We start from the raw sequence: 57671 nt of genomic DNA on the forward strand, positions 1-57671 counted from the left end.
TTAACCATACAACGCCAAACGCGTTTTATGTGATAGTGAAACAAGCGAAGAAGTTAATATAACTAAAGTAGATATTACTTAGAAAGACTTAAAAAATATTATCAGATATTTTCCAAATTCAAGAGGTGACTCTTAGCGCGTAGCGTTAAAATTGAGGCACCTTGCGCAAAGAAAATGGTAGCACTACGTGCTTGTCATTCATTCTTTGCACCTAATTTGCTTGGTGACAATAGCGTTTTGGACCCACCTGATTCCATGCCGAACTCAGTAGTGAAACGAAACAGCGCCGATGATAGTGTAGCATTTGCTATGTGAAAGTAGGACATTACCAGGCTTCAAATTGTAGAAAGCCCGAATCTAACGATTCGGGCTTTTTTACGTCTGCAGAAAAGTGAAATGTGCGTAATTAATACACACTCACATCAACACCTAGCACGCAGGGCGGGCGAGCATAGCGACTCCCGACGCTAGAATCACAACAAAAACCCTCAATACCCCATTCTGCCAATACAGTAGCATTTACTACGTGACTCTCCACCGCTGTGGGTATCGTGACATTACACAAGCTTCACATTGTAGAAAGCCCAAATTTAACGATTCGGGCTTTTTTACGTCTGCAGAAAAGTAAAATACGCGCAATTAACACACACTCACATCTACACCATCAAGTAGGGCGGGCAAGCGTCGTGACTCCTGACGTTAAAATCACAACAAAACCCTCAATATCTCAGTCGGCCAATAAATTAGCATTTGCTACGTGACTCTCCACCGCTGTGGGCACTACGACATCCTACTGCGTAGCCCACCGACTTCAAATTGTAGAGAGCCCGTATCTAACGATTTTTTACGCCTGAAGAAAGATTAAATGCGAGCCAATAACGAATAATCTTAACCATAACATCATCAAGTACTTACATTAAATACCTTCATGATCTAACTAAACCCGAGAGGTTCGCGTTTTGAAAAGTGTAGTAAAGTTAAATGTAGGTGAATAGCGTACAACTCACTCAACTATCTTATTCATATTTAATCTTTTTTACTTTCTATAAAAGCTAATTACTTTCATTTCCTTAGATAACAAATTTAATTTTGCTTTGTTACTGTCTTTGATTTAGGATCAAATCAGTTTAAAACCAAGAACTAACAGCCTGTGTATAGATTATTAATTAGCGCCATATCCATTTTATTTTGTTTTTCTGCGTCGGCAGTTGAAGTAACTGATCTATATCAAGATATTTTAAAAGTGGATGACAAAACACGAGACACTCGATTAGCTGCGAGTCGTAAAGCTTTGCTCAATGTTTTAGTGAAAGTAAGCGGTGATGAAACCGCGGATCAAAATAAATTAGCACAGCAACGCACTAAAGATATTTCTGATTATATGCTTAAGTTTGAATATGACGAGAGAGCAAATGGACAATTGAAACTTGTTGTTAAATTTGAAGCTCGAAAGATCAATGCGTTAATCAAAGAGTTAAACTTACCTTTATGGGGAGTACAACGCCCGTTAGTCGCAATATGGTTAGGTATTGAAGACAATTGGCGCAGAGAATTAGTAACACAAGAAAGTTACCCGCAATTAGAGCAGTTAATTTATGACAAAGCAGGACGCCGTGGTCTGCCTGTCGTTGTGCCATTACTTGATTTACAAGATAGACGTTTAGTAGGTATTCCTGAGGTATGGGGTAACTTTTCTGAACCAGTAGAAGAGGCCTCTAGACGCTACAGTGCTGAGCGAAGTATTACAGCAAGAATGTATAAAGAAGCGGATAGCGAAAATTGGATTTTAGATTGGCGTTTTACTAATGATGATCAATTTGATTCAAATAGATTAACGGGCGATAAGCAGCAAATAGTGAGTCAAATGATTGATACCTTAGCTCGAGGCCTTGCAAGCGAGTATGCTATTGATCCAAATGCTTATTATGAACAAGCCGCGGCCACGCTAACATTAAAAGGCACGCAAAGTTTTGTTGATGTTGAATTAGCAAAACAAAGATTATTGAACTTAAGCGTTGTTACGCAAGTTAAAATTGTTCGTAAAACACCAGAATTTGTAGAATTTAAACTAAACCACACTGGTAACCTAAGCGATCTTAAAAAAGGGTTAGGGTTAGACTCCTCATTTAAAGATTATGAGGATCCACGTGCTTTTTATCATGTTGTTGATAAAAATAGCTTAGAGTATCAATGGATAACGCCATAATGCTAACTTCTGAGCCGATGCAAATGGCATTACCGGTTACCTTGCCGGATGACGAAACATTTGCATCGTACTTTGGTGGGGAAGATTCGTTAGAGGTTAACCATTTAAAAGATAGCTTTTCGAAGTTAGCTAAAAAGTTTCAGTATACTTATTTATGTGGGTTAGGTGATTCGGGTAAGTCTCACCTTTTGTATGCAACCTGCATTAAAGCACAAGAGCGTGGCCTATCTAATATGCTGCTGTCTATGCGCGAAGTAATTGACTTTGGACCTATGGTATTAGACGGTTTAGAAGCACTTGATGTTCTATGTATTGATGACGTGCATTTAGTTGCAGGCAATGATGCATGGGAAAAAGCACTATTTAACTTTTTTAACAGGTTTAACGAACCCGGAAAAATGTTAGTAGTAACTGCTGATTTACTTCCTAGCATGCTTAATATCTCGCTGCCTGACTTAGAGTCTCGCTTAACGTGGGGAACAACCTTTCAAATTCGCTCTATGAGTGATGACGACAAAGCACAAGCACTTGTTAAGCGCGCTCATATGCGCGGCCTTGAATTAAGTGATGAGTGTGCACGCTTTTTACTAACCCGTTTAAGCCGTGATATGCGTGCTTTACTAGATGTACTCGACAAATTAGATCATGCATCTATGGCTGCACAGCGAAAATTAACTATTCCTTTTATAAAATCAACGTTAAAGCTGTAGTAGGTCTAGAATCTAGACCCTGCTTTCAGTTATCATAAGCTATTATCAGAGCGTGTTTACCTTTCCTGATTGGAATTTGTTTAACTTAAGAGTGCTTTAATCGCGTCGTGAGGACTTTAGCGTAGTATTTATATGCGAAACCCGAACAACAAAGAAAGTAGCCTCCGAGATAAACACTTCAAACTGCATGTGTTTGGTCTTTATTTAGCGTTATTGCATGACTTATGTAGGAAACTACAGTCCAATGATTAACCTTATTTAATAACCAACCACACTGTTGTTAAGCAATCTTGAAAGGCCAACACGCTCTTAAGCAATCACCTTCTGTGAAAGATCAGGTATCGAATGAACTTAGAAAACATATTAGCGCAAGCACTTGAGGCGGTAGCCAGTGCCAGTGAAATAGCGCAGTTAGAAGATATCAGGGTTAATTACCTTGGTAAAAAAGGCGAAATCACTAGCTTACTTAAAACGTTAGGTAAAATAGCACCTGAAGAACGTAAAGAAGCAGGCCAAGTTATAAACCAAGCTAAACAAGATGTACAAACTGCTATTAACGAAAAGCGTGAATTGCTTGCAAGTAAAGCACTTGAAGAAAAGCTAGCTGCTGAAACTATAGATGTAACTCTACCAGGGCGTGTTATGCCTACCGGCGGTTTACACCCTGTTACGCGCACTATTGAGCGTATAGAAAGCTTTTTTGGTGAGTTAGGTTTTGAAGTTAAATCTGGTCCAGAAATCGAAGACGATTTTCATAACTTTGATGCGCTAAATATCCCTGAGCACCATCCGGCACGTGCTGATCATGATACCTTTTATTTCAATCCTAAATTAGTACTACGTACACAAACCAGTGGCGTGCAAATTCGTACTATGGAAACTGAGCAGCCACCACTGCGCATTATTTCACCTGGACGCGTATACCGTAACGATTACGACCAAACACATACACCTATGTTCCATCAGGTTGAAGGTTTAATGGTTGATACCGATGTTAGCTTTACTGAGCTAAAAGGTATTTTGCATGATTTTTTACGTAACTTTTTTGAAGAAGATATGGAAATTCGTTTCCGTCCTTCATTCTTCCCGTTTACAGAACCTTCAGCTGAAGTAGATGTTATGGGTAAAGACGGTAAGTGGTTAGAAGTACTAGGCTGCGGCATGGTACATCCAAATGTACTTAAGTCTGTGGGCATTGACCCAGAAAAATACACCGGCTTTGCTTTTGGTATGGGTGTAGAGCGTTTAACTATGTTGCGCTATGGCGTAAACGATTTGCGTGCATTTTTCGAAAATGACTTAAAATTCCTGAACCAGTTCCGTTAAGAGTGAAACAATAAAATGAAATTTAGTGAAAAGTGGTTAAGAGAGTGGGTTAATCCTGCTATTGATACGCAAGCTCTTTCGGAACAGCTTTCAATGGCTGGTCTAGAAGTTGATGGCGTTGAGCCTGCTGCTGCCAAATTTAATGGCGTAGTTGTAGGTGAAGTTGTTGAATGTGGACAACACCCTGATGCAGATAAACTGCGTGTTACCAAAATTAACGTAGGTGGCGATGAGCTACTTGATATCGTGTGTGGTGCACCAAATTGTCGTTTAGGTATTAAAGTTGCTGTTGCAACTGTGGGCGCTGTACTGCCTGGTGACTTTAAAATTAAAAAAGCCAAACTACGCGGCCAACCTTCAAACGGAATGCTATGTGCTTTTGTTGAGCTAGGTATTAGCGAAGAAGGCGACGGCATTATGGAATTGCCAAGCGATGCACCAGTAGGCACTGATTTACGTGATTACCTAGGTCTTGATGATAATATTATAGATGTTGATTTAACACCAAACCGTGGTGACTGCTTAGGTATAAAAGGTCTAGCACGCGAAGTAGGCGTTTTAAATAGTATTGACGTAAACGTATTAGATATTCCAGCTGTTACTCCAACAATTGATGACAAAGTATCAATTGAGCTAGTTAATGAAGATGCATGTCCTCGTTACCTTGGTCGTGTGATAAAGGGCATTAACCTTGATGCAGAAACACCGCTTTGGATGGTTGAAAAGCTACGTCGCAGTGGCGTACGTTCAATCGACCCAGTAGTTGATGTTACTAACTATGTATTACTTGAACTTGGTCACCCAATGCACGCGTTTGATTTAAATGCGATTGAAGGTGGTATTAAAGTACGTAGTGCAAACGCAGGTGAAGAACTTGTTTTATTAGACGGTAACACCGCTAAATTAAACGACACAACACTTGTGATAGCCGATCATAACAAAGCACTTGCAATTGCAGGTATTTTTGGTGGTGAACAATCAGGTGTTACAGATAAAACATCTGATATATTACTTGAAAGCGCATTTTTTAATCCTGTAGCAATTGCAGGGCAAGCACGTAGCTACGGTTTACACACTGATGCTTCACACCGTTATGAGCGCGGTGTTGATTTTGCTCTACAACATGATGCAATGGAACGTGCAACAGCACTTCTTCTTGAGATTGTGGGTGGTCAAGCAGGCCCCGTAGTTGAAGCTGTTGCGGCCGACAAACTACCAAAAGTGACTGAAGTACGTCTTCGTCGTGCACGTTTAGACCGTGTTATTGGTCATCATATTGAAGATGCTAAAGTAACAGATATTCTTACGCGTTTAGGTCTTGATGTTAAAGTAGAAAATGAAAGCTGGAGTGCGGACGTACCAAGCTACCGTTTTGATATTCGCATCGAAGAAGATTTAATTGAAGAAGTAGCACGTGTTTACGGTTACAACAGCATTCCAAATGTTGCACCAACTGCAAAACTTAAAATGACGACACATAACGAAGCAACTATTGCGCTTAGCAAGTTCCGCAATACGTTAGTGACTCGTGGTTACCAAGAAGCAATTACATATAGCTTTGTAGACCCTAAAGCACAAGCTATTTTACACCCAGAGTGTAAAGCAATGGTATTACCGCACCCTATTTCAATTGAAATGTCAGCGATGCGTGTAAGTTTAATGCCGGGTTTATTAGCGTCTGTAGCGTATAACCAAAATCGCCAACAGCCTCGTATTCGTTTATTCGAACATGGTCTTAAATTTATAAGCGACGAAAGTGCAGAAAATGGTGTTTACCAAGTACCGGTTATTGGCGGCGTTATTACGGGTCTTGTAAATGGTGAACATTGGGTTGAAGAAAAACGTAACGTTGATTTTTACGATTTAAAAGGTGATGTTGAAGCCTTACTTGCAATTACCAATGACATTACTCGCTTTGAAATTAAAGCCGAGCAGTCAGATGGACTTCACCCTGGTCAATCAGCAGTAATATATGTTGATGGCAAAAAGGTTGGTTTTTTTGGTGCTTTACATCCTCAAGCTCAAAAGTCGTTAGATATCAACAACGCAACTTTTGTTTTTGAAATTGAAATGTCAGCAATAGAAAAAAGAAATTTACCGCAAGCAGAAGGGGTGTCTAAGTTCCCTTCAAATCGCCGCGACATCGCGATTTTAGTGGCAGACAGCGTTAAATCTGGCGACATTTTAAGCGTGATCGAAAAAGTTGGCGGAAATCAATTGGTTGACCTAAACTTATTCGATGTGTATAAGGGCAAAGGTATTGAGCCAAATTATAAGAGTTTGGCGATTGCTCTAACACTGCAAGCGGTTGATAGAACACTCGAAGAGAAAGATATCAATCTAGTAGTTGATAACGTGGTGGCCGAATTGGCCGAACAGTTTAATGCATCGTTGAGGGACTAGATATGGCGCTTACTAAAGCCGACATAGCTGAACACCTATTTGAAAAGCTCGGGATCAATAAAAAAGATGCCAAAGATTTAGTTGAAGCGTTTTTTGAAGAAATCCGCTCAGCGCTAGAAAAAGGCGAGCAGGTTAAGCTCTCTGGATTTGGTAACTTTGATCTTCGAGACAAAAAAGAAAGACCAGGCCGCAACCCGAAAACAGGCGAAGATATTCCTATTTCGGCACGTCGTGTGGTGACTTTTCGACCAGGTCAAAAGCTTAAAACCCGCGTAGAAGTGGGCACAAGCAAAGCAAAATAAAAAAAGGCAGCGTAAGCTGCCTTTTTATTTGCCTGAATAACCTAGTTATTAAATTATACCAACCTGCATAAATCTTTGATCAATTTAACGAATTAAATTGCACTATAACGTCGTTAAAAATGTTTTATTTAGAACAACTAGATACAAAAATTTTTGCCTAGTTCTAGCGTAATTCCCTTAACGTTAAATAGACCCCATATATAAGCAGATTGGTATTAGGTTATTTTTGCGATTATAAATTAAAACTCTCGAGGAGATACAAAATCACCTGCCATTATTTGCTGAAATGTTTGCTCTGCAAGTACATATAGGCTGTCTAAGCTTTTACCATTCGTTATTAATTGCTGCTCAATTTCAAACACGTCAATATTTTCAATCCCCGACATTTGCGCTACTTTAGAAAATATATATGCATGCTTAAATTTATCATGTTTATAAAAAAGACTAATAAGTGATGTATACACTTCAGGATTCGGTACGTTGTCTTTTTTATTGAGTTCTAAAGTTTTATAAAGCAAATCGATGGTTTTTTCATCGTCGAACTTAATATAGTACGATGCTAAAAAAAATTGCATTTCGGCACTTTGCGTTACACTTTTGTCATTTTCTATCGCCAATAATTTTGTCAGTGCGTTTTGGTTATTATTTCGTGACCATTGGTAGTAGAGCAAACCTGGATGGTTCGTATTTTGGGTATCTTGATATAAGCGAGTCATTTCTTTAATGCTCGTTAATTGACCGTCAATACGTGACGTTTTTTTAGCTTTTAACTTAATATGTTCAATTTTGGCAGCCACAGTTATACATTGGTTATAGGATTCAAAGTCCTTGAGTAATTGGTATTTATTTTCATCAGTAGGGTCTTTGTATTCTATGTAACGTTTGATAATTACATCAGAACGCTCATCCTTGCAGTGGCTGTCTTTGTTTAAGTCGCTACAAAAGCCAGGTGTTTCTTTGCACACTTGTGCGAGTGTCAACGGTTCTTCACACCCTGTCAACGTTAGCAAACCCAATAGTACACTTGCTTTTTTAAGCATCCCTTAACCCCAAATGAATATCTACCTTGTTATTCTAACGCAATCATTTAACGCCTAACAGTAGAGAATAACTTCAGATTAAATTAGAATAGCCCTGCCTGAAGTGCATTACTCTCAAAATATAGTGCATTTTTAAAGGCTATCCGTTCAAAATGATAAACTTAGGTAAATAAAATGACCTCATCTCACGAGTTAGAATACACAAATAGTTGGCAAGAGCGCCAAGATTACGCAGAAAGCATGCAACCAATCATTGGTAAACTTTACCGTAATCGTGGTATCGAAATCGCTGTATATGGCCGTCCTCTCGTAAATGCCAGTACTATCGATATTATCAAATCTCACAAAACCGTTGCTCAGTTTGAAGGCACTAAATTACGTTTGCGTGAAAGCTTCCCATTTTTAGAAGCTATCAGCAAAATGGAATTAAACTCTGCACGTATTGATATTGGTAAGCTTGCATATAGTTATTTGTTCACTGAAGCTGCAAAAGGCCGCTCAGTAGAAGAATTTGTAAAAGATGAACTTGCAGAAATAGCTGACTTACCAGCGAAAGAACCACGCGATGTTGTATTGTATGGTTTTGGTCGTATTGGTCGTTTACTAGCGCGTTTATTAATTGAAAAATCAGGTCCATATTCAGATTTACGTTTGCGCGCTATTGTTGTGCGTGGCGGTAAAGAGGGTGATCTTGAAAAGCGTGCAAGCTTACTGCGTCGTGATTCAATTCACGGTCCATTCAATGGCTCAATCACTATTGATAAAGAACGTAACGCAATTAAAGCCAACGGTAGCTACATTCAGGTTATTTACGCTAACTCTCCTAGCGAAATTGATTACACTCAATACGGTATCGACAATGCATTAATTGTTGATAACACCGGTATTTGGAAAGACGAAGCGGGCCTTGGCCAGCATCTAGAGTGTAAGGGCGCTGCAAAAGTATTATTAACAGCGCCTGCAAAAGGTAATATCAAAAACATCGTATATGGTGTTAATAACAAAGATATTTTACCTGAAGATAAAATTGTTTGTGCAGCAAGCTGTACAACCAATGCAATTACACCAACGCTTAAAGCACTAAACGATAAGTTTGGTATTAATAATGGCCATGTTGAAACTGTACACTCGTACACGAACGATCAAAACCTTATTGATAACTACCACAAAGCAGAGCGCCGTGGCCGTGCCGCAGCACTTAACATGGTAATTACTGAGACAGGGGCTGCAAAAGCGGTTTCAAAAGCATTACCAGAGCTTGAAGGCAAATTAACAGGTAACGCAATCCGCGTACCTACACCTAATGTGTCGCTAGCTATTTTGAACCTTAACTTAGCAACAAGCACATCAGTTGAAGAGCTAAACGCATTTTTACGCGATACTGCACTTCATTCAGACTTACGTGACCAAATTGATTACACAGCATCAACGGAAATTGTTTCTACCGATTTAGTAGGTAGCCGTTACGCAGGCGTTGTTGATTCACAAGCAACGATTGTTGAAGATAACCGTATTGTTTTATATGTATGGTACGACAATGAGTTTGGTTACAGCTGCCAAGTAGTTCGTTGTATGCGCGATATGGCCGAAGTGTCATTCCCAAGCTTACCTCGCTAATTTATTTGCAGTGACTTAAAAGCCAGCATGTTGCTGGCTTTTTTGGTCGTGTATTATTTTTAAAGCGTATGCCTTGTGATAGGCTTTAATTAAGAAAATGCACATTCGTTTTACTATTTACAAAATAATGTCAGTTCTGTGAATTAATAAGCAGATAAACTTATTCAACCTAAAGGTTTTTTCATGAAAATCAGCAGCAATTTCGACAGTGGTAATATCAAAGTTATTGAAGCCACCGATCCTTTAAATATTCAATTAGAAATTAATAAAGATCACCAGTCTGAATTTTATCAGTGGTTTCACTTTCGTCTTGAAACAACGCCTTACCAATTGCATAAGTTAAATATTAATGAGCTTGATAAATCAGCTTACCCAGATGGTTGGGAAGGGTATCAAGCCGTTGCATCATATGACCGCCAAACATGGTTTCGTGTACCATCAAGCTATGAAAATGGCACATTAAGCTTTGAAATTGAACCAGAGTGCGGCAGCGTGTATTTTGCTTACTTTGCGCCATATAGTTACGACCGTCATTTAGATTTATTATCTTGGGCACAAAGCCAAGGCGCTTGCCAACTAATAACGCTCGGTGAAACACTCGATGGCCGCGATATGAGTGTGCTTAAAATTGGTGAGCCAAGTGAAGATAAGAAAAACATCTGGATCACAGCACGTCAACATCCAGGTGAAACAATGGCGCAGTGGTATGTAGAAGGGCTATTGCACAAATTACTTGATGACGAAGACCCACATGCAGCTGCATTATTGTCAAAAGCAGTATTTTACGTTGTACCAAATATGAACCCTGACGGCAGCGCACGCGGACATCTGCGTACTAACGCTAAAGGCGTTAACTTAAATCGTGAATGGCAAACACCAAGCATGGAAAATAGCCCTGAAGTTTACTTAGTGCTTAATAAAATGCGTGAAGCTGGCCTAGATATGCACCTTGATATACACGGTGATGAAGCTATCCCGTATAACTTTGTTGCAGGTAGTGAAGGTATTCCAAGTTACGATGCTCGTCTTAAAGGCCTAGAAGATAGCTTTAAAGCAGCGCTTTTAACTATTACTCCAGAGTTTCAAGATGAACATGGCTATCCAAAAGATGAGCCAGGCCAAGCTAACCTTACAGTAGGCTCATCAGCTACAGCTGAAGAATTTAAAGCATTAACGTACACAATTGAAATGCCATTTAAAGATAACAACGATTTACCAGATCCTGATTACGGCTGGTCAGATCGTCGTTCATATCAGTTTGGTCAAGATACGTTAGCGGCAATTGTTAATGTTGTTGATAATTTAAGATAAAACGTTTATTTGAAGGGTATCAATAGTTTTGATGCCCTTTTTGCTTTTAGTAAAACCCCTTTTACAAAAAATAATAATCATATAGCAACTTCACTCCAAAACGTTTTTAACGTTTCTTCGCCGCGTATCATCACCGTATCGGTACAAATCAATCTACTTTCCTTTAAATACTGCTGATGTAGTGCCTTGCAATAGCTACGTAATTAGATATTTTGAAAATTAAGTGTTAACAAAGTTGGGGTACTTAAGTTAAGATTAATTAAATAATGAGTCGGGACGGGAGAGGTAAAACCTTATTTCGTGAAACTTATGTTGCGTAGTAGCTAAAGCAGAGTCTCGTAATTAAAAATAATAAATATAACTATAGAGGATATCCATGGAAGCTTTTGTAAGCGCTGTTAATGATGTTGTTTGGAGTAATGCACTCATCTATTTATGCCTAGGCGCAGGCTTGTTTTATTCAGTATTAACTCGATTTGCTCAAGTTAGACATTTTAAAGAAATGTGTAAGTTATTATTTAGTCCAAACACGTCTGATAAAGGTATTTCATCTTTTCAAGCCCTTGCAGTATCGTTGTCTGGACGAGTTGGCGTAGGTAATATTGCAGGTGTTGCAGCAGCTATCGGTTTTGGTGGACCAGGTGCTATTTTTTGGATGTGGGTTGTTGCTTTTCTAGGTGCAAGTACCGCATATGCAGAATCTACTTTAGGCCAAATTTATAAAACAGAAGAAAACGGGCAATATCGTGGCGGCCCAGCGTATTATTTTGACCGTTGTTTAGGGCAAAAATGGCTAGCTGTTTTATTTGCTGTTTCGGCAATTATTGCATGTGGTGTTTTTCTGCCAGGCGTACAAGCAAATGCGGTAGGTAATGCGTTTACTCAAGTGTTTGGCGATGGCAATATGGTTTCTACTAGCTTTGGTGACGTAGGCAGCTTTAAATTGGTCGCTTTGGCAATTATCCTTATTGTTTTGGCGTTTATTATTTTCGGCGGAATAAAGCGTATTGCGAACTTTACGCAAATAGTAGTGCCATTTATGGCGCTTGGTTACATAGTATTGGCACTAATCGTAGTATTTTTAAATTTAGATAAAGTGGGTGATATATTTTATTTAATTATTAGTGATGCGTTTACTGCGCAGGCCGGTTTTGGTGCTGCTATTGGTTGGGGCGTTAAACGCGGTATATATTCTAATGAAGCAGGCCAAGGTACTGGGCCTCATGCAGCAGCCGCTGCAGAAGTTGATCACCCTGCTCAACAGGGGTTAGTACAAGCTTTCTCTGTTTACGTTGATACCATCTTTGTGTGTACTGCAACAGCATTAATGATTTTAATAACGCAGCAATACAATATTGTGGGTGAGTTACCAGCAGGGCAATTTATTGTTCAAAATGTTGATGCAGCCACTGAAGTGGGTTCAGCAGCCTTTACGCAAATGGCTCTATTTAGTGTATTTGGTAGCTTTGGGCAGGCATTTGTTGGCATCGCATTGTTCTTCTTTGCTTTTACCACAATACTTGCTTATTACTTTATTGCAGAGACTAATATTGCTTACTTAAATCGTTATTTTAAAGGCAGTATTCCGCTTGTTATCGTGAAGTTTGTGATTATGTTTATGGTTGCATACGGCATGGTAAACAATTCAGGTTATATCTGGACTATTGGTGATATTGGCGTTGGCTTAATGGCCTGGATCAACATACTAGGTATTTTAGCTATTTTCTTCGTAGCTAAGCCTGCTTTGTTATGTTTGAGCGATTATGAAGAACAGAAGAAAAAAGGCGGAAAAATCATATTTGATCCAGTTAAATTAGGCATTAAAAACGCCACGTTCTGGGAAAAACGTTTAGAAAAGCAGTCAAAAGACGCAGAGTAATTAAACTTAGTGGGCAACTTAGAAAATTATCGCCCCAAAATTAGTTATTGGTTTGAATTCAAAAAAGACAACGAGAAATAAAACAAGTACAATAAAGGCGCCGAAAGGCGCTTTTTTTATGCGTAGTATGGAGAGAAGTATGGCGATTATTCGTTGCCCAAAATGTGCAAAATCAATTTCAGATAAACATAAGCAATGTCCGCATTGCGAAAGCAATATTGCAGAGCTAAACGACGAGCAAGTTTTACAACTTCAGCGCGAACAGCGAATTAAAAAAAAGCAGATGTTTATAAATCACTCCTTTTTGGCGCTTATCTTATTTTTAGGTGGTTTTTTCTGTTTGTACTTTTTACAACCGCAAGAAAAAACGCTTCAGTGGTATGCTTATACTGCGGCTATTGGCGTAGGGTGTATTTGGTATCTTATAAACCGAATTGTTTTAGTGACTCTAAAAAAGAAAAAATGACATGAATATCGACAATCTTGTACAAAATATTACTCCCGAATTATTCGAACGCTTACAATACGGTGCATCAACTGGCAAATGGCCAGACGGTACCGTTTTATCAGACGAGCAAAAGCAACAAACAGTGCAGTTGGTTATGTTGTATCAAGCAAAAGTGGCTCAATCAAACGAGCAATTTACGATTGGTGCTAATGGTGAAATGATCCAAAAGACAAAAGCTCAACTACAAAAAGAATTTAAATCAGACAACGAAATAGCTAGGTTTAGTGAACATGATCTTTAAGCACCTTTTTACACCGAAATGGAAACACCCTAAGCAACAAGTACGTCTTGATGCTATCGAAAAATTAGACATTGAACGTGATGCAACCATATTAAACACGTTAGCACTTGAAGATAGTTCAGCTGAAATACGCCGCAAAGCACTACAAAAAGTAAACGAGTTACCACTTTGGTGGAAAGCGTATAAACAAGATCAAGCATTAAAAGATATAGCAGAACTTCAAATATCTAATGCTGTTTTAAATAGCGAGAGTGCACTAACACCGCAAATTAAAAACGAATACATAGAGCGTTTTGCACCCGTTAAAACACTCGAAAAGTTAGCGTTTGCAGAAAAAGAACTGCAAGTACGCGTTAAATTATTAAAACGTTTAGCAAATCCAAAACTAGTAGAAAAAGCATTTAAAGAAGGTAGCGAAGAGCTACAAACTCAATTAGTTGAACTTGTTATTACCCATCAATTAATTAAGCCATTAGTAAAGCATGCAAAGGGTGGTGCAAAAGCAGCACTTGAAACGCATATTGAAAATGAGCGTTTAGCAATAGAAATGCCACTACAGGTTGAAAGTGCAACACGTGTTATTTTAGCTAAGTTAAATGCCTTACGTGAAAAAACAGATTTTGGTGTTGTAAATCCACAAGCCGGCGAATTAATGGCCCATTGGCAAACACTTGAGCTCAAATGGCTAAGTGATGAGCGTGTTAAGCTTCTTGACGAAAAATATATTTCGATTACCACTAAGTTAGATGCACACATTGAACAGCTAAAAGCGGTACACGACAAAGAGCAGCAAAAATTAGCGCTACAACAGCGCCAATTGCTAGCGCTTGCAACTGTTGAAGCGTTAAGTGAAGAAATAGAAAACGCCTTACAGCTAGGCCTTGAAACACCAGAGCAAATTCAGCAAGATTGGCTTAATGCAAAAGTAGCGCAAGCTAAGCAAGCTATTAGCGAAACAGAACTTGCTAATAATACGCAATCTAAACTGGCTGTAAGCAAGTTAGAAAAGCTATTTACTCAAGTTGCTAAATTACCTGAGCTAACAACGGCTATTAAAGAGTACAAACTCGCTTTTGCAGCATTATGCGAAATTAAGCCAGCAGAAGATTTAGCGCAATACGATGCAACTCTAACTGAATTTAATAATGGTTTTAAAGCAGCGCGTAGTCATTTAAATATTTTAGATGGTGCACTGCAAAGTACGTTTAAAACACAGTTAAATACGCATAAAAAGCAATTTTTAGCACCAATGAGTGAGCTAGTTAAGCCACTTGAAAAAAACCAAAGCCAAGCAAAACGCAAAGCTCGTGATGTTAAACGCCTAATTGAAGAAGGTCGTTTTAATGTTGCCTTTGGCGTGTTTAAAGGGTTTGAAGAGTTATTTAATACACTCACTGAGCAATATCAACAGCCGCTTGTAAATATAAAAGCGGAACTTGAAGCGCAACTTGCAGATGCTAAAGATTGGCAAAAATACGCTGCAGCACCAAAGCGTGAAGCTTTATTAGAAGAAGTAAGTGTATTAGTAAGTGAAGAGTGTACTGACCCACAACAACGCGCAGAGCAAGTAAAAGTGCTACGCAAGCGTTGGAATGAGTTAGGTCGTTTAGATACAGATGAAGAAAAGCAACAAGGCGTGCAGTTTGATGAAAAAATCGAGCTGTTATTTGCACCTTGTCGTAGTTACTTTGCAGAGCAAGAAGTACAACGCGAGGCCTCAAAAGCACAACGCGAAAGTATTATTAGCGACATGCACGCGCTTCATTTACAGCCTACGGCTGAGGATGACTTTGATTGGAAGCAATATGAAAGCCAATACAATCGTTTAAACAAAGCGTGGCGCAGTGTAAGTAAAGTTGATCCTAAAACATACCGTACACTAAACGATCGTTATAAAAGCGAGCAACAACAAGTACTGGCTTTATTAAACGCATTTCATAAAAGTAATGCCGTACTTAAAAATGAATTAGTAGAAAAAGCGCAGCAATTATCACAAAGCGATGATTTAGCCGCTGCGTGCCAAGAGTTGAAGCAAATGCAGCAGCAATGGCAAACAATTGGTTTTGCAGGTTTAAAAGCTGAAAATGCGTTATGGCAAAAATTTCGTCAATTTAACGATGAAACATTTACTAAACGTAGTAGTGAATTTGAGCAGCAAAAACTTGATCAAAATGAGTCAGATAAACAAGCAGTTGCAGAACTTGCTGAGCTTGAAGCAGCACTTAGCGATGTAAATCAAAGAGCACAGTTGCACGACCTAGAAACAAAAGTGAAAGGGTACACGCAATTTAGATCGTTAGCGCCTAAAGTTACTAAGCTACTAGCAGCTATTGACGATAAACTTGCATTGCTTACAAGCAAATCAGAGCAAGCTAATCTAGATGCGTTAATTAAAGCACTTGAAAATAATGAAGCGTTGCCAAGTCAGTATCAAGCACCACTTAAAACAGCATTAAACACAGATCAACTTATTACGCGCATGGAAATATTAGCGAACGTAAGTTCAACCGATAAGTCACTTAGAATGGCAGAACAAGTAGCCATGTTAGATGACAAACATCGTGGCGAACATGCTGATTTAAACTATTATTTAAAACAGTTATTAGCGCTCAGTGCTGGTTCAGTTGAACCTGACACACTAACGCGACTTAAAGCGACACTTGCAGCTTAATACACTAGGGCGTGTTGACCTTTCGTGGTTGAATTTGCAGCAGACTGTTTGGTATTTAGGCAAGGCAGAGTCTATGTAGTGTGGTTATTCCCCATAAATAGGCGATAACGCAGCATAAATGCCAAACATGCGCTGCCCTTTGGGTTCTTTCTAGGGACGATTAACTCTTTGTTGCTCGGTTTTGACTTAGCCCGCTAGGTTACAAACCTCACGCCGCGATTAAATCGACCCTAGATTGAACAAATTTCAATCCACAAAGGTCAACACGCCCTAGAACCAGCGTAATATATGCTGGTTACTATTTTAATAAGCCGCTTTAATAGCGGCTTTTTTATGTATCACTAATTTATAAACAAAAGGGTTCTCATGAGAATTTTAGTTATTATTGCAGCGTTATTTTTAACAGCCTGTAATACCACGCAAGGCATATCAGTATATTCATTTACTAACTCTGAGGTTGAGTCTGTACTGGGTAAGCAATTACCAAAGTTAAGTGAAAAAGTAAGCTTAATGGGTTTGCCGGTTCAGTTTGATGTAAACGACTTAAGTGTAAATATTGGGCCTGATAACCGCGATGTTGTTGTTCTTGGTGCCGATTCAAGCGCTGAAATTAATGCATTCGCACTTAAATACCCAGTGCGTTTAAAGCTACAAATTGAAGGTAGCCCATTTTACGACAGTGAGAAAAAAGCAGTGTTTTTACGTAATATTAAATTACTTGATTCGAGTGTTGATGCCGGTGGTTTCAAAGGTAATTTAGGTGCACTTGATAGCCAAGCAATGGATGTGATTAATGCTTTTTTAGCGGTTAACCCTGTTTATACTCTAAATATGGACGACCCTAAAATGATGCTACTTAGTAAGCTTCCACTTGATATGAAAGTGGTTGAAGGTGCAATTAAGCTAGTACCTCGTCTATAAGTAGATCTACCTACTTACAATATACGTATTAATTAGCCTGACTTTCAGGCTAATTAGGTTTTAATATTATGGCGGCTCCTCGTACTGTTCCCACTTCTCGGCTTTCTCGCTTTGCAAAATTAGGCTCACTTGCCACAGGTGTTGCTACCAATATGTTAGTTGATGGCGCTAAGAGCGCGCTAACCGGTAAAGGTTGGGACAATAAAAGCTTGCTACTACAACCTAAAAATATTGAAAAGCTAGCCACACAGCTATCTCATTTACGTGGCGCTGCAATGAAGCTTGGGCAATTACTCTCAATGGATGCCGGTGACTTACTTAGTCCTGAATTGGCTCAGTTACTTGCTTTACTGCGCTCGGACGCGAATCCAATGCCTCATAAGCAACTTGTTGAAGTGTTAAAAGAGCAATGGGGGGATGAGTGGCTAGCGCGTTTTTCTCATATTGAGTTAAGGCCTTTTGCAGCGGCTTCTATAGGGCAAGTTCATTTAGCTTATAGAGAAAATGGCGATCAGCTTGCTGTTAAAATTCAATATCCTGGTATTGCAAAAAGTGTAGTAAGTGATGTCGATAACGTTATTTCTTTATTAACGATTTCTCGATTATTGCCAAAAGATCTCAATATTAAACCACTTATTAGTGAGGCTAAAGCGCAGTTATTAGCCGAGGCTGATTATAAGCGGGAGGCTCAGTACTTAATACGTTATAAAAATGCACTAGCAAGTAATCCCCACTTTAAAGTGCCTAACGTATATCCAGAGCACAGCACACAACAAGTACTTACTATGGAATATATAAAAGCAGAGCCCATTGAGAGCATTACAGAGCTACCTGATAGTCAAAAAAGCTTTGTTGCAGAGCAACTTATTGATTTGTTTTTTAAAGAAATGTTTGAATTTAAATTAATTCAAACCGACCCTAATTTTGCCAATTTTCATTATCAGCTTGATACACAAAAAATTGTTTTATTTGATTTTGGTGCAACGCGAGAAATATCAACCGAGCTTAGCCGCGCTTATTTAGCTTTATTTAAAGCGGGTAGTGAAAACAACAGAGAAGGTGTACTTAGAGCGGCTTCACACATTGGTTATTTTAAAAATGACTTAGTTGATGAGTATAAAAACAACGTCATTGATTTATTCTTAATGGCGTGCGAGCCACTGAGAGCAGAAGGGGAATTTGATTTTAAAAATAGCGAACTCGCGCTCAAAATTAAAAATGCAGGGCTTGCTCTTAGTGGGCAATCTCAGCAATGGCATACACCGCCCGTTGATGCGCTATTTATTCACCGAAAACTTGCAGGACTTTACTTAATAGCCGCAAGGCTAGGTGCAAAAATAGATGTAAAAACGCTATTTCAGCACTATTTATAGCGTTTTGATGGGCACGTGAGTGCATTTTAAGTAATGTGTGCACTCAGCGTATAAAACTGTCATAATGCTCGCGATATTTCGCGAGGTGCATTTATGATAAAACAATTTTTAAACGATCCTAAATTATTGCTAAACGCAGTAGGTGAGGGCATATACGGTTTTGACCTGTCGGGTAATGCGGTGTTTGTTAATCCTGCCGCTGAGCGCATGACAGGTTGGCGAGCAGACGAGTTATTAGGTAAAAAAATACACCAATATCATCACCATACTCATGCTGATGGCACGCCCTATCCCGCTGATGAATGCCAAATATATTGCACCATGTTTGACGGAAAACGTCGTGAAGTTAAAAATGAAGTTTTTTGGCGTAAAGACGGTAGCTCATTTGCAGTGGAATACACCTCAACACCGGTTTATCAAAATGATGAGTTAATTGGTGCTGTAGCGGTATTTCGCGACATATCACTGCAACAGCAAACACAAAATGCATTGCAAGAGGCACTTGAGCAAGTAAAGCATTTAAGTGAGCAGCTAAAAGATGAAAACAACTACTTAATTGCAGAACTTAACGAAGATTGGCAAGACTCAGGGCTAGTTGGACAAAGTCATATATTTCAAACCATGTTAGATCAAATAAAACTGGTGAGTGAAACCGACAGCACAGTGCTTATACTTGGCGAAAATGGCACGGGTAAAGAATTAGTAGCCCGTAATTTGTATCGACTAAGCAAGCGTAGCGAACAAGCCTTTATAAAAGTAAATTGCGCCGCATTTACCCCAAGTTTGCTAGAGTCAGAATTGTTTGGCCATGAAAAAGGCGCGTTTACAGGTGCAAATGAACGCCGTAAAGGGCGTTTTGAACTTGCTGATAAAGGCACCTTGTTTTTAGATGAAATAGCAGAGCTTCCACTTGAGGCACAAAGTAAACTACTTAGAGTCCTGCAAGAACAAGAGTTTGAACGTGTAGGTGGCAGCAATACGCTAAAAGTAAATATTAGAGTGATTGCAGCGACTAACCGCGACCTGTGGGAAATGGTACAAAAAGGCACGTTTAGAATTGATTTGTACTATCGGCTTAATGTATTTCCTATAAAAGTACCCGCCCTTAAAGATCGAAAAGAAGATATTCCTTATTTATGCGCTAATTTAATTGCGCAGCTAAATAAACGACTGGGTAAACATTTAAAGGGGCTAAGTAAAAAAGCAATTACACAACTGCAAGCCTACGATTGGCCAGGCAATATTAGAGAGCTGCAAAATGTACTTGAACGCGAAGCTATTTTATCTAATCATGCGATACTTCAGCTAAGTCAGCCTTTGCAAGCGGGTGGTGAAGTAGTTATTAACCCTTCACTTACGCTTGATGAGGCCCAAAAACAGCATATAACCTCTGTTCTCGCGTTATCGCACTGGCAAATATCGGGTGATAAAGGGGCAGCAGTTAAATTGGGCTTACCTGAGAGTACACTACGCTCAAAAATGCGAAAGTTAGGAATTGCTAAAAATTCGTGATATATCGCGCAGCGCGTTTAATATCGCGAATTTTATTTTACTGCGTTGAAATAAACTGTTTAATATCAATGATGTAAATAAAGTTTCAGCTTGGTCTGAAAGTTGCAAATACTTGCATAATACCCGTCATTATGAAGCAAGTACTATGAAGTTTGATATTAAAGAAGAAGACATGATCATTAAGCCCTATAACACCGAAGGGCCAATTTATATCCGCGAGCAAAAAGGATTTTTTCAGCGCATACGCCGTAATTTAGGTTGGCTGTTAATGCTAACTTTTATTGCAATACCGTGGATCCAATATAACGGACAACAAGCTGTGCTGCTTGATGTGGCAACGCAAACTTTTACTATTTTTGGTCTAACACTCCTTCCTCAAGATTTTATGATTTTAGCCTTGCTGTTTATGGTGGGTGCATTTGCGTTGTTTTTTGTAACTAACTGGCTGGGTCGAGTTTGGTGTGGTTACACGTGTCCGCAAACAATATGGATGCTTATGTTTTCGTGGGTGGAGCAACGCATAGAAGGCACTCGAAATCAGCGAATTAAATTAGATAAATCACAGTGGACGCTAAGCACTTGGCGCAAAAAAATAACTAAGCACAGTGCGTGGCTTATTATTTCAGTTTTAACCGCCACCTCGTTTATGGCATATTTTATTCCGGCAAAAAGTTTGTATATGGAAATGCTTACGTTTGAGTGGTCAGGTATAACGAGCTTTTGGGTGTTTTTATTCGCTTTTTGTACTTATGGCAATGCAGGGTTTTTACGCGAAAAAATGTGCACTATTGCTTGCCCGTATTCTCGTTTTCAGGCTGTTATGTTTGATAAAGATACGTTGCTTGTTACATATGATAACGAGCGAGGTGAAAGCCGAGGACCACGTAAACGCAAAGCTGATCCAAAAGAGCTTAACTTAGGTGACTGTGTAGACTGTAACTTGTGTGTAGAGGTATGCCCTGCAGGAATAGACATTCGAAATGGATTGCAATATGAATGTATAAACTGTGGCTTATGTATTGATGCCTGCGACGATACCATGGAAAAATTTGGTTACGAAAAAGGCTTAATTAAATACGCGAGTGAAAAACAAATGGAAGGTAAAAAAACCAATCCATTTAGATTAAAACTAGTAGGATACGGCGCATTAACGGCTTTGTTAATCATTTCGATGTTTGCATGGATGCTGCAACGTACACCAATAGAAGCCTCAGTACTACGAGATAGGAATGCGCTCTACAGAGTGAACTACGAGGGCCTTGTAGAAAACCCTTATACACTTACTATTATTAATAAAACGCAGCAAGCACTGCATTACAGTATTGCCATAGAGGGTTTACCAGGAGCAATGCTCTCAAGTCCGAGATCTACGCTTGTACAACCGGGTGCGATGAAAAGAGTCCCCGTTACTGTAACAGCGGATGGTTACGATATTGAGCGTAAAGTGAGTAAGTTACAATTTATTGTAACAGCGCAAGAAAACGCCAGCATTACGATAACCAAAGATAGTCAGTTTTACAAAAACTAAGATTGATAAAGCAAGGTCAATTATTTTATATCAGTTGGCCTTGCTTACTTTTTAAGTTGTGAGAAATAAACTGTTTAGCGCTATCTAAATCGGTAAATAGGCACTCACTAAAATTAACGTTTCTTTTTGCACACTCTAAAATGCGCTTCATTTGATTTATAGCGATAGCTGATGTGAGTACAAACGCGCTACTTAGGCAGTTGTTTGCTTTCATTAAATGGCTAATATCTATCATTTCTTTTTCTGCCTCAGGCGTTGCAGCCAAAACATCAAAAGAATCACTAATATAGGCCCAAGGCTGATTTTTGAGTGACTGTATTTTTTCGCATAGTTCAATTTTAAACGCACGAAGAAGCCCTGAGGTGATGTATCCCGAAAAGTGAGCGATAACAACGTTATTTTCAGTATAGAGGCTTACCTGTCCATATTTGTTTTTAAACCCCAATGTATACTCCTTGAATTTGAGGGAAGGCTAACCTTATACCTTTAAATCCAATGAAACCAGTTCTTTTGGGTTGTTTTTTGTTATCAGATTGTTTCTTGGTTGGGGCGGGTACTTAATTTAATGAGTACCCGCTCTTGAACAGTGGTTAATCTTTTGTAGAGGTTTTAATGTAATTTAGCGCGCTCGTTATAACGGCTACTTGTGCCAAAATACATTCTTCATCGGTGGCTGTTGGGCTATCTGGGTACACTTCTGTAGTAGTTACATAGGGTGCATCAGTAAAGCCCATACATAAACCTAACTCTCGAGCTGCATAGTTAATTACACCAAATTGCTCTTGAGGCACGCCTATTAACTGGTTATTTTCATCGCTCGGTGCAATATGAGTGACCTTTGCAACGCTTTCTATAATTACTTTTTGAAACTCAGGCTCAGGCTTTTTGGTATCTGCAACTAAATAAAACCCGTCAGGTATGTTCCAGTTAGTATTTGTAGTGCCTTCACGCGCAGCGAGTGCGGGTCTAAATTCACTGTTATCACTATCTGTTGTTTCGTGTAAATCAATATGAGCGATTAAGTCAGTACCTAATGATTTTATAAACGCCATAATAGCGGCTGATTCTTGAGCTGGGCTGCCCTCGTAAAATGAGCGATTAGGATCAATAGCGTCTGGGTTCCAGCGGTTTATAGTCTCATATCCCCAAGGGCTAATGCAGGGGGCAACAATAATATTAAACTGTTCGCAATATTGCATAGCCGATGTTTTAGCAAACCTAAGTGCGCCATGTACGCCACTGGTTTCGTAGCCATGTACACCACCGGTGATTAAAACAGTTGGTTTATTAGCATTAAAGTTAGGCGTTTTTAATATATATAATGGGTAAGTGCCAGCGGTGTAATTAAGCTCGCCGTATTGCTCTATATCTAAGGTGCTCTTAAGGTCATTAATTAGCGTTACGACTTCGTTTTGGTAACTGCGTTTAATGTTTTGGCGTGTTAACCACTGGGCTTTATCGTTGTTATTCCATTTTTTGCCAGGTGTGCCAATAGGGTATGTGCTGTTAGTCATAATAAACCTTTATATCAATTGTTATTAGCTCTCCTATAAATAAGGAGGGCAATTACAATTGATAGAGTTACTTAATAAAGGCGTAGCTTAACGCTGAGTAAATTAGCGTGCAAATTAAAACGTTAAAGTCATATTTTTTATAGCGCGCGATTGCTGGGATTTAATATAGCTTTGGTTTGCGTATTCACCCGAAATACTACCAAATCGATCGCGTTTCACACTAATTGTTAAATCACACGTTTTACTTTGATCTACTTGCGAGCTGCTAAACATATCTAAACTTTGCAGATTTATTTCAAGGCGCGAAGTGTTAAGCGCAAAAAGCGTTGATTGTAAAAGTGTTTCATTATTATTGTTAGTGCAGCTACTGCTAAGCTCTACTTGGCTAGTACTATTAGGATCAGTGCCATCTAGCTGAACTGTAAGGGGACTATTAATATCAAAATTTTGATTGTTACTCGGGGTTAAAATAATAAAATTTAAAGGCAACTCCACGCTCGAATTAGCATTTATGCCATCATCCCGTTTAAATTTTATATCAAACTGTTGGTTATCGTCAGTGGCATTTATATACGCTTGGTAATCAACGTCTAAAAAGTCGGTATCTTTTGTAAGTACAATAGCAGTGCTATTAACAACAGCTTGTAATGAGTCGCTATCGCTTAAAACAATGTTAGAGCCATTAGCATCGCCTGCATTTAGTTCTGCGTTAACACGCGTGCGGTTACCGTCAGAAACTAGTTCAAAACCTGCCCAAATACCTTTTGTTTTTACTAAATCCGACTCTGTTTCTGAGGTGCAAGCGCATAATGCTAAAATTAAAGCCGTTGTGGTAATGCATTTTTTAAGCATGTTAGCTCCTTTAAACCACTTAATTAGGCTGTAAATAATTGTTTAATTGGGGATATACCTAACAATTATATGAAGTGTAAGTTTGTATATGTGCATTGTTACACAACAAGCTATCTATGAATGTTTAAATTTGTTAATGGTTGTAAATAAAATATTAATCATCAGGTTTAAAAACTAACTTACCAATTGAATTGTTTACTAAGCAAGCACCGATTTAGCGCTAAATGTATTACAAAAGAGTATGTTACAATTAAGGTAAAGCATATCTTCATATTGAGTATTATGGCGCAGTATATTGCTACTCCAAGTTGGCTAGGCCGTTTTTTTACCCGTATTAAACACGTAACTATTGAACAAGAGCGCCTTGTTGTGCATTTTAGAAGTGCTCCCGCACGGACATTTTTAATTAAAGACTTTTATAATTACTCAATACTTAAAAACCGTTTATTTAGCGCCAAAATTAATTTGTGCGACAGTAGCAATACATCAATTAGCTTTTTAAACAAATCACAAGCGAACGCTTTAAATACGGCCCTTAACACGCGGTTTTCAACCCTGCTTGAGCAAAAGGTAAATAACGCAAAGATTTCGCTTAAACGCTATGCTTTAGATGAGTTTTTACGTGATAGCTCCATAAAAACACTTAATAATGATGTGTTTTTGCTTACCAAGCAGTACTCTAAAAGTACAAGTGTGTGGCAACAACACTTATCGCCAAGTAGTATTAAATTTTTAAATATATTGAGCACTACACCCAATACTCACGATGCAATTGCACAGTTGCGCCATAAATATGAAAAAAAACAGCTAACTCTTAAAAATGACTTTTTTAATCAAGTAGAGTCAAATCCATTAACAACAGAGCAGCGCTTAGCGGTTATACGCGATAACGATAAAAACCTAGTATTAGCGGCAGCAGGCACAGGTAAAACATCTGTGATGGTCGCAAAATCGTTAGATCTAATAGCGTGTGATATTGCCAAGCCTGAGCAAATTTTGGTGCTGGCCTATAATAAAACAGCAGCAAATGAGCTTAAAGAGCGCTTTATTAAACGCGCCACGTATGCAAAATTGCATACCAAAGCACCCACTATTTTAACGTTTCATGCGCTTGGGCTTAAATTATTACAAAGTGCTAAAAAGCCAATCGAATTGTCAAAATTTGCAACCGACCCAGTTCAATTAAATAGTTGGTTAACTGGGTGGGTAAGTAAAAAAATACAAACCGAGCCACAGTTTTTAAAAGCATTTGTAGATTTACTCCATGAGCCGATTGATATATTTAGCTTTGAAGATAATGCACAGTACGAGCGGTACGTACGCGATAACGAATACCGTAGCCTTGCGGGTCATAAAGTAAAAAGTTATCAGGAAGTGCTTATTTCAAACTGGCTACATTTGAATTGCGTGGCGCACAGTTATGAGGTGAATTATCACTTTAATCAAGGCACAGAGCTAAGTGGGCAATACCAACCAGACTTTTATATACCCCAATACGATATTTACTTAGAGCACTTTGGCATTGATAAGCAAGGGAATACTCGTGCCGATATAGATAAAAAACACTATAACGAGCAAATTGCATTTAAGCGTAAGTTACATAAAAAAAATGGCACCACTTTACTCGAGACCTTTCATTACAACTGGGTAGAAGGAAAGCTTGAGCAAACTCTCGCAAAGCAATTAAAGCAGCATAATGTTGAATTAACACCTTTAAGTAGCGACGAAATATTTCATACTTTAAATAACTCAGGACAGTTGCAGCAAGGCATTGATAAGTACATAAAATGCTTACAAGCTATTCGAGTGGAGCAACTAAGTAATAAGCAAATAGCGCAGCGCATCAAGCAAAGTGGTATTAAAAACTATCAACAATATGCAAACTTGTTAGTGCAAATTCATGACGCTTATATAAATGAACTAAGCACGCAAAATGCCATTGATTTTGACGACATGATTATTCAAGCAACAAAGGCGATAGTAAGCGGAGATTTTAATATTCCATGGAGCCACATTTTAGTTGATGAGTTTCAAGATATATCAAGTGCGCGTATGGGCTTTTTAAATGCGATATTAAAATATGGTAACGGAATACGCTTTACTGCGGTAGGTGATGACTGGCAAGCAATTTATCGGTTCTCGGGTGGTAATTTAGCGCTTACTACACGCTTTAATGAATTAGTGGGCAGCCACTCACTTACTATGTTGCAAAAAACATTTAGATATAACAATAGTATTAGTGATGTAGCGGGGCGCTTTGTAATGCAAAACCCTGAGCAATATAAAAAGCAGATCAGCACACATACACAAGTAACTACACCACAAGTTATTTTGTTAGACGATTTATACCAAGGCACTAAATCGATAGAAATAAAAGTACAGCAGAGCATAAGCACTATTCAAAAAAACGATGCATCAGGGAGCATTGCCATACTTAGTCGATACCGATACATGTTAAATAGCGTGCAGCAGCATTTAAAAGATAAAAAGCATACAAACCCTCTTTATTTTTGGACATTGCATAGCGCTAAGGGGCTTGAAGCCGATTACTGTATTATTATTGGTTTTGAACAAGGTAAATTAGGGTTTCCTAGCGATAATCAAAATAACGTGCTGGTGGAGTCGTTATTACCAGAGCAAGATGAATTCACTCACTCAGAAGAAAGGCGTTTGCTTTATGTAGGTATTACGCGCGCAAAACATAAAGCGTATTTAATTGCAGACCCTTATGCATGCTCAGCGTTTGTAAAAGAACTAGTAAATGACGATTATCCTATTCAAATCGGCTCCACGTTGTTTAACAAGTCGCAACTAAAGCAAAGAGAGTGTAATACGTGCAGCGACGGATTAATTGTGCCAAAAACGGGTCAGTATGGTGATTATTATAGCTGTACTAATACGCAGATTTGCGAAACTAAACTACGAGTGTGTAAAAGCTGTAGTAGCCCATCAGTTGATAAAAGCACGTATTCACAATGTGTGAATACAGAGTGTAAAACGCAGCATCCAATTTGTGAAAAGTGTGGTCGCGAAATGCGTAAACGTAAATCTAAGCACGGTGAATTTTTAGGATGCAGTGGTTTCGCGCTTAAAGAAGATAACTGTAAAAACACTCGAAAAATGAATGTTTAACGGCTAACGAGCAGGTTTACACCTGTCTATTTTATAGAGCAATGTAAATAGAAATTATATTCATTTGATTGATTTTAACAAGTTATCAATGTCTAATAGAAGAATGAGCTTTAACTGTTGTTTATTATGCATTTTTTCAATAGGTTCTTTTTATTAAACGATCACTATTCAGCCCCTGATCAGGTTGCTAATTGGCGAGTAAGTGCACTGCGCATTATTCTATCATTAGTAATGGTGTTATGTTTTGCTGTGGTGTGCCACACGTACGCAAGCGCTATTGAGTTTAACTTAATTTATATTGTTGTATTAACAAGCAGTTTTTTTGCGACTGTATGCGGTTTGCTTATAGCAAGTAAGCGTTTTTATCACTTCAGCGCTCATGTACTTTTAATAGCCATTGTAGCTGCTAGCGTGTCAATGAACTTATTTTTAACAGACCTAGAACTTGCTAAAGTGGGTTCTATGTATATGTATTCCTGCCCGATAATAGCACTTATGCTACTTGGTTATAGAACAGCCCTTGCTTATGGCGTATTAAATATTGTACCGTTTTATATGATCATCAATAACGTTGATGTATCGGGCTTAACTGGCATTGCTCAACAACTTCCCGATGCCAGCTTATACATTACAGGGCTAATATTCTTATTTTTTAACATTTGTATTCCCCTTGCTGTGGCACGCACAATTGTGGCTGCTAAGCGTTTAAACAAAACAATGATAAGCGCTAATACACACCTTAAAGATAAAAATGAGCTTTATCGAAGCCTGTTCACCGAATCAAATAAAGCCAAAATTATTGTTGACGAAAATCTTGTCATTACTGATTTTAATCAACACGCTATTGATATGTTTGGTATAAAAAAAGAATTAAAAGAAGAGTGCGTTAACCTTTCTCATTTATTTCCTACTTTAGTTTTTGACGCCCCTAATGCTCAAAATAAAATTGTGAAGTACAAAAAAAGCTATTTTAAAGCCTGCTACCAGCAAATAACAATGAGTACAAACTACCGTGTATACGACTTTTACGATTGCACGCAAGAGCAGCTCATTAAACAAAATTTATCGATGATGGAACAAGAAAATAAACGTTTACGCTTTAGAGACTCGCAAACAAAACTACCTAATAGAGAATGGTTTGAGCTGCAATGTGACAGATTAACAAGCAAATACCAAAAAGGTTTTTTTATCGTTGTTACCCAAAGTGCAAATAGTGAATACTTAAATTTAAAGCTCACTAAAGCCGACTCTCAAGCATTACTTATTAACGCGTACAAGCGTTTAAAAGCGATGCCAGATGGGCCTCTTTTGTGTGCCCATATAGGAGTAGGAAAGCTTGCTTTTATAATTGGCGCAAACTCGCAAAACGAGCTTGAAGATAAGCTATTAATGCAAATAAAAAATACATTAGATAAAACTTATAATGTGTTTGGCACTAAGTGTCAGCAATCATTTTTATTTGGTTTTGCAAAGTATCCTGATCACGGAAAAAACAGCACAACAGTACTTAGCAATGCGTGCGAAGCACTTAAAGTTGCAAACTGTAATATGCCTCTAAGTGGTTATAACGAAAAACAATCACAAGCTTTTATCGAAAAATACGAAATTTCGATGTTATTAGATGAAGCGCTTCAGCAGGGCGATTTGTCGGTGCACTATCAACCTAAAGTAGATGCAACGGGTCAATGTATAGGGCTTGAAGCTTTAGCGCGTTGGAACAGTCCTATACTAGGTAATGTGTCGCCAGTGGTATTTATTCCTATTGCCGAAGAATACAGAATGGTTAGTCGGCTAACCGACCTGATTATTCAAAAGGTGTGCGCTCAAATTGCCGATTGGACCAAGGCGGGTTTACCGAGTGTGCCGGTGGCAATAAATATATCTCTAATTGATTTTAGCCAAACCGATTTTATGTCAAAACTGGTTAAATACCTTGCCGACTTTAACGTAAAGCCACCTCAAATAGAGTTAGAACTGACTGAAACCTCTCTTGAGGCAAACCAAGCGCATTCGCTAAAGCTTATGCAAACGCTGCAATCGTGGGGTTTTACTATTTCGGTCGATGATTTTGGGGTAGGTTATTCTAATATTGCACGCCTTGCCGATTACCCTATTAACAAGCTCAAGTTAGATCGCTCATTAATAAGCCAAGTAACGAGCTCTACGCGTCAAAAAAGTTTAGTTAAAGCGGTGCACGTTATGTGTGAAGAGCTTGATATTAAGTGTGTAGCCGAAGGAGTAGAAACCCAAGAGCAAGTAGCAATAATGGCGCAAATGGGGTGTAAAGAATTTCAGGGCTTTTACTTTGCGAAACCAATGCCAGCCGAAAATTTTGCAGAGCATGTTAGCCGCCATGGCTTAGTGTTTAACCCCAAAGAGATGACGGCTCAACTTTAAATGTATAGTGGGTATTTTTGCCTAGTTACAGAGCTGTTGGGCGTTTATAGTTATTTCACACTGATGAATAACTCCTGCTCCCCAATGCTGTATATCTGATTGAGCGGTACAGCCTGCATCTTCAATTAAAGCAGTATTGGCATCACATAAAAGTAGCACTGCGTTATCATCTTGTACGTTCACGATAAGCGTGTATTCCCCAAAGGGTGCAAGTTTGCTTAAATCGTTATTAACAGCGGCTTTTAACAATTCATCAGTTGTTGAATAGGATGTTTCACTAAATTTTAGTGTGCCATCAACGGCTGTAGCAATATCTTTTAATTGTGAGGCTAAGTCGGCCATCACTTCTGGATTGTTGTTTTTAGGAGTGTAGCAACCGTTAAGTAATACCATGAGGCTTATACAAAGTAAGAGTTTCATTTTATTTGCTCCATACCGTCATCGTGTTGTGTTCATCGTAGCCTGTATCTAGGTTCCAATTTTTAATTGCACTGTAATCAGTATCTAAAAATACGGCATTGGCAATAATGGTTATGTAGTGCTGAATGTTACTAACGGCAAAGTCAAAAATATCGTTGTAATGCATAGGCTCGTGCGGCGTTTTTAGTTGTTCAATAAAAGTGGGGTCTACTTCGTTTGGGCGAGGATAAAACAAGCCTAAATCAGCAGCAACATGGCGTGCACAGGCAAATAATCGATAGCTTTCTTCAACATTATTTACTACAAGCTGAAAACCGTTATGCCATGAATTAAAGTTAGGAGCGTGTTGTGCTGCGTAGCTTGGGTGAACCGTTAATAAAGCATGTTGCCAAATTTTTGCAATATCGGTATCAAAATTATCGTCTTTGTTAGTACAAGATCCAATATTTTGTTGCACGCGGTCAGCATAACCTAATTCACCTATGTTTAAACGTTGCCAAATAAACGCGTCTTGATTCATTTCGCAGGTACGGTGCGCCGTTTGGTTTTGCGCGTAAGGGCCTACTTTTAATTCAACAACCGGATGCACTGTTATATCTGCAGCAACATGGGCCATATAACCGCATAACCAAGCAAAACATTTCTCAAATGCTTCACCTTCAAGTGTTTTACAGTGTTCAATCATTGCTCTAAGTAAATCGCCTGTGTGCTCATAGTGCATTAGGTCGGCCCACGCATTTTGGCTAGGCTGCGCTACAGCTAAGTAAGGATAATCGGGGGCTATACAGCCTAGTTCAAGGTATGCTTGGCGTTGGCTTAAAATAAGCTTTGCTTTTTTAGGCATATCCATTTTAGCGAGTGACTTGGTTTGCGTTGCAATATTAACAGCAGTGATGTGCGCAAAAGCACCTGGCATTGTCATATCCTTATGATTTATAAATAGGGGGGCAGATTAACATTGAGAGGGGGTTAAATAAAGCCAAGTGAAGTGCTTGTGAGTGTTTAAAAGAGACTAAATTAACTGTTCAATTAGTTGTCCATCTTCGTACAGCTTAGCATATTGACGTTTATGTTCTTCAAACAAATAGGCGCGTAATTGCTCTTGTCCGCTATGAATCTGAGTTATTTTTGCTGCAATCCCTAGGCTACTTTGCCTAACGGGTTCTACATCTATCGATATGCTTTCTTTGTTGGGTAAGGTAAAGCTCATGTGCTGTAATTTTTTTAAGCTCTCTCCACTTTTTAATGGTTTTAAAAATATTCCAGTACTGGAAATCGATTCAATATTAAAACCTTGGCTTTTAATATTTAGCTCACTCCAGCGCCAACTACGTTGAGTGCCCTTTGTATCAATTACTTCTGGTGCGCTCAAAGTGGGGTTAATTACACCTAACTCATCAATTTTTAATTGCAAGGGAAACCAAAGTTGGTAATTAGCAACTTCAGCAAGCAAAGTTAGATTAGCGTGGGTAAAAAGGTGAGCAATACTCGCGGGTATAGAGCTTTTCATTGTAAGCATATGGTCGCGAGGGGAACGTTGTTTTGTATTTGGTTTGAATAACTCAGCAAAAAAATTTATCTCTTCATTAGAGAAGTCCATATTTCACCCCAGTTACATAAAATAATTCACCACCGTAATTTAAACAATGAATTTGATCAATAAATGCTCTGTTTAAATTTGTTTAGTTAATATTTATAAGGGCAAGCATGTAAACTAAACAATTTATTTAAATGAAGTGCTTAACGCTATCGCTTTTCAGGGGGCTTGAATTATTTAACATTTATAAAAATATATTTAGGCTCAAGTGGCTAGCTGTTAAACTGCAACACATTAGTTTTATAATTTATATTAGAGTTTACATTATGATATGTGCATTTTTACGTGATCAACAGCCGAAGTTACTAGGTATGTTAGTGGCATTGTTTGGTGTTGGATATTCAATAAATGCAGTGGCTCAAGAGCAAAACCAAACTTTAATTTTAGTGGGGTCAGAGCTTACTACCTGTACTAGCGCAAAGCTTAACAATTGCCAAAAAGAGACTGCTATTGATGGTAAGTCACATAATTTATATGCTGTTAGCAGCGCTCAAATAAAAAACATCACGCAGCATTGGCCTAATAATAACGTTGAGGCAAAAACGGCTGTATTAAAAACACTTAAAACCTTGCTAGGTAAATCGTCAAATAGTGTATCTAAAACAGATTTATTATGGCTATGGCGCGATATAAATAACCAGCAATTAGAAAGCCTGACTCAGCAAGAGTACAACTTTGTATTTGATATGCTAGAAGTGCCGCTACTTGATAAAAACGGTGAGCGCTTAAAAGAGCAAGTAAATACCGATTTTAATATTGAGGTTGCGACTAATAATATTTTACAATTTGTGTCGGGCAGTTTAAAAGTTAATAACGCAAAACCCACCATGCTTGCTATTACGGCATCGAGCCGCGACCCTTATGAGTCTGCAGATGTAGCGCAGAGTCTTTTAGCACAATCAAATATAAACACTCAATGGTTAGCACTAACGCCAGCACTTGCTAAAGCGATTACGAGTAACTCGTGCGATGAATTACCCGCTCTCAGAAATACATTAATGAATGTGTATAACCGGGAAGCAATTTATCCAGAGTACACAAAGGCCGAATACGCTTTATGCAAAAGTGGCACTAATGCACTTGTATCACTTATTAAAAATAGTACCGGTGTGATGTTTAATAGCGGTAATGCAGCATTAACTCACAAGGTATTATTTGATCAAAACAATAATCCATACCCGTGGACGCAAGCATTGCAAACTCGCCCAGTAATTGTAGGTGAAGGAGCGGGCGCAGCAATCCAAAGTAAAGTGACGGGCATGCTTACAAATACGACAAGCCTTGAGGCACTTCGTAAAGGTGAAAATAACACTAATGCTGGTGGACTTGGCAGCTTTAATTTTGGTGTACTAGATACTCAATTTAGCGAACAAAACCGTACATTTAGGCTTACAGCAGCGTTAAATAAAAACGAAGTAAAAAATACTAAAACAGAGATTCAACATGGTTTTGGTATTGATGAAAATACGGCTTTGGTTGTTATTAAATCGCCAGAAGGTAGTTTAATAACCGTAATAGGCAAAAGCGGTGTAGTGCATTTAGCTAATCAAGATAAAGTACAGCCAAATGTTAAAGGCTATAGTTATTCGTACTGGCCTACAGGCAGCGTAATTGAAATTACCAATAACACGTTTACTCTAAGCGCACGCACAATAGATGAAGCGTTACCCGCTATAAAAATACCTCCACTGCCAGTGCAGCGTTTTGGTGCAATTTTAACAAACTCAAAACTGCGCTCACTTACTCAAGCTATGTGCCTAAGCCAAGAGCAAAGTGCGGTAGCTCAACAAGATGAGTTTATAATTAGCCTTACAGTAACGAGTGACACACAGTATCATCGCGTTAATGCAAAAGAGTTTGGTTGTGCACTAAGCAATTTAGAGTTAGCTGTAAAGTCGATTTAGTTACTAACCTGAGCCAAGGGTTTAAGTTTTTGGCTCTTCTCTATAAAATAGCCACCATAATGATTTAAAAGCCTAGCCAAGGCCTTACTAAAAGAGTTTTAAAATGAATAATGAAAATGACGTAATTGATACTTTAGCCGAACTAGAAAGCTTTTTAATAGATGTCGAAAACGGTGGTTTTGGACTTAAAGGTGTTGCCGGTGTTGGCATGGCTACTAATAACAAAGATGGCAGCCGTTTTGTTGCTGTGTTTGACGATAATCAAAAGCTACTTTTAGCATGCATGATTACAGAAGACGTATTCCAAACAGGGCAAGACATGGTACGAAATGGTGTAGGGCGCAAGCACTAATATTATTTATTTAGTTAGAAAGCGTCAATTGACGCTTTTATTTATTGGCTATTATAAGTTTAAAGAAATAACCCGCCGCGAAATTTTTAAAAGATACGTGATCCAATAACAGATAGAGGCACAAATTCTTACGCAAATGTTTAAAGAGGCTATTCAAGCATTTGAACGTCTCCCCCAGTTATGCGTAAGCCAACAAGCCATATATGCATTCTAATGCATAACTAACAGGTTGTCGGCCAATAGAAGTTACAGGCGCACAGTGGCAAGAATTTGATTTTGATAAAATGATATGGACAATCCCAGCCGAGCGCGTGAAGCAAAATAAAAATGGCGAGAGAACCCATAAAGTGCCGATTACTCAAAATATGGTTGTTTTGCTTGATGAGTTACGTGCAGCATTTGGCTATCTCAATTCTAAAGATGTGTTTCCTAGTACAACAATAAATAAATCAGGCCCAAGTGAGCAGCCTATTGATAGACATTCATTATCACGATCTATTAGTCGTAAACTAGAGCAATTAGGAGTACCTAAATTTGTACCTCATGATTTACGTAGGACAGTCGCTACTCGTTTAGGTGATGCTGATATTGGAGCTGTTCCGATAGTGGTTGAAAAAATTCTCAACCATCAATTGCAAGGTGTGCAGGGGGGTTATAATATGCAGGAGTATATGGAGAAAAGGCTGATGTTTATAAATAAATGGCAGCTTAAGTTAACAAGCAATCTCTGATTTTTAAGGTACTATATTCGATCTAATTATCTAAACTTTATTGATACAGTAGCGTAAGAGGTATAAACTTGCTGAAATATAGAGAATAAATCTCTAAAAACCAAATACAAGGTCGATTTCTAGTGCTTAAAAAGTTTAAATTAGCGAATTTTTCGTCATTCAATGCTGAGCAAACATTTGATATGACTGCTGGTAGCACCCGTATCTTGAATAACCATGTCGTTGATTTTGGGAATGTTAGAATATTAAAAACGGGTGTAATTTATGGTGCGAATGCTTCTGGAAAATCAAACTTAATTAAAGCCATTGATTTTGCTCGTAAAATCATAGTAAATGGAATTGATAGTGTAGACACTTACAAAAAACATTTTCGTCTAAGTGATTTTAATTCAAAGGAAGAAACAAAATTTGAATTTGAGATTCAACTAGATGGTAAGTTTTACTCATACAGCTTCAGTACTATTTTAACATCTGGACAGATCGTAGAAGAGTGGTTGTATGAAATTGGGTTAAATAGCCCGAGAAAGATTTTTGAAAGAGTGGGCTCAAATATTTCTTTAGGTAAAGCTTTACAATCGGGTGAATTGAAAGGCCGTTTTGAAATTTATGTCGATGATATGAAAAATCAAAAATCTCAACTTTTCTTGTCAGAAATTGCCGATAAAGAGTTACAACTATCTGAAGTAAAAGAATTAAATTTAGTTTTTGATTGGTTCTCGGATAAGTTAGATATTTTCTATCCAGACGATAAGTATTGCGGCTTTAAAACAGTTACAAATGGTCTAATAAAAGATCTAACTAATTACCTAAGTAAATTCGATACGGGTGTTACAGAAATTTGCACAGTTGAAGAGGATTTTGAGGAAGCACTTAAGAATTACCCTGATAGTCTTAAGGCTAGAATTATTAAAGACTCTAGCAATGATGATGCTTTCGAGGCAGCAATACACGGAGATAGTGAATTATTAACATTGTACAAAAATACCGATGACGAAATTAAGGTAAAAAAATTGGCTTTCATTCATGGTGGAAAGCATAAAGAGGCATTCGAACTAAAAGAAGAATCAGATGGTACAAGAAGGTTATTAGATTTTATCCCTCTATTAAGTAAGTTTTCTGAAAACCATACGATTTTAGTTGACGAGTTTGATCGTAGTTTGCACCCAAAGCTAACTAAAGAATTTTTTAGTTTATTTCATGCATTACAGGATTCTAAGTCACAATTAATAGTTTCTACACATGAGTCGACTCTAATGGATCTTGATATATTGAGAAGGGATGAAATATGGTTTGTTGAAAAGGCACGGGATCATAGCTCTAAATTGTTTTCTCTTAATTCTTTTAAAGAAAGATATGATAAAAAGATAGAAAAAGCTTATTTAGTAGGAAGGTATGGTGCAGTTCCAGTTTTTAAAAACTTTCAGAATATTTCATGGGATGAATAATGCCTTTTAAAGAAAATAGCTTTTCCAGCCCAGAGTATCAGGAACTAGCTTCTGATCCAAAATGTGTAGTAATTATAAGTTGTGAGGGTTGTAAGACAGAGCCAGGATATTTTAATGCTATCAAACGTAAACTTTCTGAAAATTTGAAGAGTTTAGTCGAAATTGAGTTAGTAGAAAAACCTAACGAAGGCAGCGATCCTAGGAATGTACTTCAGAATTTAGAAAACCATATAACAGCAAAATTTGATTTCAAACAAGATATAGATATCTTGTGGCTCGTAATTGATAGAGAGTCAGTTGAATCACGAAGAAATGCGATTCTTGAGATTCTCCCAATTTGTAATGAAAAAGACTATAAAATCGCATTGTCAAATCCAACGTTTGAGTTTTGGTTGTTACTTCATGTTGCTGAAATATTTAACTATGATGCAGAAGTACTACATGCCAATGAAAAGGTTAGCCCAAAAAGAAGATTTTTAGATAAAGAGCTTTCAAATATTTTAGATCAAGGGTTTAATAAATCTAATTTTAATGAGGACATTGTGAGTTTAGAAAATATTCGCCTAGCTCTTAAGCAAGAAAAAAGTTTTTCTAACACACTCCCTGAACTTTTAGATAGTTTAGGTTCAAATATGGGGAATTTAATTTCTGATTTTTTAATAGTAGATTAGTCTGTATTTTAAACACAGTACATGAAGGGATTTCCTCATAAATTACTAGGATAACGGTTATGGCACTTAAGCTTGTACCAAAACCAATTGCTGATTCAATTGGCAAACCTGATACACGTAGACGTGATAATAAAAATACCCAGGGAACACCCCAGGATTAAAACCTAGTAAATCTTCAAAGAAATAGATAAGACTTGAAATTAAAGCTATCTTCACGGTAACTTTAATTTAGCGTAAATATACCTTAGTAATCTCAGCCCTAAAATGTCCCATTTCTTGCGAAACGGTTTCTAATGCTATTTGGTATGGATATTGGTTAAGTATCAGTTCTAATAGTCTTTCTTGTGCGTAGCTATGCCTGAGTCCATGTGCACCATTGGAAAGAGAGAGAGTACGGTTTGATACTTTATTAAGTGAATCAGACCACTTTTTACCGCCTCCTATATCGTAGCGCTGTAAGTGGTTTATTTTTCTATCAACAATAGTGACAGCTTGTTTAAATTTACGAAGTTTCAATTTAGCTGATAAATCGTTGGGTATTAGTACTTCGCGTTTTAAACCTCCTTTGGCTTTCATGGTATAAGCACAGCATTTCTACCAGACCATTTTGAATCAAAAGTTTGCCGTTTAGTTTCATCATTGTGGTATTTCATATTCAGTGATTTACATAGTTTTGAGTTACATAAAATGGGCAACGCTAAAGGTTACTTGCATTGGTTGGTACGCACTTTTACACTCATTATTTTACTGGTTCAATAAAAATGTCTAAATACGTAAGTGACTCTGTTGAAGCGCAATATCAACCAGGGACTGAAAGGCTAGTTTTAGCAAACAAGTTAGCGATTGTTGATGAAACGGAAATGGATGATGTTGAAGCCGTTCTTTTAATTAAGCTATATGAAAATATTTTTACAACGGTTGACTCAGAAAGTGTTACTTTTTCTTTTCAAAATGTGGCTAATTGGCATAGGCAATGTATATGAATGGGCAGGTAAAATAAGAAGTATTGATATGGGCAAGGGCGGATTTCAGTTTATGTCGCCTTTACAAATTGAGAAAAATATTAGGTTATTTGAAGGTGAGTATTTATCTCAATTTAATAATTTACCAGAAATGACAGATGAAGAGCTAGTGTCATTTATAGCGCAGAGCCATGTTGAGTTTATTTTAATTCATCCATTTCGTGAAGGTAACGGTAGGATAAGCCGTTTATTAATGGATTTTTTGTGCAGTAAAGCTGGTAAAGGAACGCTTGATTATAGCTTGTGGGACGAGCATAAAGACTTTTATTTCAAGTCAATTCAAGCGGGTGTAAATAAAAATTACCAACACATTGAGAGGCTTGTGAGAGATATAATTAAATAGCGAGCGAAAGAGACTCATATTTGAGTTTGTTTGCTTTTAGCTTTTTCTCTATTGTTTTAACTGTTTCGCCAGTTTCGATGGCAGTAGAGCTAGCAACAGATCTTAAAATCATACTCTTTGTGATTTTTTTCTTGTCTTTACTCATTTTACCACCTCAAATAAATTTATATCTGGAATTAACCTTACACCTAGATACTCGTGATATCAATTAACGCTATAAGTATTATTTTACGGAAGTATTGAAAGCTCAGGATTAGGTTTGGATCTAAGGTCAGATGTTGTTAAATGGTCGGTATGGAGAGATTCGAACTCTCGACCCCTGCCACCCCATGTTACTGTTCTAAATACCGTTAAGCCTTTGATTTTGTTTATTTTTAATTTATTTATCTGTATATAAAAACAGTGCTTTAAGTGCGTTCTTTGCAAAATACGTATTTAACGAAATCAATATGTTATGTTTCATTTTACCACAACATAAATCATTTAAATTAAGTTTGTTACCGTTTCTGCTAATGACTTTTTCCCAAATTTTCGAGAACGATCGTCTAGCTGTCGTATAATGTTTATTTATCAATTATCGCAAATATAAGAACATATACATGAAGCACTTAGTAACATTGTTTTTTATCACCACATTTTCAATATACTCATATGCTGGTCAGAGCATTTGGAATGGCCTTGTTGTTGAGCCAGAATACAGGTGCTCACCCTACGATAAAAAAGCCCAATACCCTTATTCTCAGAGTGTAGAAGATGACATTGTGCAAAGTATGGGAGGCATAGTGTACGGGCCATATACTGGACGGTACTTTGATCATGATAGTATGACAGATATAGAACATATTGTTGCAGCATCAGAAGGGCATGATAGTGGCCTATGTAGTGCAAATGAAAATAAGCGAAGACAGTTTGCAACAGATCTTTTAAACCTAACTCTTGCGGCACCTAAGATCAATCGATGCAGTACTGGAGGAAAGTGTGGTTTTGACCCTTCAGAATGGTTGCCTGAAAAAAACGAATGCTGGTTTGCAAATAGAATTGTTGAAATAAAAACAAAATATGAGCTCAGTGTAGATAGAGAAGAAGCTAATACCTTAGAAGCTGTATTATCTAAATGTGATAGTTTTGAAATGATTTTTTATCTTGATGAAGGGGCTGAACATAAAAATCCGCCGGTAATCGTTGATGTGCTTACACTATATGATACTAATAATAATGGGCGAATCACCTGCTCAGAAGCGAGAGAACATGGTATTGCTCCAGTTCATTCTGATCATCCTGCGTATGAGTACATGAGCGATCGTGATGGTGATGGGAAGGTATGTGAATAAATAAATTTGTAAGTTTATTTATTGCATTAGATATATTTAGTCGCTTATATCTGAATTTACAGATTTGACGAATAGGTTTATATTATATTTGATAGACAGCTATGAGCGATAAGCTGTCATTCAGGTGAGTCGCCATTAACTTAGTAAGAATAAGAGGAGACTTTCCTCTTTTTTACATGTTTATATAAGCGACAAAAAGCATAATATTTATAGCTGGCAATAGCTTACACTATTTGCTATTAATATAAGTCCATAAAATAAGGACGTTTTCGCGCTAAAATAGGGAAAGTGTCTTCTAATAAAGACGTTATAAGACCTGTCGAGGGCAAGGAGTCAAATGAACAATGAAAGTTTAAATATTTTCCTTAGATTAGTACAGGAAAAGCATGAGCAGTTAAAATTTCAAATAACAGCACTTAGCAAAGTTTTTGTGCAAGAAAATATTGATTCCAAAAAAGTTCAAGCCGAGGAATGTAGTTCAGCAGCAGAAGATTTGGCTCGAACATTATCTGCGAAAGATCAGCCTAGCTGGTTAAAAGAAATAATTCGTTGGACTAAATGGTACTCCGCTAATTACAAAAACCAAAATGCTACATTCACTGCATTTCAGAAAATTATGCCTCTGATTTCTAAATTAAATAGTCACCAGTGGGCATTTACTGAAAACACTGGAGATGAAGATTTTGACTTTGATCAGCTTTATGAAAGGCACAAAAAAGACGGTAAACTTGAAGAGTTATTCGATACATTAATAAATATAATTGCTCAAATGGTAGCGTCAGGCGAAATCGATAGTATTCGTGCTAAAACAGATTTAGAAAGACTGATAACCCTATTACAACAAAATAAAGACGGGTCATACTTTTCGGTGATGGCAAGTTGGGAGTTCCTGAGAGGCTTTTTAAAGAACACCACATGGGCAGCAGTAGATTCAATTCCTGTACTGAAACAGTTAAAGAAAGGGTTTGAAGATACCGTTGATGAAATGGACATTGAACTTGAAAAAGTTCATGAGTCCATTAAGAGTGAAATGAAAAACAAATATAATACTGCTGTTTATTCACTTACGTATAAAAGCCAAGCTAAATTAGAGAATAAGTCCGAAGAAAAGGTCATATAACAAAGCGTTAAATATACTAGGGAAGTTATGGCAGAGAAGTCACAAATCGCAATATACATATCTCTCGGAAGTTTGGCTGTTTCTTCTTTAAGCTTTCTTTTCGCTATTAGGCAGTCGAAGATCAACAAGAAGAATGAACGGCTGCGTGCATACGATAAGGTATATCATGATGCGTCAGATTTACTCCTGTTTCACTATAAAAATGCGATAGAAAAGTCGTTCACATCTGAAGATAAAGACTTAGAACGTGCAGTAAATGAGTATGCTCATGCTCATCGGTTAGAGCAAACTTTTGGCTTCAATATATATAACCCAGATTCACTAGAAACCGATGATGAAAAACGAGAGTTTAATCAAAAAGTCAGAGATGCATATCATGCATTTGAAAGGGAGAAACAAACCAGTTCATTTGAGGAATTTATAAACTACCAATCACCAGTCTTTCATTTAGATAACGAAGAATTTTCTCTTCGATTCAATCGTTTGCTTGCTCATGTTACCGAGAATCTTTCTCTTTTCAGTCCAGTAATTGTTGATAACTGGGAAAAAATGAGGCTTCTCACTCCTGAAAAAGTCAAAAATGAATACTTATCTCTAAAGCGAATAAATGAACATTCTTGTGAAGCGATAGAAGAACCTATTGAAGACCCATATCTTAGAATGTTGCTTGGTATTAGGCATGAGCACAGGCAATTGAATATGCCGTTAAGTAAAAAGTGGTCAGAGTTTTGGTTTAATGTAAGCTCTGTTAGGTATCGGGTTAGACGTATATTTAACAAGTTTAGCAAGCGGGACCGCCTAGATGGCGGCCCCTTCTAAAAGCGTTACCACTGTCCGCTTTTGGCACTTTGACGAAGTCTGCCTAGAGCGATAACCGGACATTAAAAAATTAAATTTATTCTTGTTTGATAATTAGAATCCTAATTTTGTACGATAACATTATTAACCGCCGTTGTTGGCGCAAAATGACAAGCTTTGAATTGAGGCTATTTCAATTGCTTGTTTACAAAGCTAATTATCAATGTATGTAATATGTCTAGTTTTGATGTGTTGTAAGCCTACTCGTTTTTTGCTTCATGTAACATATAGCTACATAAATACTTAATATAGGAAAGATATGAAAAAAATATGCTTATTAATTTCAATTGTTGTATCGCATTCTTTATCAGCAAATGTCATTGATGATTATAAATCTCCTTTACTAATTGACGGTAAAAAAATAATTCCATATCTTTCAAGTAAAGGCTTTACCGAGATTGAGTCGAACGTCATCACTGACCTGGGTAATCTTTACAAAGATGGAGCTATTGAAAGTTTTTGCAAAGGGTGGGGGTATGGTAAAAATGTTTCACATTATCAATTCTTCCTAAATTCTGGCTCACATACTTTATTAAGAGATGCTTTTGGTAAAGAGAAAAGTAAGAAGTTTAGTTTTGAAGGTATGAAAATTGCGAAAATGCAGCAAAAGAAGATAGAGCCTTATTTGGTATTTATGAAAAATAAAGCAGATACTGGTACTGAATCGGACAAAGAATATTACGAAAATGAACTTTGTTATAGTGAAATTAATGGTTCTAGAATGTATTCTGCGGCTGGGATTTCTTTATCAATCAGTGAATATAAAGCCATAAAATAGCTGAAACGTCTTTTAATGAGGCGTTACTAATGACCGCTCATGGCAACGAACAGTCATTTGATTAACTATAAGATTATGTATAATTGATTTAATTAATTAGGACTTTGAGATGAGGCACCTGAATCCACTCAACCTCTTTACCGAAGCTAGTATATATCTTTGTTGATTTACTGTCTGAATGTCCCATACGCTCTTGTGGGCTGACTCCTTGAGATTCAATCAACCTTGCTGCCATCCCTCTTATTTCATGGTAAGTAGGGCGTTCATCTTTAGATAAATTAGAAAATAGCTCTAATTTATCTCTAAGATTTGAAAATTCACGGCTTATGTTGTGACTAACAATCTGCGTAATATGTTTAACTTCTTTGCTCATTGGATTAGAGCTGGTCTTAGGTAGCTTATGCACTACGTAAGGTGATGCAATATTATCACGGCTATTATCTATTATATCTTTTATTGTCTGGCCAATTGGTATCACTACATGTGAAGCTTCAGATTTATGTGTTTTTTGACGATGTATAGCTAACTCACCATAGATTGTGTCACCAACAACGCTCTTAGGTTCGGGATACCAAATACAACCGCAGCGGCCTTGCTCTGCTTTATTTATTTTATACTCGATTCGGGATATTTCTAAAACTGCATGCGTAGTCTGAAGTGTTAAATCCATTGCAGTTTTAAGCCAGAGTGGGGCAGCTTCGCGGATCAGAATAAATGACTTAACATCAAGTGCTTTGCGCTTTTTAGCTTCTTTTGGTCGTTTAATTTTAAGCTTTGCTGGGTTTTCTTTCATTTCACCAATATCTTTTGCGTAATCGAAAACCAATTCTAAAAAGCCTAATTTTCGGTTGTATACATTGTTGCTAGCCGTACCGTGAAACTTTTCCATATAATCGGTTACTGTACCAAGATCAATTTGATTACCAGGCATATTAAAATAGTCTTTAACGCGAGTTATATCGTTTTTCCATGTAGATAAAAGACTCTTACCAGGTGTCTTATCTGTAATCATACGTTCAATGATTGCATCACAATGCTCTGCAAGTGGTGATGATTTACTATCACCAGATAAAATAACATCAAGAATAGAGGCACGCTTTAGGCGGTTATACTCATTAGCGATGATAATTGCCTCAGTTCTATTTTTACTTATAACTTTGCGAGTTCCATTAGTTAAGGTTAAGCGATAACCTTTGCCGCTTTCAAAGTATAAGTAGGGCGGGAGATCCCTATTGTTATTGTTTCTTTTCCTTGGTGCCATTTAACTGTTCGCCGCTAGTTCTAATGCAATTGAGTGTGCTTTGTTGATCGATCCAGGTACTTGGTCATCATATACATAGGCATGTTGACCAGGTCCAATTAATTCACCTTTCACTGTGCCTTCAATCACCCAGTTGCGCAAGCAGCGCTGATTAGGCATAGACTCAGGTGAAAAGTGTTGTTCAGCCCATTTACGCGCTTTCATTAGTTTTGCTTTACTCATAAATCACCTATGCTAATTTTTTATCAAAATCTGGGTTCATAGCTCTATAACAAGCCGACTTCATACAGCCCTTTGCATTGTTAAGGGCTGTGTTTAGCTCTTCACGTGTATCAGGTACGCGACACTCAAAATTACTGCGCTCAACACCGTTGTAAAAATTCCACTGCATACGTGGTTCATCACTACATACATCGTTGGCGTAAATATTAACTCTGTACCCAACGCTCTTTTCCGGTACACAATCAGCGGCATCTTTTAGTAAGTCGGCCAAGTATGCTTTGTGCGACACGTTAGGCTTACCGCTTTGAAGTAGCGCCCAAGCGAATGAATAAACGTAGTCGTTTAGGTCAATTTCACCGCCTTTTTGCTCTCTTAATTTGAAGCCATGCTTTAGAGCTAGGGCTTTGATTTTTGCATTGTTCATTGTTTCACTCCATATGGCACAGCTCTATTTTCAACTTCAACAGGGATAACATCAGGATGTGCTGAATACTTCGGGCAAATTTCTGTACCAAATTGTTTGCCACCTTGTTTTTTACATACCCCTACTTGAGTTGTTAGTAATGACTTTCTAAATATTCCAGACTTTAACAGCGGGTGCTGATCATCTTCTCCCCACCCGATATGCACAAAATAAGCACAACTAACACATGCTTTTGGCATTCCAATTTTTGAACAGTAGCTTGTTATTTCTTTTGTTGCTGGTGACTCAATTGGCGCTTCGAAATTAAATTGCACTTGCATGGCTCACTCCTTAGTTTGGTTAGTGCATACCAGGTATGCGCTCTACGTTTTACTTGTGGTTTCATTAGGCGGCTTTTGCTTTTTTATTAAGCTTGCCAACTTCATTACCCCAAACGGTCCAGCCCTTAACGCGCTTTCGAGAAAACAACTCTACGCGAGGAACGTCACCGGCCAACTCAAAACACGCCTCTCTAAACTCGTTTGGCTTTTCGCTATGCACGCCGATAGGGTAGGCACCTGCAAAAACGCCACGGCCTAGTATTTCGTCTAGGCTTTCGGTGTCGTAATTACCAACTGCACGCACTGAGCGACTAGCAACTTTTGGCTTTCCTTTAACTGCAATAATGGCCGACTCGCTACCGGCACGAGTCCAAAACCCCATACCAAAAAGTGGGTTGTTGTTTATGGTTAGCTTGTTCCATACAAAGCCATTCATATTTTTAAGCGTAAAGCCCCATGCTTTAACAACGTCCAGGGCTTCTTGCGGCATTGCACCTACGTACCACATAACCAAGATACAATCGTCTGCGGCTATATCATCAATAGGCATAGCTTTTAGCTCGTCTACGCTCATTGTTGATTTGTACTGGTGCGCTGCGCCGCTTGTCATAGTTCCACCTGTCTTTTTATTGCCAAACTGCCAAGCAGGATCGCAGTAAATAAGATTAAATTTTTTGCCTTTGAATTGTTCAAACATAGGGATTTCCTTATATCATTTAGAACGGAATATCATCATCGTAAAAGTCATCACCAGGACTCATAGGATTAGATGCGCCGCCTTGCTGCCCGCCGTTCATGTACTGATTATTAGTTACACCTTGGTTCTGCTTTGGCGCAAAACCACCTTGCTTTTGGTTGTTTTGAGCGTGACCACTTTGCTGCTGTTTGTTCTGGCCCTGGTTATTCCCCTGGTAAGAACTGTTACTGTTTTGGTAAGAATTATTACCTTGTGTGCTTTGGTTGCTTTGCTGTCCAAGGCCTTGCTGTCTTTGGCCAAGCATTTGCATTTGACCAGTAAAGCCATCGACTACAATTTCAGTCGTGTAACGTTCAATGCTTTGTTGGTCGGTCCATTTACGCGTTTGAAGTTTTCCTTCAACGTAAATTTGTGAACCTTTGCGGCAGTATTCGCCCACAACTTCCGCTAATTTTCCAAAGAAAATAACGCGGTGCCATTCGGTTTTTTCTACCATTTGACCAGTGTTTTTATCCTTGTAGCTGTCGCTAGTCGCAAGACTGATTTTCGCTACCGCATTGCCGTTAGGCATGTAACGAACGTCAGGATCTTCGCCCAAATTACCCACTAAAATTACTTTGTTCACACCTCTAGCCATGACTGACTCCTTACTTGGTTGTTATTAAAACAATAATGGAAACGACTAAAACGCGAGCGCTGTTTATTGCAACCATCTTTATAAAATCTCTACGCTTTTGCTTTTCTAAAGCGCTTGAGCTGTTGCCTTTAATTGCCATGTAGTCATGCATCATTAAGCTGCTCGCTTGAACTTCATTACTGGTCTAATGCCGCCAAGATCTAAAATGATGTTGTTCATCTTTGCGCAAACGTTGAATGCAAGAGAGCGCCTTGTTGTAAAATTACTACCAGGTAATGCCCATCCAGATTCGCCATTAACTTCACATGCGACAATAGTTGCTTGGCCTACGCGAATATCTTTAAAATCTTCTCTTGCTGCTACTAGTCGTGGAACGCGTAATGCTTTCATATAAACCTCATTTAAAAGAGCTTGCGCCCGTAGGCGCTTGCTCGGTCGGAGTTGGGAACTTACGCTGCGTGTGCTTTGTTTAAGCGCTGCTCTAATACTTCGATGTAGCTTTCAGCTAGGTCTAGCTGGTCGCAAATGCGGTCTAGCTCATCATTGTCTGCTCGGTCCTGGCTGCTCGGCCATGCTGAAAGAGGCATGTAGTTAATAGGCGCACTAGTATTTTCAAACATTGTTGATTTAAAGCTATTACCAAGTAGCGGCTGCTCGTTTTGGTCTAACATACGATTTACTTCGGTTAGTGCTTCATGCTCTTGCTGCTCTATAGGTGTGCTTTGCTCAATTGGCTCTTGGTTCACTTGAACTTGTGGTTCTGGATCTGTAGTAACAGCGATAGACTCAAGCTGTAGCTTTTGTTGGTGCATCATTTTTAGCTGCTGAATTACTTGAGCTAACACTTGGATAACTTCGTCAAGGCGGTCGCCAAACTTTTCATTGGTTGGCGTGAAGGTATCTAGCTTTTCAATGCGCTTGGCTATCTCTGCACTAGATTTATCAAAGTAATTCATTGGGTCGGCGCGCAAGTTATTAATGCGAGCGTCAATCTCTTGGGCTTGCTTTTGTAAGCGCTCTTGCTGTGCAATGGCTTCTTGTTGAATGCGTAATTGTTCGCGCTCTGCTTCAACTGCTTCGGCTGCTTTAACTGCTTGATACATGTTGTTAAGCGTTTCTAAGATGCCTTTTTTAGTGTCGATAGCTTCGTGAATAAGCTCTTTATCAAACGATTCGGTATCAACAAGATCAACGGCTTCGATTGTGTCAGCAATAAACTGTGAGCCTTGATTTTTGCATTGGTCAACAAAGTTGCTCATTTGCGCTATTTCATCACGTTGTTTATTTAAAAATTGTTCACGCTCTTTGGCTATGCGTGCAGCTTCTTCTTTGCGATGCTTATCTTCAAGTAAAAAAGCTTCAACAGTAGGCGCGTAAATAGCCTCTACTTTTTTAACCAAGTCATCACCATAAGTTTTAAGTTCTTTACTAAATCCAATGCGGCGCTCGTTAATAGACTTAACAAGTTTGTTGAACTCTGCACGAATAGCGCGAGCTTGTTTAAATTGTTCATCGTCTGACATATCAAGAGAAAACGATTTAGGATACTTCTTGCGCAAATCTGCAAGGCCTTTTTTGGTTAAATCTTCTTGGTATACAACTTCAACCAAGTCGGTTGCTGTGCTTTGATTAGTAGCCATGGTTATACTCCGTTTCTTAGTTTGTTTAGCGCCTCTGTATGCGCTTGGTTGATTTGAGCTACAAAGCTACTGCTATCTACTTTGGTTGCTCGGCAATGACCTTTTAGCTCTTGTAACAAGTGCTTATGGTTCAGGGTTAATACTGATTCGTTCTCTGCTGTGACAATGCGGTCTTTGATAGATTGATTTAGCCAGGCGTGAAATTTCTTATTTGCGTTTAAGCTATTTTCTTGCTCTCTAGCTTCAAGCTCTGCTTTTTTGCGATCTTTAATTTCAATCGCCTTGTCGCGTATATCTATGCGATTAACGACAGCTGCAAATTTATAAGCCTGCTCGTAATGTTCGCGCAGTGTTAATAGGCTGGTTGCTTGCTCGATAGCATCTAGGTACTTATCAAACTTAGCTTTAGGTAGCGCCCAATCAGGAAGTTCAGGCGGAAACCACTCGGCGCTCATTCTAGGGCCGTTTTTATTGCCCTTATTAAGCGGTATGTTGATAAACTCACCGTTAGCTACAAATCGACTTTCAACCGGTGCACATGTTGCAAACTCGGTATCAAGTGAGTAAAGGTAACGACCTATGCCAAATTGAACCGCTGTGCGCTTCATAGCGCCAGATAAAGCGCCTTTTAATGCTTCGATTTGCGAATACTCTGAACCGTCCCATTTAGTGATCCACTTATCGCCAAAGCGAACACTTAAGCCACACAAGTAACCTTTTCCGCCGGCGGCTTCTGTGTAGGTGTTTTCCCATCCATCTATACCAACAACATCATCAAGGCGTTGCTGAATTGCGCGGTTAGTGATGTAAGGAATAACCATTACCCACGGCTTACTCTTGCCAGATACGCCACTTTGTTGCACACGCCATTCAATATCGTGAGCTTCAAACGGGTCGGCTAATAAGCGCTGGATCTCTGCTGCTGTTTTTGTGTTGCTCATTGGTCTAGCTCGCTAGTAGCGTAGGAAGGTTAAACGTGCCAATGCGTTTGAAACTGCGTACTTCACTTAGGATTACTTCAAGCTGCTCTGCCGCATTGTGATCCGTTAGGAAAACAATCCATGACTTTTCAGCTTTGCCGTCTATGTAAACAAATACGCTGATAGACGGGTCCGTTGCGCATGTAACTACGTTTACGTGTGAGCGATTTCTATAACAAAATGACTCTACAGAAAGAGAAGCTATTAGCGTTTTTGTTTCAAGTGATAATCGACTAGTGGTTTGAGTGTTGTTTTCCATTTTCGCCTCAATGTTCGTTTTTCTAAACTTTGACATTAGTTTATATAACTATACTTAATTGTCAAATTAAAAGTTTATAAAACTAAACTTTTCACTAGTGAAAAAACGCCTTATGGGGCGCTACCTGCTTTTATAGGGGAATTTAGGGCGGGTTACTGAATTATTTTTCTTTTTAAAGCCTCTTTTAAAAGTGTTTTTTCATTTTCGCTCAAATCTCCGTTGGCGCATTGATTAAGAGATTCGTAAATAATTTCTTTATGTTTGCAATCGTTTCCACTAACCGTATTTAGCTGCTCGATCAATAGATCATTATATTTACTATTTAGTTGTTGTTTTTTTTCTTTTTCAGACAATGAATATCCAGCTAAAAGGCCAAACGAAATAATCAAGCATACGCTTTGAAATAGTGGGGAGTTAAATTTGCTCCTGAATATTATTGGCGATGATGCCGCAATTAATGCGGCTACAGTAATAGTAACAAACGAACCAAGCCATACGGTTGCAGACTCAGTGTCATTTACATTAAAGTCATTAATTATAAAGCTCGTTACTGCTGCAGAAATAATACCTATAAAAATCTTACCTTTCATGATTATTCCTTTTTAGAAATCCTGTATTACCTGCTTAACTACACCAATAATTGTGCAGTTACCGTTTATGGGCATAGTGGGGTAGCTATTATTAAAAGGCTTAAGGTACTTTGAGCCGCCATCAATAACAAGCTGCTTCAATGTAGCTTCATTGCTATCCTCAAGCCTCGCTACAACAACCTTTCCATGCTCTGCTGATAAATTTGGGTCAACAATTATCACAGAGCCTTCCGGAATTGACTTTCCTCCAGTATTACTCGTCATGCTGTCACCTTTAACTCTCAATGCAAAAGAGTCATCACTTACATTGGCAGTGTGCTGGTAGTAGGTTATCCCTACATCTTCCCTGATCATATTCACATCAATTTCCTTCCACTTCCCAGCTTGCACCCATGATATAAGAGGAGCCTTTCCCCTTAAGTCAGGGCCTAACTCTAATTCAAGGTTTTTATTAGGTGAACCTTTACCCTCGATTAGCCATGTCAAATTACAGCGCAAAAACTTAGCCAGTCTAATTGCATTTTCACCACCTGGTTTCGTAACGCCGTTACGCCACTGGCTTACGGTTCCTTTTGATACATTTAGTTTATTAACAATATCAATTCCTTTGATACTTGTAGCTTTCATTTGTTGTTCAAGCCTGTCCTGAAAGGTCATGAGCTTACTCCTTAGTATAGATAACTAAACATAATACTATCTTGGTGGTTTGTTTTCCTTGACTTGTAAATGTTCATAAAACTATACTTCACAAACATATTTTAGGAGGTTCATATGAAAACCCAAGACGCAGTTGATTTCTTTGGCGGTAAAGCAAAGTTAGCCAACGCATTTAATCCGCCTATAACGAAAGGCGCGATTACCCCGTGGGTAAAAGCAAAACGCATACCGCGAGGTAGAGCTTTTGAGCTTCAACTTATTACCGGTGGCAAATTGAAAGTCGATCTATCTGTTTATGAAGATAGTCATCCGCAAACCGCAGCATAGGAGAAACTATAAATGCTTTTATCTAAAAAGAGTACGAGAAACGCTAAGCCTAGCGCTCGATGCCCACTTGAAGCAGCGGCAAGTATTGCGAGCGACTTTAATGTGTCTGAAATTGCGCGCGTCATGGCTAAGTCACCAACAACACTTAGCAATAAGCTAAATACAAATATTGATTCGCATGTATTAACACTGCAAGAAGCAATTGCCATTCAAAATATCACTAATGACAGTCGAATTTTAAACGCCTGGGCTCATAGCGAAGGCAAGACAATTATAGATTTGCCGGACGCTGGTTGGTCAGATGAGGAGGTTGCCGATCAGCTTTTAAAGCAACAAGAAACAATAGGTGATTTTGCTAAAACGTTTCGCCTTGCTCGTCAAAAAGGCTTCATTACGCAATCTGATTTTAATGATATTCAAAAAAATGGTGATTCAATTATTACTACTGCGCTTCAACTTATCGCTGAGATTGAGCAGATGGTTAGGCCTGATCCTAATGAGCCAGCTGTTACTAAAGCTTCGTTAAAGGTGGCTTGAATGGCTGATCATGCAGACGTAGCGCAATTAGAAATAGAGCAAGCAGAATCGCGCTTGATTGCCAATTTAAGGCAGCCGGAAGTTACTCCAACAGATGATTGCATTGAATGCGGTAATGGAATTCAAGAGGCCCGTAGAAAGGCTATTAAGACCAATTTATGTATTGGTTGTGCAGAAATGCGCGAGTTGCATAGCAGAAACTACGCAACTCGCAGGTAAAACAAAACCCGCATCAGCTTTGGCGGCACGATAGCGGGTTTCAATTTAGCGAGATAATTATGAACAATTTAGCAGAAGTTTACAAGTTCCCTGACAAACGAGGGGACGAAATTAATCAACATGACACAGGTGGTTATGTGAAAGCAGATATTGAGCAAGGTTATGACAGGCTAGCCCAAAAGCTAACTGACACACTTGCAAACCCACCGGTAAAGCTAAGTGCGCGAGAGTATCAAATTGTATTTGCTGTGATCAGTAAAACGTACCGCTGGCAGAAAAAAAATGATTGGATGACGAATACACAAATTAGCAGTTTGACCGGAATTGATAGCACGAATATCGGGAAAATAATTAAAGGTTTGATCGCTAAGAAAGTGTTATTTCGTGACGGTAAAAACACTGGAATCAACCCTGTTGTTAGCGATTGGCAAGAAATAGACATTAGTCAAAAACAACTAAAAACTAGTCAAAAACGACTAGCTGAAAGCATCCCTAAAACTAGTCAAAAACGACTAGCTAACTCGTCAAAACCGACTAAAAAACTAGTCGAAAATGACTGCCACATAAGAAAAGAAACTAATACAAAAGATAATATTAAAAAAATAAACAAAAAAAGTTTGCTCGAATCTTTAGATTTTTCTACTTGGCCAGCCATGCCAAGCAATCAAATTTTTGATGATTGGATTGCTATGCGTAAATCCAAAAAAGCGAGCGTTAGTCAAACCGTGATTAACAATTTTGGGGCTCAGTTTCAAATTGCTTGCCAAAACGGACTCAGTGTCGATGAATGTTTATCCGAGTGCATAACGCGAAACTGGCAAGGTTTTAAATATTCTTGGATAGCCAATTCGAATCAAAAGTCATCGCAGAGCTTTGGCAGTCAATCTAGCTTCGTTGGCGATCAATTGGCTGCTTTGCAGCAGTCAGTGGCCCACATTCCAACACCGCACGATGATGAGGTGCTTTGATGAGCACTCAAGTTTCAACGACCCACAGCATCGACAAGCGGCAGACTAACGATGTGCTGGTTAAGCTGATCAGCGATGAGGTGTTGCCATCACTAAAAGCGTACTACCCAAACAGTGATTTCAACTGGCGCGGAAACCTTGTTTTGTTTGCAAATGAATATGCTGGGCAGCTTTACGGCATGGGAATTATCGCTAAGTACGTAAGAGCTGCGTTAGATATGGCGCGTTTACTTTCAACAAGCGAGAGACACGCACCAAATCCAATTGAATTTAAAATTTTATGCCTGCAGGCGAAGGGCATGCCAACGCTCGATAGTTGCATGAGCGAGATAAACGAACAGCGCAATAAAAATTACGGAAAAGACAAGGAGTGGTCAGAACCTTTAGTTTATTGGCTTAACCAGCAAATTGCTGCAGCGCGATCAACGTTGGCTGATAGCGCATGGAAGAAGATGGCTAAAAACCGTTACACGGAATTGGCTGATAAGTATGGCAAAGGTGAGCTAAGCCCAATACCACTGAAAATAGAATATAACGCGCCGCCGGCCTATTTGAGATATGCGGGGGTGGGGCAATGAAATCATACGAGCAAGATCAGAAACAATTTATTCGAGCCTTAAAAGAAATTTTAGGTGTTCACTATCAAGCCGCTTTAGCAGATGCGAAGCAAGCAAAATTCGCAGCCCTGGACGGAATTAAAAAACCGACACCAAAGCAATTAGGCTTTGCAACCGCTGAGGCCAACCGCGCAATGGCCCGCGCCGCTAAAGCGTGTGGTGTTGATAGTGTACCGCAACACATTAAAGACAAAAAAGAGCAGGGTAGAAATCACCACGCCTCACAAGCAAGAACAAAGCAAGCAGCCAGGCAAAGCAATATAAAGGCTAATCCGGGTAACTTTACATCGAGCAAAGTGCCAGTCAATCAAGGCTACTCACTTAATGCAGAGCTAGATAAAACATTCAACAACGCACGAAAAACAGCTTAGGAGCTAATTATGACTATCAAAAAAAGCACACTTACTCAGTTATCACCAGCAGGCGAGATTTTTTGTGATGGATTTATCGCTAACGCAAAGCCACAGGCAGCAAAAATTATTCAAGATGGTGCTCAGGTAAGCCACGATGCAGCATTTGCCAATTTAACAAAGTCAGTTGCCGTACTCGCTGAAAAAAATTGCTTAACGAACGAGTTGCGCGATTCATTCCTATCAATTGGTGCTTACATTCTAGTGCATGCGCAAAAAGCGGCAGTGAAAGAGCAAGAAAAAGCCAAGAAGCAAGATAAGGCCGCGTAATGAGCAAGAAAGTAGTAACAGTTACTAACGCCCAATACTTTATGCCTCAAATTGGGCAAGCGGTAAGGGCGCTTTTAAAGCAGGGCAAAAACGTTGTTGTTGAGTTTAAAGAGCATAAAGCTAAACGCTCTTTAGCTCAAAACAGATTGCTTTGGGTATGGAACCAGGTAATTGCTGATCATTTTCGCGAGCACTTTGGGCAAGAAAACAGCTCAGAGGATGTTCACGAAGTATTTGTGCGTAGAAAGTTTGGTGTAAAAGTTATTCAAGCTGGCAACGAAGAACCAATAATCGTGCGCAAGCGAACGCGCAAGTTAAACACAAAAGAGTTTTGCGAGTATCTAAATTGGTTAGAGCAATACTGCGCTGAATATTTAGAGCTTTTACTACCGCAACCGGATGATCTTTATCACTTGGCTATGTATGGGGAGTCAAACAATGTCGCTCATTAGTAAAAAAATAAGAAATAGCGCACGCGGCCAGCAATGCCAAGTGCGTATACCAGGCGTATGCAACCGCAACCCCGAAACAGTTGTACTTGCTCATGTTGGTAAGGGCTCAGGTATGGGGCAGAAGTGTGATGATATTCACGCAACTTACGCATGTTCAGCTTGTCACGATGCTATGGACGGCAGAGTAAGAGAGAATACACCACAAGTAACTAGGCTTTATGCGTATGACGGCATGGTTAGAACGCAAAAGCTTTTACTCGAGCAAGAATTGATACAGGTGGCTAAATGAATTTAACAATAGGCATTGATCCCGACTTTGTTAAAAGCGGTGTTGCTGTTATCCACGGCAAAGAAATAATTCATCTTGAGTCACTAAGCTTTGTAAATATGTTCGAGTACATAGCTGCAGTAGGACCAAAAGAGAATATTTTAATAAAATTAGAGAACCCAAGCGCTATAAAGCCGCTTTTTGGTAAGAAGGTTCAAAACAGCCGCGCTGTACGCGAAAAGATATGCCAGGACGTAGGTAAGTGTAAAGCGACAGGCTCACTAATTCAGCAAGTATTAGAAAGCCAGGGATATAAAGTAAAACTAATTGCACCACTAAAAGGCCCGGTAAAGCGAGAAGCTAAAAAAAGCGATAAGTATTTCAACCAAATTACAGGTTGGAAGGGCAGAAGTAACGAAGATAAGCGCGATGCCGCTTTGGTGGCGCTTTATGGATGATAAACCATTAAAGCTAAAAATGACTCATGCGCAGCATGTTTACGGATGGATATTAAAGCGAGGTGGAATTGAAATTTTTGATTTATCTTGGCCGTGTTTAGCGCTTGAAGGTTTACTCGCTAAACCCGCAGATTTCAAAGCTCACAGAGAAGTTATTGCTATATTTAAACGTATGGGAGTGAGATAATATGCAACCAATTAAGCTACTTGCAAAGCTTACAACTAAAACGCTTAACCTCACTGGTACATTTGGTGGAAGTGGACAAGATGTTATTGATTGGCGAACGGCAGCCCATGCTTTAGCCGGTTTGCCACAATGCCAAACCAATTGGGCTTACTTTCGCTATGTGGGAGAAGAAACGCGACTTAACCGTGTTTTACGCTCGCTTACTATGCACATAACGCTGTTTGTCAAGATACGTCAATACAAGATAAAGCCAGAAACACTTAACGGCATTGTTATGGCAGCGGTTTATGAGTTTGTACAGCCTGTATGTGGTGAATGTGATGGTAGCGGTTTAGCTCCAGGGCAAAAGGCCACTAACCTAGATGCTGAAATATGCATTAAATGCCATGGACGGGGCAGAAAGCCAGTATCTAATCGCAGCCGATGTAAAATTATAGGTATCGGGCATAAAAGCTACACTGATAGCCATGATGACATTACGAAAGAGCTACTGCGTTTAATAGCCTGCTGGGAAAGCGATATATTTAAGAATATACGCGTAAAGATGGAGGACGTTGCTTAGCATATGGTATTTGGTTGGAGTTAGTTCTAATCTAAAACATTCTAATATCAAAAGATTGCGTACTAAGAGTATTTTCGAAATTAAAGTGCGCAATGTGCGCATTCCTAAGTTTTTGATATTTTTATAATAAGAAAAAAATTAACTACACTTGCTACGCATATGAACGATTAAATACGTAAAATGCGCAGCATTAAGTTCCTTTGGTTATTAATTACAATTACTTATAGCTATTTACTTCATAGGTTTATTCTTTTAATGTGTTATTAACTAAAATTAAAAGGATTTATTATGGCGATCACATTGAATCGTGCTGTTGTTCATGAGCTGATAAAAGAAAAAAATATCGACCCGAGCCCGCTCCACTTTCGACCTTCCTTGCTACCAACTGATAATGAAAATGTTAGAAATGTAATAGAAGGAGTGGTAGGAATATACGGAAGAAGAAATAACAGTGCTAGGTATGGTATTTTTACTAATGAGGCCGCATACAATACTCCAAATGCCTTCAGCAGATATTCTGCTCTGGATGATGGCACTATTGATGAATGCTTTATGGATTTCTCTCAAACAGTAATGCGTGAGCTTTATCGTGAAGCCACTGGTGTTTCATTCGCCACTGGGGGGCACATCCTATTCGCAGACTATGAAAGTGAAGGTATAAGGTTTTTTCTTGCTGCAATGATAAAGCAAAAAGCTGGGTTCGCATTTTCAAACGCACTCGGAGTCGAAAACCTTGAGTACATTGACCTTAGCAAGCTACATCAAGCTATTAAAATTAACTTCGATAAATATAACGCTTATCAAGAAGCTGAAGAAGTAGATAAGCTTGAACTAACATATTTAAGTTTTGTAAGCCCACAAGCAAGCCAATCTACAGCGGGTTATTTCATTAATGCTATGGGATGCAAAGCAGGCGCTCACTCAGCAAAAGCAACTGAAGCCGTTATAAAAGAAAGCGTTAACTTTTTTGAATCTAAAGAAGAATTGAAGCAAAACGCGCATGATATAAAAAGAGATATTTGCGTATATTTAGCCGAAAAAGCAGAGGTCAATGAATCAGCTACTTTAGCTGATATTGAAGGACTTGCGAGAAATTACTTCCCAACAGAGACAGAAGAGCAGGCAGATGACTTTGCAGATGAATTTGTCACTCATTTAAATAGCGAAGAAGTTGGGGTGCCACCTGAGTTTCCTGTAAATAGGCAGAAATTAAAAAAATTGACTCACTTAATATATAAAGGTAATGACTTGCGGCTTGAGTTTGAAAAAAATGATTTAGGTAATGATCCAACTGCCAGAGTGTATTTTGACGGTACACAGATTATAATCAAAAACCTTCCAGACGATTTAGTTGAAAAGCTAAATGACCAGATTAACGGGTAATATTTGTGTCTTTATATCCATTTGTTCAGTTAAAAAGAGCCTCTAATAGCGCTAGCTTCGAAGGCGCTTTTTTAAATTGTGAAATAGAGGTTACTGATGCATTAGTACCAATACTTGATAATTGCACTCAAGATATACGTGAAGTCAACGGAAATATTATCGATGAAGATAATATTAATTTTATAGATCATGTAGGCCAAACTGTTTACATTAAATTCCGTTTACCAAGAAAGAATGCCACACAATTTTATCAAAATTGGGATACGTTTTTAGGTGGCTTTTCTAAGTCTTTTTCTAGTTTCACGGAGAACTTGCCTGAGTTTTATTTATTTGAGGATGATCAATATTACTCCCCTATATCTGAAGAGTCTGATAGCAATGATTTATTTACAAGGCTAAGTACATTAATAAAAAATATATCTAAACTTGAGAAAATTGCTCATTATCATGATAAAAAAAGTGGTGTAGACCGAACTCTTGTTTATCTTGCCGGAGAACAAAAGAACCCTGTTGTACTGTTAGTTCATCTATCAAAAGACCTTTTACAAGGTGACATTAATTTTTCATTGCTTGATGAGTTAACAGCTGAAAACTGTGAACTTAGTACGCATTATAGTGAGAAAATAAATATTTTTTACGCTTCATTACATGAGTTTTTAACCGGATGTAGTACCCCAAATGAAGCATTCTTAAAGCTCATAACTAATTGGGGCTCATTTACTCAATTATTTCGAAATAACATACAGACTTACCTTAGTGGGTTTTCATTTAAAAAAGCTAAAAAAGAAATCGTTGAAGCTGAGCTTGAGTTATCAGAAAAATTAACTAATTTAACGAGTGATATTGTCTTCAAACTATTCTCTGTTCCTGCGTCAATAATTGCGCTTGCTGCTATTTTGCAAAGAGGTACGTTAGACGTGTTTGTAATTACACTTTTATTGGTTGGGGTGGTCGTGACTGTTGTATTAATGTATGGCCTACTCGTAAGCCAGCAAAATAAATATGAATCGTTAGTTAAAGCAAAAGATCTAGTATTTAGCTCTATTGGTGGAAATGAAGTGGACTATCCTGCAGAGCTTCATGACGAAATATCAAAAATGAAAATTAGATTAGACTCTCATTTTACGTCTACAAATAAATGGCTTAGAAAATTTAAATTTGCAATTTTCACACCTCTTTTAGCAATTGCTCTATTTATCATTTGGGCGTAATCCGATAAAAGACCTCTTTAAATAAGAGTTAAAGAGGTCAAATTTTATCTATTTTAGGTCTTTGGAGTTAAACTGCTTGACCCCTAGCAATACTAGCCGC

The 57671-nt window shown here is 38.4% G+C and carries 64 protein-coding genes and 1 rRNA gene (1 of these 65 running past the window's edge); 43 read left to right on the forward strand and 22 right to left on the reverse strand.

Features of this window, described 5'->3' with window-relative positions:
- Positions 1-219: 219 nt before the first annotated feature.
- From rrf to ihfA, 6 genes are all read left to right on the forward strand, one after another.
- Positions 220-334 (forward strand): 5S ribosomal RNA (gene rrf, locus I6F43_RS07595).
- A gap of 816 nt (positions 335-1150) precedes the next feature.
- On the forward strand, positions 1151-2206 hold the full coding sequence (locus tag I6F43_RS07600) for a DUF2066 domain-containing protein (protein WP_010554011.1): 1056 nt from the start codon (positions 1151-1153) through the stop codon (positions 2204-2206).
- Entirely contained in the window at positions 2206-2916 is a 711-nt protein-coding gene (hda, locus tag I6F43_RS07605) for a DnaA regulatory inactivator Hda (protein WP_007580342.1), read from the forward strand. The genes I6F43_RS07600 and hda overlap by 1 nt, the downstream gene beginning before the upstream one ends.
- 345 nt (positions 2917-3261) lie before the next feature.
- A complete protein-coding gene (pheS, locus tag I6F43_RS07610; RefSeq protein WP_033027877.1) occupies positions 3262-4242 on the forward strand; it encodes a phenylalanine--tRNA ligase subunit alpha in 981 nt (326 codons plus the stop codon).
- Positions 4243-4257: 15 nt separating this feature from the next.
- Complete coding sequence (gene pheT, locus I6F43_RS07615; RefSeq protein ID WP_002960691.1) at positions 4258-6645, forward strand: phenylalanine--tRNA ligase subunit beta; 2388 nt, start codon at positions 4258-4260, stop codon at positions 6643-6645.
- A 2-nt stretch (positions 6646-6647) separates the two neighbouring features.
- Complete coding sequence (gene ihfA / locus I6F43_RS07620) at positions 6648-6947, forward strand: integration host factor subunit alpha (RefSeq protein ID WP_002960690.1); 300 nt, start codon at positions 6648-6650, stop codon at positions 6945-6947.
- Between the two features lie 239 nt (positions 6948-7186).
- Here ihfA and I6F43_RS07625 read toward each other — a convergent pair whose 3' ends face one another.
- Positions 7187-7987 carry a DUF2989 domain-containing protein gene (locus tag I6F43_RS07625; protein WP_197101657.1) on the reverse strand — a complete coding sequence of 267 codons (801 nt, stop codon included), beginning with the start codon at positions 7985-7987 and terminating at the stop codon, positions 7187-7189.
- A gap of 174 nt (positions 7988-8161) precedes the next feature.
- Here I6F43_RS07625 and I6F43_RS07630 point away from each other — a divergent pair, with 174 nt between their 5' ends.
- From I6F43_RS07630 to ccoG, 10 genes are all read left to right on the forward strand, one after another.
- Complete coding sequence (locus I6F43_RS07630; protein WP_010554014.1) at positions 8162-9604, forward strand: glyceraldehyde-3-phosphate dehydrogenase; 1443 nt, start codon at positions 8162-8164, stop codon at positions 9602-9604.
- 183 nt (positions 9605-9787) lie between these two features.
- The gene (locus I6F43_RS07635) at positions 9788-10915 is read left to right on the forward strand and encodes a M14 family metallopeptidase (RefSeq protein WP_010554015.1); all 1128 of its coding nucleotides are present in this window, start codon (positions 9788-9790) and stop codon (positions 10913-10915) included.
- A gap of 376 nt (positions 10916-11291) precedes the next feature.
- Complete coding sequence (locus I6F43_RS07640; protein ID WP_010554016.1) at positions 11292-12794, forward strand: alanine/glycine:cation symporter family protein; 1503 nt, start codon at positions 11292-11294, stop codon at positions 12792-12794.
- 139 nt (positions 12795-12933) lie between these two features.
- Entirely contained in the window at positions 12934-13260 is a 327-nt protein-coding gene (locus I6F43_RS07645) for a hypothetical protein (RefSeq protein ID WP_007580349.1), read from the forward strand.
- A gap of 1 nt (position 13261) precedes the next feature.
- Positions 13262-13543, forward strand: a complete 282-nt coding sequence (locus tag I6F43_RS07650) for a YeaC family protein (RefSeq protein WP_007378333.1) — start codon at positions 13262-13264, stop codon at positions 13541-13543.
- Positions 13533-16214 carry a DUF349 domain-containing protein gene (locus tag I6F43_RS07655; protein ID WP_197101659.1) on the forward strand — a complete coding sequence of 894 codons (2682 nt, stop codon included), beginning with the start codon at positions 13533-13535 and terminating at the stop codon, positions 16212-16214. The genes I6F43_RS07650 and I6F43_RS07655 overlap by 11 nt, the downstream gene beginning before the upstream one ends.
- 366 nt (positions 16215-16580) lie before the next feature.
- Positions 16581-17135: a DUF1439 domain-containing protein gene (locus I6F43_RS07660; RefSeq protein ID WP_002960677.1), complete on the forward strand. Its 555-nt coding sequence runs from the start codon at positions 16581-16583 to the stop codon at positions 17133-17135.
- A gap of 68 nt (positions 17136-17203) precedes the next feature.
- Positions 17204-18508 carry an ABC1 kinase family protein gene (locus I6F43_RS07665; RefSeq protein WP_024608102.1) on the forward strand — a complete coding sequence of 435 codons (1305 nt, stop codon included), beginning with the start codon at positions 17204-17206 and terminating at the stop codon, positions 18506-18508.
- A gap of 93 nt (positions 18509-18601) precedes the next feature.
- Positions 18602-20020, forward strand: coding sequence for a sigma-54 interaction domain-containing protein (locus I6F43_RS07670; protein WP_197101661.1), 1419 nt, complete (start codon positions 18602-18604; stop codon positions 20018-20020).
- Between the two features lie 145 nt (positions 20021-20165).
- Positions 20166-21548, forward strand: a complete 1383-nt coding sequence (ccoG, locus tag I6F43_RS07675) for a cytochrome c oxidase accessory protein CcoG (RefSeq protein WP_197101663.1) — start codon at positions 20166-20168, stop codon at positions 21546-21548.
- A gap of 25 nt (positions 21549-21573) precedes the next feature.
- Here ccoG and I6F43_RS07680 read toward each other — a convergent pair whose 3' ends face one another.
- The 3 genes from I6F43_RS07680 to I6F43_RS07690 all read right to left on the reverse strand — a co-directional run bounded on the left by I6F43_RS07680 (position 21574) and on the right by I6F43_RS07690 (position 23914).
- A complete protein-coding gene (locus I6F43_RS07680; RefSeq protein ID WP_197101665.1) occupies positions 21574-21993 on the reverse strand; it encodes a hypothetical protein in 420 nt (139 codons plus the stop codon).
- A 145-nt stretch (positions 21994-22138) separates the two neighbouring features.
- Positions 22139-23062 carry a M14 family metallopeptidase gene (locus tag I6F43_RS07685; RefSeq protein ID WP_197101667.1) on the reverse strand — a complete coding sequence of 308 codons (924 nt, stop codon included), beginning with the start codon at positions 23060-23062 and terminating at the stop codon, positions 22139-22141.
- Positions 23063-23176: 114 nt separating this feature from the next.
- Complete coding sequence (locus tag I6F43_RS07690; protein WP_197101669.1) at positions 23177-23914, reverse strand: hypothetical protein; 738 nt, start codon at positions 23912-23914, stop codon at positions 23177-23179.
- Positions 23915-24196: 282 nt separating this feature from the next.
- Between I6F43_RS07690 and I6F43_RS07695 the strand changes: the two genes are divergently transcribed.
- Together I6F43_RS07695 and I6F43_RS07700 are read left to right on the forward strand one after the other, a co-directional pair.
- The gene (locus I6F43_RS07695) at positions 24197-27046 is read left to right on the forward strand and encodes a UvrD-helicase domain-containing protein (protein WP_197101671.1); all 2850 of its coding nucleotides are present in this window, start codon (positions 24197-24199) and stop codon (positions 27044-27046) included.
- Between the two features lie 126 nt (positions 27047-27172).
- Positions 27173-29443: a sensor domain-containing protein gene (locus I6F43_RS07700; RefSeq protein WP_197101673.1), complete on the forward strand. Its 2271-nt coding sequence runs from the start codon at positions 27173-27175 to the stop codon at positions 29441-29443.
- A gap of 21 nt (positions 29444-29464) precedes the next feature.
- Here I6F43_RS07700 and I6F43_RS07705 read toward each other — a convergent pair whose 3' ends face one another.
- The 3 genes from I6F43_RS07705 to I6F43_RS07715 form a co-directional block, all read right to left on the reverse strand.
- Positions 29465-29863 carry a hypothetical protein gene (locus I6F43_RS07705; protein ID WP_197101675.1) on the reverse strand — a complete coding sequence of 133 codons (399 nt, stop codon included), beginning with the start codon at positions 29861-29863 and terminating at the stop codon, positions 29465-29467.
- A 1-nt stretch (position 29864) separates the two neighbouring features.
- On the reverse strand, positions 29865-30779 hold the full coding sequence (locus I6F43_RS07710; RefSeq protein ID WP_197101677.1) for a zinc dependent phospholipase C family protein: 915 nt from the start codon (positions 30777-30779) through the stop codon (positions 29865-29867).
- 96 nt (positions 30780-30875) lie between these two features.
- A complete protein-coding gene (locus I6F43_RS07715) occupies positions 30876-31463 on the reverse strand; it encodes a hypothetical protein (RefSeq protein WP_101216589.1) in 588 nt (195 codons plus the stop codon).
- A gap of 263 nt (positions 31464-31726) precedes the next feature.
- Between I6F43_RS07715 and I6F43_RS07720 the strand changes: the two genes are divergently transcribed.
- From I6F43_RS07720 to I6F43_RS07740, 5 genes are all read left to right on the forward strand, one after another.
- On the forward strand, positions 31727-33364 hold the full coding sequence (locus I6F43_RS07720; protein WP_197101679.1) for a cyanophycinase: 1638 nt from the start codon (positions 31727-31729) through the stop codon (positions 33362-33364).
- Positions 33365-33467: 103 nt separating this feature from the next.
- Positions 33468-33716, forward strand: coding sequence for a hypothetical protein (locus I6F43_RS07725; RefSeq protein WP_197101681.1), 249 nt, complete (start codon positions 33468-33470; stop codon positions 33714-33716).
- Positions 33717-34000: 284 nt separating this feature from the next.
- Positions 34001-34447: a tyrosine-type recombinase/integrase gene (locus tag I6F43_RS07730; protein ID WP_231614048.1), complete on the forward strand. Its 447-nt coding sequence runs from the start codon at positions 34001-34003 to the stop codon at positions 34445-34447.
- A gap of 122 nt (positions 34448-34569) precedes the next feature.
- A complete protein-coding gene (locus I6F43_RS07735) occupies positions 34570-35892 on the forward strand; it encodes an AAA family ATPase (RefSeq protein ID WP_197101683.1) in 1323 nt (440 codons plus the stop codon).
- Complete coding sequence (locus I6F43_RS07740) at positions 35892-36563, forward strand: RloB family protein (RefSeq protein ID WP_197101685.1); 672 nt, start codon at positions 35892-35894, stop codon at positions 36561-36563. Before I6F43_RS07735 ends, I6F43_RS07740 begins: the two co-directional genes overlap by 1 nt.
- Positions 36564-36791: 228 nt before the next feature.
- Here I6F43_RS07740 and I6F43_RS07745 read toward each other — a convergent pair whose 3' ends face one another.
- Entirely contained in the window at positions 36792-37139 is a 348-nt protein-coding gene (locus I6F43_RS07745; RefSeq protein WP_197101686.1) for a hypothetical protein, read from the reverse strand.
- A 185-nt stretch (positions 37140-37324) separates the two neighbouring features.
- On the opposite strand from I6F43_RS07745, the gene I6F43_RS20100 reads away from it, so the two are divergent.
- Complete coding sequence (locus I6F43_RS20100; RefSeq protein ID WP_231614049.1) at positions 37325-37546, forward strand: hypothetical protein; 222 nt, start codon at positions 37325-37327, stop codon at positions 37544-37546.
- 28 nt (positions 37547-37574) lie between these two features.
- Positions 37575-37928 (forward strand): Fic family protein, encoded by a 354-nt coding sequence (locus I6F43_RS20105; protein WP_231614050.1) that lies wholly within the window; start codon positions 37575-37577, stop codon positions 37926-37928.
- Here the strand turns inward: I6F43_RS20105 and I6F43_RS07755 are convergent.
- Positions 37921-38073 (reverse strand): hypothetical protein, encoded by a 153-nt coding sequence (locus tag I6F43_RS07755; RefSeq protein ID WP_165722321.1) that lies wholly within the window; start codon positions 38071-38073, stop codon positions 37921-37923. The genes I6F43_RS20105 and I6F43_RS07755 overlap by 8 nt on opposite strands.
- A 454-nt stretch (positions 38074-38527) precedes the next feature.
- Between I6F43_RS07755 and I6F43_RS07760 the strand changes: the two genes are divergently transcribed.
- From I6F43_RS07760 to I6F43_RS07775, 4 genes are all read left to right on the forward strand, one after another.
- Positions 38528-39259 carry an excalibur calcium-binding domain-containing protein gene (locus I6F43_RS07760; protein WP_197102012.1) on the forward strand — a complete coding sequence of 244 codons (732 nt, stop codon included), beginning with the start codon at positions 38528-38530 and terminating at the stop codon, positions 39257-39259.
- A gap of 337 nt (positions 39260-39596) precedes the next feature.
- A complete protein-coding gene (locus I6F43_RS07765; protein WP_197101688.1) occupies positions 39597-40379 on the forward strand; it encodes a hypothetical protein in 783 nt (260 codons plus the stop codon).
- A gap of 27 nt (positions 40380-40406) precedes the next feature.
- Entirely contained in the window at positions 40407-41198 is a 792-nt protein-coding gene (locus tag I6F43_RS07770; protein ID WP_197101690.1) for a hypothetical protein, read from the forward strand.
- Positions 41199-41496: 298 nt separating this feature from the next.
- Entirely contained in the window at positions 41497-42015 is a 519-nt protein-coding gene (locus tag I6F43_RS07775) for a hypothetical protein (protein ID WP_197101692.1), read from the forward strand.
- An 88-nt stretch (positions 42016-42103) separates the two neighbouring features.
- On the opposite strand, the gene I6F43_RS07780 is transcribed toward I6F43_RS07775, so the two are convergent.
- From I6F43_RS07780 to I6F43_RS07835, 12 genes are all read right to left on the reverse strand, one after another.
- Positions 42104-43276: a tyrosine-type recombinase/integrase gene (locus tag I6F43_RS07780; protein ID WP_197101694.1), complete on the reverse strand. Its 1173-nt coding sequence runs from the start codon at positions 43274-43276 to the stop codon at positions 42104-42106.
- Positions 43277-43498, reverse strand: a complete 222-nt coding sequence (locus I6F43_RS07785) for a hypothetical protein (protein WP_182734270.1) — start codon at positions 43496-43498, stop codon at positions 43277-43279.
- Positions 43499-43505: 7 nt separating this feature from the next.
- Positions 43506-43922, reverse strand: coding sequence for a hypothetical protein (locus I6F43_RS07790; protein ID WP_197101696.1), 417 nt, complete (start codon positions 43920-43922; stop codon positions 43506-43508).
- A complete protein-coding gene (locus I6F43_RS07795; RefSeq protein WP_197101698.1) occupies positions 43919-44242 on the reverse strand; it encodes a hypothetical protein in 324 nt (107 codons plus the stop codon). The genes I6F43_RS07790 and I6F43_RS07795 overlap by 4 nt, the downstream gene beginning before the upstream one ends.
- Before the next feature lie 64 nt (positions 44243-44306).
- The gene (locus tag I6F43_RS07800; protein WP_182734277.1) at positions 44307-44939 is read right to left on the reverse strand and encodes an MT-A70 family methyltransferase; all 633 of its coding nucleotides are present in this window, start codon (positions 44937-44939) and stop codon (positions 44307-44309) included.
- A 19-nt stretch (positions 44940-44958) separates the two neighbouring features.
- Positions 44959-45576, reverse strand: a complete 618-nt coding sequence (ssb, locus tag I6F43_RS07805) for a single-stranded DNA-binding protein (protein WP_182734282.1) — start codon at positions 45574-45576, stop codon at positions 44959-44961.
- A 153-nt stretch (positions 45577-45729) separates the two neighbouring features.
- A complete protein-coding gene (locus I6F43_RS07810) occupies positions 45730-45966 on the reverse strand; it encodes a hypothetical protein (protein ID WP_182734286.1) in 237 nt (78 codons plus the stop codon).
- Positions 45967-46025: 59 nt separating this feature from the next.
- Entirely contained in the window at positions 46026-47216 is a 1191-nt protein-coding gene (locus tag I6F43_RS07815; RefSeq protein WP_197101700.1) for a hypothetical protein, read from the reverse strand.
- 2 nt (positions 47217-47218) lie between these two features.
- Complete coding sequence (locus I6F43_RS07820; RefSeq protein ID WP_197101702.1) at positions 47219-48157, reverse strand: Rad52/Rad22 family DNA repair protein; 939 nt, start codon at positions 48155-48157, stop codon at positions 47219-47221.
- Positions 48158-48161: 4 nt separating this feature from the next.
- Positions 48162-48455 (reverse strand): hypothetical protein, encoded by a 294-nt coding sequence (locus tag I6F43_RS07825; RefSeq protein ID WP_197101703.1) that lies wholly within the window; start codon positions 48453-48455, stop codon positions 48162-48164.
- 152 nt (positions 48456-48607) lie between these two features.
- The gene (locus I6F43_RS07830) at positions 48608-49045 is read right to left on the reverse strand and encodes a hypothetical protein (protein WP_197101705.1); all 438 of its coding nucleotides are present in this window, start codon (positions 49043-49045) and stop codon (positions 48608-48610) included.
- Positions 49046-49057: 12 nt separating this feature from the next.
- The gene (locus I6F43_RS07835; RefSeq protein WP_197101707.1) at positions 49058-49702 is read right to left on the reverse strand and encodes a LexA family protein; all 645 of its coding nucleotides are present in this window, start codon (positions 49700-49702) and stop codon (positions 49058-49060) included.
- 114 nt (positions 49703-49816) lie between these two features.
- On the opposite strand from I6F43_RS07835, the gene I6F43_RS07840 reads away from it, so the two are divergent.
- From I6F43_RS07840 to I6F43_RS07905, 14 genes are all read left to right on the forward strand, one after another.
- Positions 49817-50029: a Cro/CI family transcriptional regulator gene (locus tag I6F43_RS07840; protein ID WP_182734303.1), complete on the forward strand. Its 213-nt coding sequence runs from the start codon at positions 49817-49819 to the stop codon at positions 50027-50029.
- A gap of 12 nt (positions 50030-50041) precedes the next feature.
- Positions 50042-50566, forward strand: a complete 525-nt coding sequence (locus I6F43_RS07845; protein ID WP_197101710.1) for a phage regulatory CII family protein — start codon at positions 50042-50044, stop codon at positions 50564-50566.
- Entirely contained in the window at positions 50567-50785 is a 219-nt protein-coding gene (locus I6F43_RS07850; protein ID WP_197101712.1) for a TraR/DksA C4-type zinc finger protein, read from the forward strand.
- A 59-nt stretch (positions 50786-50844) separates the two neighbouring features.
- Positions 50845-51753: a replication protein gene (locus I6F43_RS07855; protein WP_197101714.1), complete on the forward strand. Its 909-nt coding sequence runs from the start codon at positions 50845-50847 to the stop codon at positions 51751-51753.
- On the forward strand, positions 51753-52331 hold the full coding sequence (locus tag I6F43_RS07860) for a replication protein P (protein ID WP_197101716.1): 579 nt from the start codon (positions 51753-51755) through the stop codon (positions 52329-52331). Before I6F43_RS07855 ends, I6F43_RS07860 begins: the two co-directional genes overlap by 1 nt.
- Positions 52328-52741 carry a hypothetical protein gene (locus tag I6F43_RS07865; protein ID WP_197101718.1) on the forward strand — a complete coding sequence of 138 codons (414 nt, stop codon included), beginning with the start codon at positions 52328-52330 and terminating at the stop codon, positions 52739-52741. The genes I6F43_RS07860 and I6F43_RS07865 overlap by 4 nt, the downstream gene beginning before the upstream one ends.
- A gap of 9 nt (positions 52742-52750) precedes the next feature.
- Entirely contained in the window at positions 52751-53050 is a 300-nt protein-coding gene (locus I6F43_RS07870; RefSeq protein WP_182734332.1) for a hypothetical protein, read from the forward strand.
- Positions 53050-53502: a recombination protein NinB gene (locus I6F43_RS07875; RefSeq protein ID WP_197101720.1), complete on the forward strand. Its 453-nt coding sequence runs from the start codon at positions 53050-53052 to the stop codon at positions 53500-53502. The genes I6F43_RS07870 and I6F43_RS07875 overlap by 1 nt, the downstream gene beginning before the upstream one ends.
- On the forward strand, positions 53489-53791 hold the full coding sequence (locus I6F43_RS07880) for a DUF1364 domain-containing protein (RefSeq protein ID WP_197101722.1): 303 nt from the start codon (positions 53489-53491) through the stop codon (positions 53789-53791). The genes I6F43_RS07875 and I6F43_RS07880 overlap by 14 nt, the downstream gene beginning before the upstream one ends.
- Positions 53788-54228 carry a hypothetical protein gene (locus tag I6F43_RS07885; RefSeq protein WP_197101724.1) on the forward strand — a complete coding sequence of 147 codons (441 nt, stop codon included), beginning with the start codon at positions 53788-53790 and terminating at the stop codon, positions 54226-54228. Before I6F43_RS07880 ends, I6F43_RS07885 begins: the two co-directional genes overlap by 4 nt.
- Complete coding sequence (locus I6F43_RS07890; protein WP_197101726.1) at positions 54221-54415, forward strand: hypothetical protein; 195 nt, start codon at positions 54221-54223, stop codon at positions 54413-54415. The genes I6F43_RS07885 and I6F43_RS07890 overlap by 8 nt, the downstream gene beginning before the upstream one ends.
- 1 nt (position 54416) lies before the next feature.
- Positions 54417-54977, forward strand: coding sequence for a hypothetical protein (locus tag I6F43_RS07895; protein WP_197101728.1), 561 nt, complete (start codon positions 54417-54419; stop codon positions 54975-54977).
- 288 nt (positions 54978-55265) lie between these two features.
- Positions 55266-56360 carry a nucleoid-associated protein gene (locus I6F43_RS07900; protein ID WP_197101730.1) on the forward strand — a complete coding sequence of 365 codons (1095 nt, stop codon included), beginning with the start codon at positions 55266-55268 and terminating at the stop codon, positions 56358-56360.
- A 5-nt stretch (positions 56361-56365) separates the two neighbouring features.
- Positions 56366-57571: a hypothetical protein gene (locus I6F43_RS07905; RefSeq protein WP_197101732.1), complete on the forward strand. Its 1206-nt coding sequence runs from the start codon at positions 56366-56368 to the stop codon at positions 57569-57571.
- Positions 57572-57638: 67 nt separating this feature from the next.
- On the opposite strand, the gene I6F43_RS07910 is transcribed toward I6F43_RS07905, so the two are convergent.
- On the reverse strand, positions 57639-57671 hold the 3' end of the coding sequence (locus I6F43_RS07910; protein WP_197101734.1) for a hypothetical protein. Its footprint extends 174 nt past the window's final position; 33 of the gene's 207 nt are visible here — the last part of the coding sequence; its start codon lies off the right edge, out of view — the gene reads right to left on this strand; it ends in the stop codon at positions 57639-57641.

The sequence above is a fragment of the Pseudoalteromonas sp. NZS71_1 genome, assembly GCF_015864305.1.
GTDB classification, from domain to species: Bacteria; Pseudomonadota; Gammaproteobacteria; order Enterobacterales; family Alteromonadaceae; genus Pseudoalteromonas; species Pseudoalteromonas arctica.

Coding starts and splice junctions, on each gene's coding strand:
- hda (WP_007580342.1), top strand. CDS start 2,206: ATGCTAACTTCTGAGCCGATGCAAATGGCATTACCGGTTACCTTGCCG.
- pheS (WP_033027877.1), top strand. CDS start 3,262: ATGAACTTAGAAAACATATTAGCGCAAGCACTTGAGGCGGTAGCCAGT.
- pheT (WP_002960691.1), top strand. CDS start 4,258: ATGAAATTTAGTGAAAAGTGGTTAAGAGAGTGGGTTAATCCTGCTATT.
- ihfA (WP_002960690.1), top strand. CDS start 6,648: ATGGCGCTTACTAAAGCCGACATAGCTGAACACCTATTTGAAAAGCTC.
- I6F43_RS07625 (WP_197101657.1), bottom strand. CDS start 7,987: ATGCTTAAAAAAGCAAGTGTACTATTGGGTTTGCTAACGTTGACAGGG.
- I6F43_RS07630 (WP_010554014.1), top strand. CDS start 8,162: ATGACCTCATCTCACGAGTTAGAATACACAAATAGTTGGCAAGAGCGC.
- I6F43_RS07635 (WP_010554015.1), top strand. CDS start 9,788: ATGAAAATCAGCAGCAATTTCGACAGTGGTAATATCAAAGTTATTGAA.
- I6F43_RS07640 (WP_010554016.1), top strand. CDS start 11,292: ATGGAAGCTTTTGTAAGCGCTGTTAATGATGTTGTTTGGAGTAATGCA.
- I6F43_RS07645 (WP_007580349.1), top strand. CDS start 12,934: ATGGCGATTATTCGTTGCCCAAAATGTGCAAAATCAATTTCAGATAAA.
- I6F43_RS07650 (WP_007378333.1), top strand. CDS start 13,262: ATGAATATCGACAATCTTGTACAAAATATTACTCCCGAATTATTCGAA.
- I6F43_RS07655 (WP_197101659.1), top strand. CDS start 13,533: ATGATCTTTAAGCACCTTTTTACACCGAAATGGAAACACCCTAAGCAA.
- I6F43_RS07660 (WP_002960677.1), top strand. CDS start 16,581: ATGAGAATTTTAGTTATTATTGCAGCGTTATTTTTAACAGCCTGTAAT.
- I6F43_RS07665 (WP_024608102.1), top strand. CDS start 17,204: ATGGCGGCTCCTCGTACTGTTCCCACTTCTCGGCTTTCTCGCTTTGCA.
- I6F43_RS07670 (WP_197101661.1), top strand. CDS start 18,602: ATGATAAAACAATTTTTAAACGATCCTAAATTATTGCTAAACGCAGTA.
- ccoG (WP_197101663.1), top strand. CDS start 20,166: ATGAAGTTTGATATTAAAGAAGAAGACATGATCATTAAGCCCTATAAC.
- I6F43_RS07685 (WP_197101667.1), bottom strand. CDS start 23,062: ATGACTAACAGCACATACCCTATTGGCACACCTGGCAAAAAATGGAAT.
- I6F43_RS07690 (WP_197101669.1), bottom strand. CDS start 23,914: ATGCTTAAAAAATGCATTACCACAACGGCTTTAATTTTAGCATTATGC.
- I6F43_RS07695 (WP_197101671.1), top strand. CDS start 24,197: ATGGCGCAGTATATTGCTACTCCAAGTTGGCTAGGCCGTTTTTTTACC.
- I6F43_RS07700 (WP_197101673.1), top strand. CDS start 27,173: ATGCATTTTTTCAATAGGTTCTTTTTATTAAACGATCACTATTCAGCC.
- I6F43_RS07705 (WP_197101675.1), bottom strand. CDS start 29,863: ATGAAACTCTTACTTTGTATAAGCCTCATGGTATTACTTAACGGTTGC.
- I6F43_RS07710 (WP_197101677.1), bottom strand. CDS start 30,779: ATGCCAGGTGCTTTTGCGCACATCACTGCTGTTAATATTGCAACGCAA.
- I6F43_RS07715 (WP_101216589.1), bottom strand. CDS start 31,463: ATGGACTTCTCTAATGAAGAGATAAATTTTTTTGCTGAGTTATTCAAA.
- I6F43_RS07720 (WP_197101679.1), top strand. CDS start 31,727: ATGATATGTGCATTTTTACGTGATCAACAGCCGAAGTTACTAGGTATG.
- I6F43_RS07725 (WP_197101681.1), top strand. CDS start 33,468: ATGAATAATGAAAATGACGTAATTGATACTTTAGCCGAACTAGAAAGC.
- I6F43_RS07730 (WP_231614048.1), top strand. CDS start 34,001: ATGATATGGACAATCCCAGCCGAGCGCGTGAAGCAAAATAAAAATGGC.
- I6F43_RS07740 (WP_197101685.1), top strand. CDS start 35,892: ATGCCTTTTAAAGAAAATAGCTTTTCCAGCCCAGAGTATCAGGAACTA.
- I6F43_RS07745 (WP_197101686.1), bottom strand. CDS start 37,139: ATGAAAGCCAAAGGAGGTTTAAAACGCGAAGTACTAATACCCAACGAT.
- I6F43_RS20100 (WP_231614049.1), top strand. CDS start 37,325: ATGTCTAAATACGTAAGTGACTCTGTTGAAGCGCAATATCAACCAGGG.
- I6F43_RS20105 (WP_231614050.1), top strand. CDS start 37,575: ATGGGCAAGGGCGGATTTCAGTTTATGTCGCCTTTACAAATTGAGAAA.
- I6F43_RS07755 (WP_165722321.1), bottom strand. CDS start 38,073: ATGAGTAAAGACAAGAAAAAAATCACAAAGAGTATGATTTTAAGATCT.
- I6F43_RS07760 (WP_197102012.1), top strand. CDS start 38,528: ATGAAGCACTTAGTAACATTGTTTTTTATCACCACATTTTCAATATAC.
- I6F43_RS07765 (WP_197101688.1), top strand. CDS start 39,597: ATGAACAATGAAAGTTTAAATATTTTCCTTAGATTAGTACAGGAAAAG.
- I6F43_RS07770 (WP_197101690.1), top strand. CDS start 40,407: ATGGCAGAGAAGTCACAAATCGCAATATACATATCTCTCGGAAGTTTG.
- I6F43_RS07775 (WP_197101692.1), top strand. CDS start 41,497: ATGAAAAAAATATGCTTATTAATTTCAATTGTTGTATCGCATTCTTTA.
- I6F43_RS07780 (WP_197101694.1), bottom strand. CDS start 43,276: ATGGCACCAAGGAAAAGAAACAATAACAATAGGGATCTCCCGCCCTAC.
- I6F43_RS07785 (WP_182734270.1), bottom strand. CDS start 43,498: ATGAGTAAAGCAAAACTAATGAAAGCGCGTAAATGGGCTGAACAACAC.
- I6F43_RS07790 (WP_197101696.1), bottom strand. CDS start 43,922: ATGAACAATGCAAAAATCAAAGCCCTAGCTCTAAAGCATGGCTTCAAA.
- I6F43_RS07795 (WP_197101698.1), bottom strand. CDS start 44,242: ATGCAAGTGCAATTTAATTTCGAAGCGCCAATTGAGTCACCAGCAACA.
- I6F43_RS07800 (WP_182734277.1), bottom strand. CDS start 44,939: ATGTTTGAACAATTCAAAGGCAAAAAATTTAATCTTATTTACTGCGAT.
- ssb (WP_182734282.1), bottom strand. CDS start 45,576: ATGGCTAGAGGTGTGAACAAAGTAATTTTAGTGGGTAATTTGGGCGAA.
- I6F43_RS07810 (WP_182734286.1), bottom strand. CDS start 45,966: ATGAAAGCATTACGCGTTCCACGACTAGTAGCAGCAAGAGAAGATTTT.
- I6F43_RS07815 (WP_197101700.1), bottom strand. CDS start 47,216: ATGGCTACTAATCAAAGCACAGCAACCGACTTGGTTGAAGTTGTATAC.
- I6F43_RS07820 (WP_197101702.1), bottom strand. CDS start 48,157: ATGAGCAACACAAAAACAGCAGCAGAGATCCAGCGCTTATTAGCCGAC.
- I6F43_RS07825 (WP_197101703.1), bottom strand. CDS start 48,455: ATGGAAAACAACACTCAAACCACTAGTCGATTATCACTTGAAACAAAA.
- I6F43_RS07830 (WP_197101705.1), bottom strand. CDS start 49,045: ATGAAAGGTAAGATTTTTATAGGTATTATTTCTGCAGCAGTAACGAGC.
- I6F43_RS07835 (WP_197101707.1), bottom strand. CDS start 49,702: ATGACCTTTCAGGACAGGCTTGAACAACAAATGAAAGCTACAAGTATC.
- I6F43_RS07840 (WP_182734303.1), top strand. CDS start 49,817: ATGAAAACCCAAGACGCAGTTGATTTCTTTGGCGGTAAAGCAAAGTTA.
- I6F43_RS07845 (WP_197101710.1), top strand. CDS start 50,042: ATGCTTTTATCTAAAAAGAGTACGAGAAACGCTAAGCCTAGCGCTCGA.
- I6F43_RS07850 (WP_197101712.1), top strand. CDS start 50,567: ATGGCTGATCATGCAGACGTAGCGCAATTAGAAATAGAGCAAGCAGAA.
- I6F43_RS07855 (WP_197101714.1), top strand. CDS start 50,845: ATGAACAATTTAGCAGAAGTTTACAAGTTCCCTGACAAACGAGGGGAC.
- I6F43_RS07860 (WP_197101716.1), top strand. CDS start 51,753: ATGAGCACTCAAGTTTCAACGACCCACAGCATCGACAAGCGGCAGACT.
- I6F43_RS07865 (WP_197101718.1), top strand. CDS start 52,328: ATGAAATCATACGAGCAAGATCAGAAACAATTTATTCGAGCCTTAAAA.
- I6F43_RS07870 (WP_182734332.1), top strand. CDS start 52,751: ATGACTATCAAAAAAAGCACACTTACTCAGTTATCACCAGCAGGCGAG.
- I6F43_RS07875 (WP_197101720.1), top strand. CDS start 53,050: ATGAGCAAGAAAGTAGTAACAGTTACTAACGCCCAATACTTTATGCCT.
- I6F43_RS07880 (WP_197101722.1), top strand. CDS start 53,489: ATGTCGCTCATTAGTAAAAAAATAAGAAATAGCGCACGCGGCCAGCAA.
- I6F43_RS07885 (WP_197101724.1), top strand. CDS start 53,788: ATGAATTTAACAATAGGCATTGATCCCGACTTTGTTAAAAGCGGTGTT.
- I6F43_RS07890 (WP_197101726.1), top strand. CDS start 54,221: ATGGATGATAAACCATTAAAGCTAAAAATGACTCATGCGCAGCATGTT.
- I6F43_RS07895 (WP_197101728.1), top strand. CDS start 54,417: ATGCAACCAATTAAGCTACTTGCAAAGCTTACAACTAAAACGCTTAAC.
- I6F43_RS07900 (WP_197101730.1), top strand. CDS start 55,266: ATGGCGATCACATTGAATCGTGCTGTTGTTCATGAGCTGATAAAAGAA.